The organism is Stieleria tagensis, assembly GCF_024129865.1.
Classification (GTDB): Bacteria; Planctomycetota; Planctomycetia; order Pirellulales; family Pirellulaceae; genus Stieleria; species Stieleria tagensis.
The window spans coordinates 1-57,671 of record NZ_JAMYFE010000047.1 but is presented as its reverse complement, the minus strand read 5'-3'; the positions used below and the strand labels follow the sequence as shown (position 1 = coordinate 57,671).

The 57,671-nt window shown below is 57.1% G+C and carries 31 protein-coding genes, 2 tRNA genes and 2 rRNA genes (1 of these 35 running past the window's edge); 26 read left to right on the top strand and 9 right to left on the bottom strand.

Translation table 11 applies throughout. From position 1 onward, the window contains the following. From NHH03_RS11515 to NHH03_RS11480, 8 genes are all read left to right on the top strand, one after another. Positions 1 to 437 carry the 3' portion of an NUDIX hydrolase gene (locus tag NHH03_RS11515; protein ID WP_253156179.1) on the top strand. Its footprint begins 391 nt before the window's first position, so only the last 437 of its 828 coding nucleotides appear in the window; its start codon lies off the left edge, out of view; it ends in the stop codon at positions 435 to 437. A gap of 138 nt (positions 438 to 575) precedes the next feature. Next, positions 576 to 905: a thioredoxin gene (gene trxA / locus NHH03_RS11510; protein WP_253156178.1), complete on the top strand. Its 330-nt coding sequence runs from the start codon at positions 576 to 578 to the stop codon at positions 903 to 905. A 161-nt stretch (positions 906 to 1,066) separates the two neighbouring features. Beyond that, positions 1,067 to 1,861, top strand: a complete 795-nt coding sequence (locus tag NHH03_RS11505) for a thymidylate synthase (protein WP_253156220.1) — start codon at positions 1,067 to 1,069, stop codon at positions 1,859 to 1,861. A gap of 121 nt (positions 1,862 to 1,982) precedes the next feature. Continuing rightward, complete coding sequence (locus tag NHH03_RS11500; protein ID WP_253156177.1) at positions 1,983 to 2,489, top strand: dihydrofolate reductase; 507 nt, start codon at positions 1,983 to 1,985, stop codon at positions 2,487 to 2,489. A 212-nt stretch (positions 2,490 to 2,701) separates the two neighbouring features. After that, positions 2,702 to 3,073: a 30S ribosomal protein S13 gene (rpsM, locus tag NHH03_RS11495; RefSeq protein ID WP_449339207.1), complete on the top strand. Its 372-nt coding sequence runs from the start codon at positions 2,702 to 2,704 to the stop codon at positions 3,071 to 3,073. A gap of 211 nt (positions 3,074 to 3,284) precedes the next feature. Then, on the top strand, positions 3,285 to 3,668 hold the full coding sequence (gene rpsK / locus NHH03_RS11490) for a 30S ribosomal protein S11 (RefSeq protein WP_253156175.1): 384 nt from the start codon (positions 3,285 to 3,287) through the stop codon (positions 3,666 to 3,668). Positions 3,669 to 3,776: 108 nt separating this feature from the next. Beyond that, positions 3,777 to 4,766: a DNA-directed RNA polymerase subunit alpha gene (locus NHH03_RS11485; RefSeq protein WP_253156174.1), complete on the top strand. Its 990-nt coding sequence runs from the start codon at positions 3,777 to 3,779 to the stop codon at positions 4,764 to 4,766. 85 nt (positions 4,767 to 4,851) lie between these two features. Continuing rightward, positions 4,852 to 5,499: a bL17 family ribosomal protein gene (locus tag NHH03_RS11480; protein ID WP_253156173.1), complete on the top strand. Its 648-nt coding sequence runs from the start codon at positions 4,852 to 4,854 to the stop codon at positions 5,497 to 5,499. 146 nt (positions 5,500 to 5,645) lie between these two features. Here NHH03_RS11480 and pgl read toward each other — a convergent pair whose 3' ends face one another. Beyond that, positions 5,646 to 6,347, bottom strand: a complete 702-nt coding sequence (pgl, locus tag NHH03_RS11475; RefSeq protein ID WP_253156171.1) for a 6-phosphogluconolactonase — start codon at positions 6,345 to 6,347, stop codon at positions 5,646 to 5,648. Positions 6,348 to 6,602: 255 nt separating this feature from the next. Here pgl and NHH03_RS11470 point away from each other — a divergent pair, with 255 nt between their 5' ends. Both NHH03_RS11470 and NHH03_RS11465 read left to right on the top strand, forming a co-directional pair. After that, a complete protein-coding gene (locus tag NHH03_RS11470) occupies positions 6,603 to 7,334 on the top strand; it encodes a class I SAM-dependent methyltransferase (RefSeq protein WP_253156169.1) in 732 nt (243 codons plus the stop codon). Between the two features lie 410 nt (positions 7,335 to 7,744). Beyond that, on the top strand, positions 7,745 to 27,370 hold the full coding sequence (locus tag NHH03_RS11465; protein WP_253156168.1) for a tandem-95 repeat protein: 19,626 nt from the start codon (positions 7,745 to 7,747) through the stop codon (positions 27,368 to 27,370). A 273-nt stretch (positions 27,371 to 27,643) separates the two neighbouring features. On the opposite strand, the gene NHH03_RS11460 is transcribed toward NHH03_RS11465, so the two are convergent. Further along, positions 27,644 to 28,990: a leucine-rich repeat domain-containing protein gene (locus tag NHH03_RS11460; RefSeq protein ID WP_253156166.1), complete on the bottom strand. Its 1,347-nt coding sequence runs from the start codon at positions 28,988 to 28,990 to the stop codon at positions 27,644 to 27,646. A 394-nt stretch (positions 28,991 to 29,384) separates the two neighbouring features. On the opposite strand from NHH03_RS11460, the gene NHH03_RS11455 reads away from it, so the two are divergent. Beyond that, entirely contained in the window at positions 29,385 to 30,794 is a 1,410-nt protein-coding gene (locus tag NHH03_RS11455; RefSeq protein WP_253156164.1) for a Gfo/Idh/MocA family protein, read from the top strand. A 607-nt stretch (positions 30,795 to 31,401) separates the two neighbouring features. Here NHH03_RS11455 and NHH03_RS11450 read toward each other — a convergent pair. Further along, positions 31,402 to 31,956, bottom strand: a complete 555-nt coding sequence (locus NHH03_RS11450; RefSeq protein ID WP_253156163.1) for a hypothetical protein — start codon at positions 31,954 to 31,956, stop codon at positions 31,402 to 31,404. A 192-nt stretch (positions 31,957 to 32,148) separates the two neighbouring features. Between NHH03_RS11450 and NHH03_RS11445 the strand changes: the two genes are divergently transcribed. From NHH03_RS11445 to NHH03_RS11430, 4 genes are all read left to right on the top strand, one after another. Next, positions 32,149 to 32,595, top strand: coding sequence for a hypothetical protein (locus NHH03_RS11445; RefSeq protein WP_253156162.1), 447 nt, complete (start codon positions 32,149 to 32,151; stop codon positions 32,593 to 32,595). A gap of 232 nt (positions 32,596 to 32,827) precedes the next feature. Further along, positions 32,828 to 33,799, top strand: coding sequence for a serine O-acetyltransferase (locus NHH03_RS11440; RefSeq protein ID WP_253156161.1), 972 nt, complete (start codon positions 32,828 to 32,830; stop codon positions 33,797 to 33,799). A 134-nt stretch (positions 33,800 to 33,933) separates the two neighbouring features. Continuing rightward, positions 33,934 to 35,076: an iron-containing alcohol dehydrogenase gene (locus tag NHH03_RS11435; protein ID WP_315861448.1), complete on the top strand. Its 1,143-nt coding sequence runs from the start codon at positions 33,934 to 33,936 to the stop codon at positions 35,074 to 35,076. 117 nt (positions 35,077 to 35,193) lie between these two features. After that, positions 35,194 to 36,222: a type II secretion system F family protein gene (locus NHH03_RS11430; protein WP_253156159.1), complete on the top strand. Its 1,029-nt coding sequence runs from the start codon at positions 35,194 to 35,196 to the stop codon at positions 36,220 to 36,222. A gap of 122 nt (positions 36,223 to 36,344) precedes the next feature. Here NHH03_RS11430 and NHH03_RS11425 read toward each other — a convergent pair whose 3' ends face one another. Next, positions 36,345 to 38,879, bottom strand: coding sequence for a transglutaminase TgpA family protein (locus tag NHH03_RS11425; RefSeq protein WP_253156158.1), 2,535 nt, complete (start codon positions 38,877 to 38,879; stop codon positions 36,345 to 36,347). Then, on the bottom strand, positions 38,866 to 40,179 hold the full coding sequence (locus tag NHH03_RS11420; protein ID WP_253156157.1) for a DUF58 domain-containing protein: 1,314 nt from the start codon (positions 40,177 to 40,179) through the stop codon (positions 38,866 to 38,868). Before NHH03_RS11420 ends, NHH03_RS11425 begins: the two co-directional genes overlap by 14 nt. Positions 40,180 to 40,294: 115 nt before the next feature. Here NHH03_RS11420 and lhgO point away from each other — a divergent pair, with 115 nt between their 5' ends. From lhgO to NHH03_RS11400, 4 genes are all read left to right on the top strand, one after another. Further along, a complete protein-coding gene (lhgO, locus tag NHH03_RS11415) occupies positions 40,295 to 41,500 on the top strand; it encodes an L-2-hydroxyglutarate oxidase (protein WP_253156156.1) in 1,206 nt (401 codons plus the stop codon). Positions 41,501 to 41,503: 3 nt separating this feature from the next. Continuing rightward, positions 41,504 to 42,316 carry an ABC transporter ATP-binding protein gene (locus NHH03_RS11410; RefSeq protein ID WP_253156154.1) on the top strand — a complete coding sequence of 271 codons (813 nt, stop codon included), beginning with the start codon at positions 41,504 to 41,506 and terminating at the stop codon, positions 42,314 to 42,316. After that, a complete protein-coding gene (locus NHH03_RS11405; protein ID WP_253156152.1) occupies positions 42,313 to 43,125 on the top strand; it encodes an ABC transporter permease in 813 nt (270 codons plus the stop codon). Before NHH03_RS11410 ends, NHH03_RS11405 begins: the two co-directional genes overlap by 4 nt. 288 nt (positions 43,126 to 43,413) lie before the next feature. After that, positions 43,414 to 44,301, top strand: coding sequence for a serine/threonine-protein kinase (locus tag NHH03_RS11400; RefSeq protein WP_253156150.1), 888 nt, complete (start codon positions 43,414 to 43,416; stop codon positions 44,299 to 44,301). Between the two features lie 32 nt (positions 44,302 to 44,333). Here the strand turns inward: NHH03_RS11400 and NHH03_RS11395 are convergent, their stop codons facing one another. Further along, the gene (locus NHH03_RS11395) at positions 44,334 to 45,182 is read right to left on the bottom strand and encodes a fumarylacetoacetate hydrolase family protein (protein WP_253156148.1); all 849 of its coding nucleotides are present in this window, start codon (positions 45,180 to 45,182) and stop codon (positions 44,334 to 44,336) included. A gap of 181 nt (positions 45,183 to 45,363) precedes the next feature. Next, a complete protein-coding gene (locus NHH03_RS11390; protein ID WP_261364221.1) occupies positions 45,364 to 45,876 on the bottom strand; it encodes a hypothetical protein in 513 nt (170 codons plus the stop codon). Between the two features lie 113 nt (positions 45,877 to 45,989). Between NHH03_RS11390 and NHH03_RS27920 the strand changes: the two genes are divergently transcribed. Together NHH03_RS27920 and NHH03_RS11380 are read left to right on the top strand one after the other, a co-directional pair. Continuing rightward, on the top strand, positions 45,990 to 46,640 hold the full coding sequence (locus NHH03_RS27920) for a hypothetical protein (protein ID WP_261364220.1): 651 nt from the start codon (positions 45,990 to 45,992) through the stop codon (positions 46,638 to 46,640). An 86-nt stretch (positions 46,641 to 46,726) separates the two neighbouring features. Beyond that, positions 46,727 to 47,050, top strand: coding sequence for a hypothetical protein (locus NHH03_RS11380; RefSeq protein ID WP_253156144.1), 324 nt, complete (start codon positions 46,727 to 46,729; stop codon positions 47,048 to 47,050). A 289-nt stretch (positions 47,051 to 47,339) separates the two neighbouring features. Here NHH03_RS11380 and NHH03_RS11375 read toward each other — a convergent pair whose 3' ends face one another. After that, on the bottom strand, positions 47,340 to 48,341 hold the full coding sequence (locus NHH03_RS11375) for a YybH family protein (protein ID WP_253156143.1): 1,002 nt from the start codon (positions 48,339 to 48,341) through the stop codon (positions 47,340 to 47,342). Positions 48,342 to 48,489: 148 nt separating this feature from the next. Between NHH03_RS11375 and NHH03_RS11370 the strand changes: the two genes are divergently transcribed. After that, positions 48,490 to 51,129, top strand: coding sequence for a sodium:solute symporter family transporter (locus tag NHH03_RS11370; protein WP_253156141.1), 2,640 nt, complete (start codon positions 48,490 to 48,492; stop codon positions 51,127 to 51,129). Between the two features lie 64 nt (positions 51,130 to 51,193). Here NHH03_RS11370 and NHH03_RS11365 read toward each other — a convergent pair whose 3' ends face one another. Beyond that, positions 51,194 to 53,179 (bottom strand): redoxin domain-containing protein, encoded by a 1,986-nt coding sequence (locus NHH03_RS11365; RefSeq protein ID WP_253156139.1) that lies wholly within the window; start codon positions 53,177 to 53,179, stop codon positions 51,194 to 51,196. Between the two features lie 315 nt (positions 53,180 to 53,494). Between NHH03_RS11365 and NHH03_RS11360 the strand changes: the two genes are divergently transcribed. The 4 genes from NHH03_RS11360 (at position 53,495) to rrf (ending at position 57,578) form a co-directional block, all read left to right on the top strand. Then, positions 53,495 to 53,568: transfer RNA gene (locus tag NHH03_RS11360), tRNA-Ile, on the top strand. A 97-nt stretch (positions 53,569 to 53,665) separates the two neighbouring features. After that, positions 53,666 to 53,738 (top strand) — tRNA-Ala (locus NHH03_RS11355). 761 nt (positions 53,739 to 54,499) lie between these two features. After that, positions 54,500 to 57,349 (top strand): 23S ribosomal RNA (locus tag NHH03_RS11350). Between the two features lie 120 nt (positions 57,350 to 57,469). Beyond that, positions 57,470 to 57,578, top strand: a 5S ribosomal RNA gene (rrf, locus tag NHH03_RS11345). The last annotated feature ends 93 nt before the right edge of the window (positions 57,579 to 57,671 follow it).

Here is a 57,671-nt window from a genome sequence, read left to right as displayed (position 1 = left end):
CCGGTGAAACCGCGTTGCAAGCGGCGCTGCGCGAGTACCGCGAGGAACTCGGCGTGGACGTCGCGGTGGTCGAACAGCTGGGATGTTTACCGCCGATTTACGTGTTTGCGAGTGATAATTTGGTCGACACCTGGGTGGTCACGGCTGACACGCCGTGCGGGGATTGGCAGCCTGATCCGGTCGAGGTCGATGAAGTCATCGAAATGCCCTTGGAGAGTCTGCTGCAGTTAGCCGCGCCTGGTGAGCGATTGGCCAGCAGAAAAAAAATGCGGACCGGTAAGAGCCAGGCCGATGGCGAGGTATTTCAATACGGTTTCCGGCATCGTTCCCTCGAATTCGTCGATTGTGATGGTCGACCGAAGGAGCTTTGGGGAGCAACTGCGATGCTTCTGGACGATTTGGCGCACGTTTTGCGTGCTGCGTTACTCCGTGATTGAGTCTGCCAAAGGCGACCGATACAGTGACTGCGAACTTGCCGACCGAGAACCGGGTCCTACAATCCAGTTTTCCTGCGTCTGACAACGTTCGCGGACAAACCCATTTCCGACTTAGTTCCCTTCTCAAGGATCAGTAACATGGCTGCAGATGCCGTGGTTGAATTCACCGACGACAACTTTGACACTGAAGTTCTTCAGGCCGACGGCGCCGTGCTGGTCGATTTTTGGGCGCCCTGGTGTGGTCCTTGCCGGGCGATTGCCCCGATGATCGATCAACTGGCCGAAGAAAATGGCAATGCCAAGATCGGCAAATTGAACATCGACGATGCTCCCGGTGTGGCTCAGAAGTTCGGCATCACCGGAATTCCGACGCTTTTGCTGTTCAAAAACGGCGAAGTCGAGCATAGTTTCCGTGGCGGTAACACGACCAAAGCCGCGTTGCAGGAAGCGATCGACGCGTCGGTCTAAGTCGCGGTTTCGAGCTGAAATTTCATGACGGCACGCATCTTGTTTTCTCGATGCGTGCCTTCTTGTATGTTTGGCGGATGTGATCGGCTGGCCGTTCGCCGTTGCTATCCTTCCCCACCCCTTCGACCGACACGCCGATGTGCGTGCAAATTGGACTTCAAATGTTGCAATACCTGCGTTTGCTGGAAGAGATTTTGGAGTCCGGATCGGACCGTGGTGATCGCACCGGGATCGGCACCCGCAGTCTGTTCGGTCGACAGATGCGATTTGATCTGTCCGAGGGATTTCCGCTGCTGACGACGAAGAAACTGCATCTGCGTTCGATCATTTATGAACTGCTGTGGTTTCTGCGTGGTGACACCAACATCGCTTGGTTGAACGAAAATGGGGTTCGCATCTGGGACGAATGGGCCGATGAAAACGGTGATTTGGGGCCGGTTTACGGTCACCAATGGCGTTCCTGGCCGGCTCCCGATGGGCAAACGATCGACCAGATCGCTTGGGTGGAGAATGAAATTCGCGTCAATCCGTTGTCGCGCCGCTTGATCGTTTCGGCATGGAATGTCAGCGAAGTCGGTTCGATGGCGTTGCCGCCCTGTCACACGCTGTTTCAGTTTTATGTGTCCGACGGGCGATTGTCCTGTCAGTTGTATCAACGCAGCGCCGACGTGTTTTTGGGCGTGCCCTTCAACATCGCCAGCTACGCGCTGTTGACGATGATGATGGCCAAAGTGACCGGGCTTCAGCCGGGCGCGTTCGTACACACCCTGGGCGATGTGCACCTGTATCAAAACCATTTCGAACAGGCCCGCGAGCAGTTGGCACGAGAGCCGAAACCGCTGCCACAGCTGGCCATTCAGTCCACGCCCGAATCGATCGACGGTTTTCAGTTCGATGATTTTTCGGTGGTCGACTATCACCCGCATCCGCACATCAAGGCACCGGTGGCGGTTTAGGCATTCATCTCCGCTGGCGCGACGCGGTCGGGTGAGGAAAACCAATCTCGCGCGCTAGAACGCCACGAACGACAACACTTGAACACGGCATGACCTGCTAGAGAGGGGGCGATAGCGCGAGATGACGACAACCGATTCGGTGGGGCTGACGGCAGTGGTGGCGATGACGCCTGATGGAGTGATTGGCCGTGATGGTGACATGCCCTGGCGGTTGCGCCAAGATTTGCAGCGTTTCAAGAAGATGACGATGGGCGGCGTGTTGTTGATGGGCCGCAAGACGTTCGAATCAATTGGTCGGCCGTTGCCCGGGCGCCGGACGATTGTGATCACTCGCAATGCCAACTGGAATTTTGACGGGGTTGATGTCGCTTCTTCCCCTGAACAGGCGGTTCAAATGGCGCGTCAGGGTGCGGCGTATGTGGTCGGCGGTGCAGAAATTTACAAACAATTGCTGCCCAGTTGCGACCAGATTCTGCTGACACGGGTGTTGGCCGACATCGAGGGCGACACGCATCTGGAGCTCGATTTGTCTGATTTCAGCGTGATTGAGCGGTTTTCGGTGCCTGCCGGGCCGCAGGATGACGTGCCGACCGAGTTCGTTCGGCTGGTCCGCCGGGGCTCTCAGTAAAAATACTGAAAAAGGCGAGGAAGTGGCCATTGAGCAAAAAGGGGGCCATTCGCTATAGTCCGGGATTCTTGGCCAACACTTTTCTCGCCTTTCAGGAATGACGTCGTGATCGACGCTTCCGGAAGTGGCTTGGGGTCTCCCTGTCCCCGTGGTGTTGCGCTTTTGCATTTTCAGCACGATGATTTATCAGGAGCATCGCCATGCCCCGTTTGTTGGGCGTCGACATCCCGAACGACAAACAGATCCAGTACTCGTTGACATACCTATACGGTGTCGGCCTCTATACCGCACGTGAAGCGTGCGAGAAGCTGGGCATTGACCCGGTTCGAGCCGCAAGCGAACTAGGTGAAGACGAGTTGGGTCAGATTGCCGCGTTGCTCGAGCGTGATTATACGGTCGAAGGTCCTTTGCGTCGTTTGACAACGCAAAACATCAGCCGGTTGCGCGAAATTCGGTCCTACCGTGGTATGCGTCACCGAGTCGGGTTGCCGGTTCGTGGTCAGCGTACAAAGACCAACTCGCGGACCCGCAAGGGCCCCAAGAAGACCGTCGCCGGAAAGAAGGGCGTCAAGGATCTGCGCTAGCCGATTGGCGGCGTTTGTCGGACCGCTGTGGCGGCTGCCAGATTTTGGCGCCTCCGCCACAGCACTCCATCGGGTTGTTTGCCGCCACTGGCGGTCGACGACAGAATACACATTTTTTTGCCTGATCGGATCAGATGGTGACTGTGGGTCGCCCGGATCGGGTCACCCAGGCAGTCGAACATTAACCGTCTTGAATCGTTAGGACTTTGCAGTGGCAAAGAGCAATAAGAAGAAACGCGTACGGCGTAACGTGACCAATGGGATTGCCCATATTCACGCCACGTTCAATAACACGACCGTGACGATCACCGATGTCAAAGGTGACACGTTGTGTTGGGCGAGTGCTGGCACCAGTGGTTTCAAAGGAAGCCGAAAAAGCACGCCGTTTGCCGGCCAATGTGCCGCTCAGCAGGCTGCCGAAAAAGCTGCCAAGTTCGGGATGCGTGACTGTGAAGTCCGAGTCAAAGGACCCGGTTCGGGTCGTGAAAGTGCGATCACCGCGCTGCAGGCTGCCGGCTTGAAAGTCAAGCTGATCGAAGACGTGACCCCAATCCCGCACAACGGATGCCGGCCGCGTAAAAAGCGACGCGTTTAACCCGCTGTCGTAATCGGGCGTTGCTGTCATGCCGCGCCGCTGTGTCCTTCGACCCTTTCATTCACACTTTCACTCGCAAGCGTACTTACAATCGACAGGCTCACCACGATGCATATCCGTTGGCGTGGAATGGAACTTCCCAGCACCCTGGAAGTTGACCGCGATTCACTCTCGCAAACCTACGGCAAGTTTTCGGCCGAACCCTTCGAACGTGGCTTTGGCACGAGCGTTGGCAACAGTCTGCGCCGGGTCTTGTTGAGCAGTTTGATGGGCAGCGCCGTCACGCAAATCAAGATCCGTGGCGCTCAGCACGAGTTCACGAACATCCCCGGCGTGCTGGAAGATGTGACTGAAATCGTCCTGAACGTGAAAACGTTGGTCGTTCGCAATCACAGCGAAGCGACTCGGGTGATCACCATCGAAGCTGACAAGGCAGGTGAATTGCGTGCCGGTGACATCCAAACCGATTCGGATGTCGAAATCATCAACAAAGACTTGGTGTTGGCCACGCTGACCGAAGACACACCATTCATGATGGAAATGGTTGTCGAAAACGGACGCGGCTATGTGCCGTCGACCGAGCACAGCAGTGTCGACCACGAAATCGGCATCATTCCTGTCGACGCGGTCTACAGCCCGATCACGCGAGTTCGCTACGAAGTCGAAGAGACCCGTGTGGGTCAAAAGACAAACTACGACAAACTGAACTTGGAAATCTGGACCGACGGCAGCGTGAACCCAGAACTGGCACTCGTCGAAGCTGCCAAGATTCTGCGTAAACACCTGAATCCGTTCGTGCAGTATCGCGAGTTGGGACCGAGTATTTTCTCGGCCGCACGTGGTGGTGCCGGATCGCCCGAAGCTCAGCTCGAAGCCAAGTTGAATATGACGTTGGCCGACATGCGATTGTCGGTTCGCGCCAATAACTGTCTGGAAAGCGAGAACATTCAAACGGTTCGCGATCTGGTTCAGCGCAACGAAGACCAATTGTTGGAAGTGCGGAACTTCGGTGACACCACACTGAACGAAGTCCGTGAAAAATTAGCTCAATACGGATTGCACCTCGGCATGCGAGTGCCGGCCCAGCCGATGTTCTAGGTCGCAGTCGCGTTTGCACTGTCGACCCTGGGCTTTTGCCCGGCACAATCCACGCATAGAAACCATTTAACCCTACCAATACGTTATGCGACACAGACGACGTGGCCGCACGTTGGGACGCAGTCCCAGCCACCGAAAGGCCCTGCTGAAAAACCTTGTCAGCGCTTTGTTCCTGACCGAACGAGACGCCGAATTCGACGACAACGCTCCGAAAGTTGCCGGCCGGATTACCACCACGCTGCACAAGGCCAAAGAAGTCCGACCATTGGTCGAAAAGTGCATCACCATCGCCAAAAAATCCATTCCCTTCGCTGAAGAAGCGGAGAAGTTCGCCTGCACCGCCGATCGTGGTAGCGACGAATACAAGAAATGGCGCACCAGCGATGACTGGCAAAAGTGGTCCGCCGCTCGCGCTCCCGTGGTTGCCGCACAGCGACGAATCGTTCAGTTGATCGGTGACAAGCAAGCCACCGCGATCTTGTTCGACACGATTGCACAGCGCTACGTCGATCGACCAGGCGGATACACCCGCGTCGTTCGCTTGGCCGTTCCCCGTTTGGGCGACGCCGGAACCCGTGCAATTCTCGAATTGGTCGGCAAGAACGATCGTGTCACCCGCAAGGCCGAAAAGCCATCGTTTGCCGATTCAGGCAATGATGACGCTCAAGCCGAACCGGTTGCTGCCGCTGATACCGATGCGAACGAAGGCGAAGGCGAAACCGAAAAGGCATAAGCCAAACGGTTCTCGTTCCAAAACCCACAAGAATCGCGACAGGTTTTCCTGTCGCGATTTTTTGTTGCGCGGTTTGCTCCGTTGGAACGCGCCGAGTTGGCAGCGCGTGCGTTCTTGATGACGCCCCGCCGGACTGGATCAGCTGATCAAGCTTCGCAGGCCGCCGCGTCCACAAACCAGCGCGTCGGTTGGATCCGCTGCGAGGGGTACTGGGCCGGATCGGAATTGCCGAACAGGACTTGTTTGAGTGCTTGTTGTTTGGCTTGGCCGGTGATGATGAACCAAATGTTGCTGCCCGACGCGATGGCAGGATAGGTCATCGTGTAACGATAGGCGTCAAATTTTGGCACCCAGTTTTCAACGAACCAGCGTTGTTGTTCATCGAGTGCTTTTGTTTCTGGGAACAGCGAGGCGGTGTGCGCGTCGTCGCCCATGCCCAGCAGCACCAAGTCCCAAACCGGACGTTCGCCGGTGAAGTGTTCGCGCAGTGTGGTTTCGTAGCGCAGCGCTGTTTGTTCAGGGGATTCGACGTCGACGGGAACACCGTGAATGTTTTCCGCTGGGACGGGAACCTTGCTCAGGAGCGCTGTGTTGACCATGCGGAAATTACTTTCGTCGTGATCCTGCGGCACGTTGCGTTCGTCGCCCCAGAACCAGTGGATTTTGTCCCAGGGCAGATCGCGCTGCGACAGCATTTCGTAGACGCATCGCGGCGTCGACCCTCCGGACAGCGAGACACGAAACACATCGTTTTCGGCAACAACGCGCTGTACCAATTCGCAAAACGAATCCGTCACCGTTTGCTGCAGTGTTGGAATATCGGTGAAGGGTTCAAATGGATAATTCATATCGGTGGATGCGAAGGGGGGGGCAGGGCATGCGAAACGGTACAGGTTGCAAGCGAGATTTCTAAACGAGATCGTCAGCGAGCGTTCACAAAGCTTACTGATCAATCACCGCTTGAAAACATCCCCGCAACCGTTGGTCGTTCCACTTGGTTTTCGGAGAGTGGATCTTGTTAAAGATCCTTCCGCTGAGGATCTTTAACGAGATCCACTACGGCTGAACCCAGTCCGTCCCCGTTGCAAACCATGAGAACGCTTGTGAGTCCATCTTCATCAGACCCTTCGCCAAATCCGTTCACCGAGCAATCATCCGGTGAGGTGTCCTCGCTGCGGCGGACACTGGAACCTGAATCGATGGACAGCCAGTTAGAGGTGGACGAATACTTGGCGATGGGGCACGACCAGGTCAACCAAGCCTTTGTCAGCGATCTAATCGGTGGCGGACCCGTTGGTCCCCGGGTGATTGATTTGGGGTGTGGCACGGCGGCGATACCGGTGTTGCTGTGCCAGCAGGATTCTGATGCGCACGTAACGGGAATCGATTCATCGATCGAAATGTTGGAGGCGGCGCGGATCGAAATCGAGCTCGGCGGGGTCACCGGGCGCATTCACTTGGAACATGCCGACTGCAAGACCTTGGACGGGTATGGGGCTGGAATTGCCGACACCGTGATCAGCAACACCGTGCTGCATCACTTGGCCGAGCCGCAGCAAATGATCGCGGCGGCGATCCGAATCTTGCGTCCCGGTGGTCGATTGTTCCTGAGGGATCTGTTTCGCCCAAAAAATTCGGAGGCGATTGAACAGTTGGTTGACTCCCACGCTCGGGCGGAATCCGACTACGCCAAGCAGCTGTTGCGACAATCGTTGCACGCCGCGCTGACGGCGCATGAAATTCGGGAAATCCTGGCCTCATTCGAGGTTCCCGGCGATGCTGTCCAGCTGACCAGTGACCGCCACTGGACGATCGATTGGACTCTGCCGGTTTAATCAGTCGGGGGGGGCGTGGGGCGGGACCTGAACAAAATTCGAGCGATCGCACTGTTGTTAGTGGCTATCCGGTTCCCTCGAATTTAGACTAGCGGCGGAATTTGCCGGTGACTTTTGCCTTAGCGAGCCCCAAAGCGCCTTTCCAGGACTTTGGCCGCAGTTGAGTGCAATGAATTTTTGTCGCGGCGAATTTTTTGCTGTCGCTCTTCATTCGCCCGTGTCTCGGTTGGATCGGAATTCCGAACGCCCTGATTCGAGCGGTTTTATTGGCATTACGGTTTCTTTTCGTAGTCTGCTTTATGACCAATCGATCTATTTTGCGTCGCTCACGTTTTTCTATTCTTTCCCGGTCGGATCGGCCATCGGAATCGACGGGGCCGCAATCGCGGATCAAATCCCGCGGGACCCGATTGGAAACGCTTGAGAAGCGAGAATTGTTGGCGGCGGAGGTGGGGCATGCCATCTTTGCACCGGGCACGCCCGACAACGTCGTCAGCGAATGGGAGTCGCGAATTGCACCGCGCGGCATCAATCAATTGGTGGATCCGATCTTGGCGGGTTCACGTTGGCAAACCAGCGCGCTCGACACATCACCCAATTCAGGCGACCCGATCACGTTGACATGGGGAATTGTCCCCGATGGCACCGACATCTTGGATCCCAACACTGGGCAATCCGAGGGAACCAGCGATGTCGTTTCGTTCTTCGATGGAATTTACGGGGGTTCCACAGAACCGATCATTGCCAACAAGCCTTGGTTCCCGATTTTCGAAAACATCTATGGGATGTGGGCCGATCAGACCGGTCTGGAATTTGCCTACGAACCCTTCGACGATGGAGCGGCCCTGGCGTCGGCAGACACCAATCTCGCTGGTGTCGCAGGAGTCCGCGCGGACATGCGAATTGGCGGTCGATTCATCGACGGCAATTCCAATGTGTTGGCGTTCAACTATTACCCATCGGCCAGCGGTAACGCCGGCTTTGATGGCGACATGGTGATCGACACGGGTGACAATTTTTACCAGTTGAACAACGACGGGCCGAGCGGCCGCAACGTCGGGTTGACCAATGTGCTAGCCCACGAGGTCGGGCATGGACTGGGGATAGCGCACGCTGAACCGGTCAATCAAACCAAGTTGATGGAACCGTTTGTCAACTTTGCGTTCTACGGTCCGCAGGAAGATGATTTCTTCAACGCGAACACGTTGTACGGTGACGCCAACGAACCCAATGATTCGATCGCCACCGCGACAGACATCGGCACGCTGCGCAACGAAGTGGCCTCGTTGACCAACCTGTCCATCGACGAAAACAACGATTCGGACTTGTATCGCTTTGACACGTTGGTTGCGACACGATTGTCGATCGATCTGAAGCCGACCGGTACGCGCTACGACGTCGGGCCACAGGGTGGCGCATCGTCGCCGGTCGACCGGCGCTCGGAAGCGAACCTGGGGTTCCGCATCTTGGATGCCTCCGGAGTCGAATTGGCGATTGTCGAGAACACCGCTGCAGGGCAAGACGAAACGATCACGGAATTGAGTCTGGACCAGGCCGGCACGCACTACATTGAAGTGTTCGGTGCGCCCGGGGGCACGCAACATTACGACATGGACGTGCGTGTCGGACGGACATTTAGTTTTCAGCCGGATGACGGACGATTGCGACTGCAAAGCGTCAATCCCAACGCCGGCGATCTGTTTGATCCCAACGAACTGAACTTGGAACTGACCGCACCAACGGAATTGAAGTTCCGGTTCACCGGTGATTCGTCAATCGATCCCGCTTCCTTGGCCGACGGCATTCGGATCACTTCGGTGGGACGTGACGGGGTCAGTGGGACGCCGGATGATGTGGTGATCTCCCCTGGCTATTTGGGATTTGATGAAAACGACCACGTGGTTGTCGCCAGGTTTGCCGAACCACTTGTCGATGGTCGCTATCGCATCGAAGTCTTCGGTGCCGGTGTGCCGGCCAGCGATGGTTCGCCGCTGTTGGCGGTCGACGGAAATCCATTTGTGCCTGTGGAAAATGGGACCGATCGTGACATCTATGATTTCGAATTGGAATTGGGTGCCAAGGTCTTGGCCGTGGTGCCACAGCCTGTGGTCCGTGCCGCTGACGGTTCACTGGATCCACAGCGCAACAAGATCGAAGTTTACTTTGATGACTTGGATCTATTTAAATCGGAAGACCCCAATAATCCGGGCACGGAAACTCTGAAACGGCCCGAGTTTTATCAGCTGATCCGCACCGCCGACACGGTCAGTCCAGGCGATGATTTGGTGACCCTGCCCGATTCGATCGAGGTCCAGGAGTTCGAAAAGCGATTGGTGCCGGATCCACAGAGTCCGGGGAACCAAATCGAGATCCAAGTCCGTGTTAATCGTGTGGTGTTGACCTTTGCGACACCCGATCTGGCGGATCTGCCCGGTGAAGGTGCGTTCCGCTTGAAAGTCGGCAGCAGTGCGCCGGTGCGGATGCAAGGCGATGCGAATCGTGTGACCGAATTGAACCTCAATGGGACCGGTGACACCGTCGCGTCGGCGTACAATCTGGCGTTGTTCGGTGGCACGACCGTCGAGGGGACTCCGTATTCGGTCAACATCTCCAGTCGGATCGTCGGTTCCGGGTCGCCGTTCGATTATCCAGGCGCTGATGGCGAACCTGGGGGCCGAGATATCGGTGAGCAACAACATTTCTTGGGCGCCGGAGCTGATGGAACCAGCGGGATCGAAAGACGTTATTTCAATTTTGCGTTGAATCGTCCCTACGGCACGCTGGATGACGGTCGTCAATTATTTACGACGATCAATGAAGAACAGATGCAACGAGTGCGTGAAATTTTTGCGCTCTACAGTGACCAATTTGGTGTCACATTCGTTGAATCGGTCGACCAGGGAACGACGGTCGTTGTCGGTGACTTGGCGGTCAATGGTGGCGTCAGCGGACCTGGTGGGACGTTGGGAATCGCCGGTCGGGCGCTGGCGATCATGGATGCCGCCGAACCTTGGTACAACGGATTTGGTACCGGCCCGAACCCCAATTTTTCGTTCTTCGAAGTCGGGATGCATGAACTGGGCCACTCGATCGGTTTTGGCCACGAATATGAATTGGATTCCGGTGCGATCATGGCCGGTCCGGGAACCGTGGACGATTTTGTTTACCCGGGTAAGCACGACGTCGTGCATGGGCAGTACCTGTTTCGCCCTGACAATACCGACGCCGATTTTTATTCGTTCACCGTCCCCGCCGGTGAAACCGGGCTGGTCAACGCCGCCACCTTTGCCGAGCGACTAGAAACGGGAAGTTTGCTGGACACGAATCTGGCGCTCTACAAGCGAGTCGGCTCGGAAATTGTGCTGTTGTCTTCCAACGATGATTCGTTCGGGACGGATTCGGCGCTCGAGTTCCAAGTCAACGAGGGCGAGTACTTTATCGCCGTGACGAGTACCGGCAATCAGGATCTGGATCCGACGATTTCAGGTTCGGGTGGCGGTGGCAACACGCAAGGTGACTATGAGTTGCGTCTGAAGTTCACGCCTAACTCGCGGACCATCGTTGATGCCGCGGGAACGCCGATCGACGGAGACGCAGATGGAACTCCCGGCGGTGCATTTGATTTCTGGTTCCAGGCCGATGACTTGGCCGACACAATCTATGTTGATGCCGTCGCACCGCTGGGCGGTGATGGGTCGCCTGCCAATCCGGTTCGCGAAATCGACACCGCATTGGCAATGGCAACCGCCGGGCAAACGATTCGAATTGTGGGCAATGCCGGGGCGGACAATCAGATCGGCGAACCGAGCGATAATTTTGCCGGTGCAAACGATAACTTGGCGTATGAGATCGGACGAATCGCCTCGCTCGGCCGGACACTCGATGACGGTCGGGATCTGATCGTCCCGGCCGGCGTCAATGTAATGCTTGATGCCGGTGCGATCTTTAAAATGCTGTCCAGCCGAATCGCGGTTGGCAGTAACAACAGCGGAACGGATGCGTCGGAAGGTTCGCTGCAGGTTCTCGGCACGCCGCACCTGCCGGTCTTCTTCACCAGTTACAACGACCCCGGAGTCGGGCTCGAACGCAGTGAACTGCAAATCGATCCGTCACCCGGTGATTGGGGCGGGATCGAGATTCGCAACGACGTTGATCGCGCCGAAGGCCGTGTCGAACTGGAACGACAGGGCATCTTCACCAATTCGATCACAGGCGCGGACATACGATTTGGCGGTGGAGTGGTCAGCGTCAACGGCGGTCTGACATCGGTGGCACCGATTCAATTGAACGCCGCCCGTCCATCGTTGATCAACAACCGTATCACTGAATCCGGGTCGGCTGCGATCTCGGCGGATCCGGCGAGTTTCGAAGAAACCAATTTCACCACACCGTTCTATCAACGCGGTGATCTGTTCACCCCTGATTACTCACGGATCGGGCCGGTGATGTACGGCAATTTTGTTGACGAAAACGCAGTCAACGGAGTATTGATTCGGATCGATACCGAAGCCGGTGGTGAAAAAGAGTCGCTGCTCGTTTCCGCCCGTTTCGATGACACCGAACTGGTTCACGTTCTCGGTGATGACTTGATCATCAACGGCAATCCCAGTGGCGCTCGGAATCAACAGCAAGCGACCAATCCGCAGCTGACCGTCTTGGCAGCGGTGGCGGCACCGGCCGGGGAACCTGGACTGGCAGCGGGAACCTATGAATACGCACTCAGTTTCATTGACCTGTATGGCAATGAAACGCTGGTCTCCAATGCCACCCGCAGTGTTGTGGTTGCCGCCGGGTTGGCGGTGCAATTGCAGGGGCTGCCGTCGGCAACATCAAACTATGTTTCGCGACGATTGTACCGCCGTGTTGCCGGAACACCGACGTTTGGACTGGTCGCTGAACTTGATCGCACGTCGCCAAACTATCTGGACGCGCTTGATACACCGACGATCCCAGCGCTGACGTCGGGAGACTACATTTCCGAACCGGATGCACGGCTGCGGGTGGATCCGGGAGTCATCATCAAAAGTGATGGTGTGCGAATTGAAACCGGATTCGGTGGCGACCTGATCGCCGAAGGAACCCTGGGGACACCAATCATTTTCACCAGCCGTAGCGACGATCGCTATGGTACCGGTGGTACCTTTGACACCAGCGCTGATGGTGTCACCGAAGGGGCTAGCGGTGATTGGGCCGGCCTTTACATCGGGCCGACATCATTGGTCAGTCTCGATCATGCACGCCTGGCGTTTGGTGGTGGTCGATCGACCATCGACGGAACCAGCAGCGGATTCAATGCGTTGCAAATCTATCAGGCGGAAGCTCGCGTGGCCAACACCGTGTTCGAAGCGTCGGCGTCGGGTGTCGCCGGAACGGACGCACAGCGCGCCGGGCGGGGCCCCAACACGCCGGCGGTGGTTTATGTCAACGGCGCTGAACCCATTTTGGTTGGTAACCGGTTTATCGGCACCACCGGTGGCAACACCGCTGCGATCAGTTTTAACGTCAATGATTTGAACGGCACGATCGTCGAAGACACCGGTCGGCAAACCGGTTCCGTTGATCTGTTTAGCTCCGACGGTGGCAATCACGGCCCATTGGTTCGCGGCAACACACTCGAAGCGGCCGGTTTGGCCGGGATGGTGGTTCGCGGTGACCTTATGGCGACCGCTGGGATTTGGGATGACACCGATATTGTTCACATCGTTGACGGATCAGTGACCGACAGCAACCAGCACCACTACGGTGGTCTGCGATTGCAAAGTCGAATTGATGAAAGTTTGGTCGTCAAATTTCTGGATGCCGGCGGCACATTGACGGCGACTGGAAAAAACTTGGATATCCAAACACGTGTCGGCGGCACGCTGCAGGTGATCGGCCAGCCTGATTACCCCGTGGTGCTGACGACAATCGATGACGATACCGTGGGCGCCGGGTTCGATATCAACGGAGCTCCGCTGACGGACAATGGCGGCGATGGCGATTCGGTTCCGACCTCGGGGTCTTGGAAAGGCATCGAATTGTTGGAACTGGCGAATGATCGCAACGTCGAAACGATCACCGAAGCCGAGGCGCTGGTCAGTGTCGGCGGTGACCTAAACGGCACCCCGGCATCGGCAGATGTGATCGGGCAACTCGCGACGGGAGAAAAAGCGAGTGACGAAAACTTGCGTCTTGGATTCACCATCCATGGCGCTATTTCCACCGATCTGGACCAAGACGTTTACTCCTTCCGTGCCACCGCTGGGACGGAAATCTGGTTGGACATCGACCGCACTTCGGCAACACTCGATTCCGTGGTCGAACTGGTCGGACTTGATGGAACCGTGTTGGCGGCGAGTGACAATAGCGTCACCGAAACCACTTCGGTGTCCTTCGGCGGTGGCATTGCCTTGCCGATGCGTGAATCATTATTCGCACCGCTGAACTCCAACGGCAGCTACCAGGATCTGTATTCAACGAATCCGTTGGATGCCGGAATGCGATTGACACTGCCGGGCAATCTCGGTGCCTCGCGTGAATACTTTGTGCGGGTGCGTGGCGCGCGGGGAAGTGTGGGTTTGTATGAGTTGCAGATCCGTCTGCGCGAAGCGGATGAATTTGCCGGGTCGACGGTTCGGCACAGTGAGATTCGCTATGCTCAAACCGGTATCGAAACGCGTGGTCTGCCCTACCACTCGCTGTTAACCGGTGAAGGTGGCACGGCCGGACCGGCGATTGATCTGGGCAACATCGGTGCGACCGACCGCGGCACGATCAGTGTTTCCGGTGACCTGGCAAATCCCAATTCGACCAATCGTTATCGGTTCACCGTTGCCAGAAAGAACATTCAATCCGGCGGTAATGCCGTTTCGCTATCGGCAACCTTTGATTTGGATTATGCCGACGGGCTGGGCCGTCCGGATACGACGTTGTTGTTGTATTCGATGGAAACCAATCCACCGACATTGGTGATGATGGCCCAAGATTCCAACGTGGTTTCCGATCAGGCTTCACCGCTGCAGGGGACCGACTTGGACGATCTCAGTCGCGGATCTGCCGGCACACAGGATCCGTTCCTGGGGACGGTGGAGCTAGCCGCCGGAGACTATGAAATTGTGGTGGTCAACAATGCTCGGATGCCGTCGCAACTGAACCAACTCGTCAACGGTGCGCCGAGCAATCCTGACATCCGTGTCGAGCCGGTCAATTCGGTGTTGCGAATCGCCGAGGACCGTTTTGACACTCGGACTCCTTTGGTGACCGCCGCCGCGCCGGTGCAAACGGTCGTTTCGGGCAATGCCAATGTCGTTCCGTTCTCGTTGGGTGACGTCGACCTGATGGTGCTGGAGAGCGACGCCAACAGTGCCAATCAGACACAGTTGGAATCGATCAATGCGGCGACCGGCAATTCGAACGGTCTGTATCACGAAAACAATCTGTTATTGGGCGAGATCATTTCACGTCCAAACGGCAGTTTGTTGGCGTTCACCGGCGCCCAGGCTGGGAACGAAACGGATGCCAACACCGGTGCGACTTATTTCGTCGATCCGGCGACTGGAACCCGTACCGCAGCAGGTACGTTGGGGTTGACGACGTTTACCGCAGGGGTCGACGCCAACGGAAACATTGTTGTCAACCAAGCGATCACCAGCGGCACGACCAATGCCAACGGCAACGGGATGTTGGTGACCGCGGTCGTCGAACAGGTCAACAGTCCCACCGACAGCGACATGTTCATCGTGGCCAAACGCGGAAATGGAGCGAACCCGTTTGTTGGTCTCTCCAGCGGTGCGCTTGCGGTTCACCCGGGCAACAACTACGTCTACCGCGTTGACCCGGATAGTGGGGCGGTGGTCAATGCGAATCAAGGGGCCCAGGATCGAGTCAACAATGCCCGCGGAAATGGTGCGGGAACACAGAAAATCGAAGTGGGTCGCATCGATACACCCAACGGTGAGGACATCGTCGGCACGGCGATCATCGGCAATACGCTGTATGCGTTTTCCGAAGATGGCTTTGTCGCCGAGATTCCTCGGAATAACCTCAACAGCAACCCGTCGTCAAACACCTTGCGTGTGTTGACGCCATCGTCGACCACCGATATCGGAGTCACCAATTTCGTCTCGGCCACACCGGCTCCCGCCGAGGTGCCGGGCTACGAGAATATCGTGTTATTGATCACCGGTGGCGGGGACCTGTATGCCTATGATGTGATCGCGCGAGACTTGGTCGGCGTGCTGTCTCGCAGTAGCGAAATGGTGGCATCGGATGCTTCGTCCGTGCGTTCGATCACGTTCAGCCGCACCCAGGAAAACCTGTGGCATGTGACCAACCGCACCGCGAACCTCGCTGCAGACGATCCGGCGAATAAAGTAGGAAGCAGTCTGTATTTTGGCTACGAAGACGGACCCAATGAGGGCACCTACAACACCGGTTCGCATGCCCACGGTCAATTCGAAAGCGACGGATTCGATTTGTCGGAATATGATTCGGCTGACCAGCCGATGTTGTATTTTGACTACTTTCTGGACACGGAAGATCTGGAAGCATTCATGTTGCGAAACAACGTCGCACGCGACTCGCTGCGAGTGTTTGTTTCCAGCGAAGAATCTCGTGATTGGACGCTGGTAGCGACCAACAACGGCAGTCAAGCCGGAACGTTCAACGACCCCAATTTGCCCGGCGGATCGACACAGAACTACGACGAATTTGACGTCGCGATCAACGGCTATCGCGATGAGAACGGCAAAGGATACGTGGCCCGCGAACTGTATGACGCAACCGATTGGCGACAGGCTCGCGTCCCGCTTGCGCCTTGGGCGGGACACCGCGATGTCCGCATCCGGTTTGATTTCAATAGTGCCGGTGAATCAGAACGCTATGTCGCCGACCTGCGTGCGGTCGAAGCCAAAGTGATTTTGAAGGCTGCCGGCAACCGCGAATTTGAACTGCGTCACGATCCCAGTGGCGATACTGAAACGTTTGAATTTGATTTCGGCACGGTGCTGCAAGCCCCGGCCGGATCGGCAATCAGTGACGGCGATCAATTCACCGTCGATGGCACCACGTTCACGTTCCTACAGGGGACGAGCGTTGGCACTTTGATCAACTATTCGTCCAGCATGACCGCCGATCAGGTTGCAAATCAAATCCGAATTCGGCTTGGCGGGAACGGTTTCATCACCCGAGCAGACCCGAGTCACGCGTCTCGCTTTTCCGTCAATGCGACGACATTTTCCGCGGCTCAGGCTTCCTTGCAGGCGTTCATGTCCGTCGAGCAAGCGGGCGTTGCTGCGGGGAACATTCCGGTGCCGATCGCCATTGACGCATCGATCGCAGAAATTCAGTCGGCGATGCAATTAGCCATCGCTGAAGGATTCAACCAAGGTGCCAGCCCCGCCAACTTGACGCCTTACCAACTGTACCGTGATTCGGTGCGGATGTATGGATTCACGGTGCTCAATCCGGGCGTCTTAGGGTTCTTCCAGAATGACATCACGACGGCAAACGTGAATTCACCGCCGGGGCAAGACGCCGGTGTTTATCCGCGTGGGAACGAGTTCAGCTATCTGGCGAACAATACAGCGCGTGAGTTGCAAGAAGGACAGCGTGCCGACAACAACAATTTCCGTGGTGTGTTTATCGATGACATTGTGATCGGCTTTGCCGAACGCGGTGAAGCGGTCAGTAATGCCGCGCCCAGTATTGATCTGCAAGACAACCCGTATCACGAAGCCACGACGGGAACGTTGGGGAACGCGGTCGATCAGATCGATGCGGGGGAATTCCAACTCGGCATCCGATTGTCGGCTGAATACGAAGAAGTGACGACCGAGGGCGGGGACATTGATGCGGTCAGGACTTTCGACACCAATGATGTCATCGGCCAATCGGTGGGGCTGCAGTTCGGAACCGCTGCCAATCCGCTCTCCGGTGCAGAGATCCCGGACGGAGCTTTCGTCCAAATTTCCGATTCAGTGAAAGTCTTGCGGTTCGAATTTGACAACGTCGATTTGGGCATCAGCAATGATGTGACGCCTGGCAATATCGCCGTTGCCTACACCAGCGACATGACGGCGACCGAGATCGCGACGGCACTGCGTGACGCGATCAATGATCCGGCAGTGCAAGCCGATTTCAAAGTCTTTGCAACCTCGACCGACGGCACGGTCAAGAGCAACAGTGCGACCATGGTCCATCTGCAAGGACCTGCGGCGTCGAACTTGCTAGGCGGTAGCAATTTTGCACCCTCGCTGAGCCGGTTGAGCGTGGTTCGGTTTGGAACCGAATTCACTTTTCAAGGCACACCGTTTGGTTTCGACGGCGGGGATGTCAACAGTTTCCGCGACCAAGGCCAAATTGTATTGCAGAACAATGTGATCCTGGACAGCCAAAACTATGGGATCGACATCGATGCCGGTCCGCGGCGGAGTGATCTGCCATCGCCTGGTTCCTCGCAGGCGTTCACCACAGACAACCCGGACGATCTGATCCCGGGGGTTGTTGTGATGAACAGTGTCTTTGTCGATAACCGCACTGCCGGTATCCGATTGGGCGGCGACACCCAAGCCAACTCGGATGCGGCGAATCAATTCGCCCGCCTGATCAACAACACGATCGTTGGTGGCAACGTCGGGATCATTGTCACCGAGAATGCTTCGCCGACCTTGATCAACAATGCAATCGCTAACACCGGCACAGGCATCGACGCCAGTGGTGCCGGATCGATTGAATTGTTTGCGACGCTGTTCCTGAACAATTCACGCAACGCACAACCCAATAATTTGAACTTGGGTGCTTTCCCGGTCCTCGCTGGTTCAACGGATGTGGTGTTCACCGATTTGAACAACCGTGATCTCTACCCTGCGGCCCTTTCGCTGTTGATCGATAATTCGGTCGGTGCGGTCAATGACCGGCCCGGATTGTTGGCGCTGAAAAACTCATTGGGCATTTCGGGGTCGCCGATCATTGCCCCGGTTCGCGATATTTCCGGTCAACCGCGGGCGGCGGCACCGAACAACAACGGTGGCGGTACCGGCAACAATATCTTCATCGACATCGGTGCCTTTGATCGCAGTGATTTGATTGGCCCGTTTGCTTCGCTGCTGGATCCGTTGGACAACGGGCCGGTGGATTCGGACGTGGCCGATAGCTTTGTACGAGTCATCTCTGGGACCTTGGATCGCTTCGAGATCCAGATTTTGGATCAAGACGGCGCGGGGCTGGATGATGCATCGGTCAGTTCTGAAAAACTGAATCTGACCCAAGATGGTCGGCTATTGGTCGCGGGGGTCGATTACACGTTCGGCTATTCCGAAACCAACAATACGATCCTGTTGACGCCGGCCAGTGGGATTTGGAATCCCAGTTCTGCCTATGAAATCACGTTGAACAACCGCAGTCGAACGATCGGCAGTGCCCCCAGTGGCATTCAGGTTCTCGACGGCGAACAGTTCAGTATTCAAGACGTCGGTGGTACCACTGCGGTCTTTGAATTTGATTCCGGTTTCATCCTTGATTTCACCGCGAATCCGATCGCTGATGGCGACACCTTGATCTATCGATCAGGTAATTCCGCGTTGCAGATCGAATTTAACGACATCGATTTACCGCCGGGGCCGACCGATCCCGCGACCACCACAGTGATCGATTTTTCCGTCACGGATCCGCCGGAACAGTTGGCATTCGAGATCGGTGAAGCGTTCCGCAACGCCGCGTTCTTGGACCTTGCCAACGCCCGCGAATTTGATGAGACACGTGTTTATGTCGGTGGCGCAGCCGGCGATAGTTTGACCATCAATTCCACCGGTCTGATGCTTAGCGGCAGCGCAGGGGTCTCTGCCGGTGCGATCCCGGTGGCGTTCATTCCGAGCTCTGCGTTCACCGCCGAAACGATGGCCGGGCAAATCATCGGCGAAGTATTCGCCAGTCCATTGAATGTCCCCGCGTTCACTCCGGGCGGCGGGCTGCTGTACTTTGAAAACATTGCTCGGATCAATGGCCAAGCCGCTCTGTCGGGATTGCCCAATGCAGACATCGAACCGATTCTCGATATCGCCGGCAATCGGCTGGAACCGAACCGTAGCAATCGTGAAACACAGTTCACGATCTTGATGCCTGACGTGCGTTTGGATTTTGGCGATGCAATCTTGGCAGGATCGAGCACCTATCCGACCACGCTGGCACAGAACGGTGCGCGGCATACCGTCAGCGATTCGTTCTCGCCGCTGTTGGGCAGCGTGATTGATACTGAATTGGATTTTGCCGGCAGCGATGACGTGATCGTCAGCCCGATCACGGCCTCAGGCACGGGAGGACTGTTGGGAACCGTAACGGGCAATGTGGCATCGATCTCGGTCAATGGACCGGCATCGGGCGACACACTGACAGTGGATGTCGGCGGTACATCGCGTACCTATGAACTTGTTTTGGCGACTCAGCCAGCGGCCGCCGGCAATATCGCTGTGTTGTATGTCCCGGGAGCCCCCGATGCGATCACCGCACAACGTCTTGCAGCGGTGATTGTGGACGACATGGCGGTGGTCAATCCGCTGATTGACATCGTTTATGAACGTGGGTCCACGGCGTTTGACATTCAATCGGTTGATGATGAAGACGGTGTGTTAGTCGGGTCGGTGATGGTCAACGGCAATCAAGTCGACGGGCTGTTCCTGGATACCGACGGATCGCCGCTCGGGTTCTTGAACCCCTCCTCACCGACCGGTACGCAGGTCATCGTGAACACCACGGGCAACGGGTTGCTGGACGCTTGGGTCGACTTCAATGGCGACGGCGACTTCACGGATCCGGGTGAACAGGTGTTGCGAAACCAGGCGATGCTGGATGGCCAAAATCGAATCACCATCAACACGCCTTCGGATCCGGCAATCTTGGCATCGGTGGATTCCGCAGAGACTTGGATTCGATTCCGTTTGAGTAACGCCGGCAACACCACCAGCGACGGCGTCGTGGTGGGCGGTGAGGTCGAGGACTACAAGGTCTTGATTGCGGACGTGGTTTTGCCGGAACCCAAGGATGATTTTGCCGGTGCCACACTGGAAGACACGGCGATCGAAATCGTTGGCGCCGACCTGCTGGCCAACGACGCGGCCAATGGTGTTTCGCCGTTGACAATCAATCTCGAACGCGACGTGCTCAACGGTGAATTGGTATTCAATAATGATCCCATCGACCCGCGTTGGACCTACACGCCGGAGCTGGATTTCTATGGCACCGAAACGTTCATCTACAGTCTCGGTGGGACGGCCGTTGTAAACGGCCAGACGTTACCGGTGCGCAGCAGTTCGGTGGCCACCGTGACGATCACCGTCACACCGGTCAACGACGCGCCGACCGCCAGTGATCACAATCAATTCGAAGTCTTGGAACCGGTCGACTCGGCTGGCACATCGATTCAGCTGACCAACCAAGACCTGCTTGCCGGCGCGCTTCCCAAAGCGGTGCTGACGCCGGCCCAGGCACTCGATCCAGGATCCGCGTTGTTGCCCCCGTGGGATGAATCCGAACAGTCGCTGTCGGTGATCCAAATTTCGGTGGTCGCCGCCGACGGATCGCTGCAACCGGTCGTCTCCAATGGCACGGATATTTATGATTTGGTCGACGGAACCTTTACCGCTGACACTCATTTGCCCGACGGCGCCGGCGGTTTTTTGACCACTGGCAGTGTGACGGTCACCGTTAGCGGAAACGAAATCGTCGATGTGTCGTTCGCACCGCATTGGAACTACAACGAAGACAACCCGGTCGTCCCGGCGGCTGACGATTTTACGTTCGTCTATACGATTGCAGATGATGCCGCGACGACGTTGCCCGATGGTTCGCCGGCCAGCCCATTACCGTCACGCGAAACCGCCCAGGCCACGGTCAGTATCCGAGTGGTGCCGCAAAATGATTCGCCGGTGACCAGTCCTGACCTGATCACTCAGGTCGGCGGCACGCGTTTGGACGAAGACGTGGTCGGGTTCCGCATTGATTCGGGATTGATACTGGCGAACGATTTGCCCGCGCTCCCCTCGACGGTTTCACCGTTCTTCTTTGGTGCTGACGACGAAATCAATGGTTTGAATCAACAAACGGTCGAACTTGTGACCATGCAGGGCGCGACTGCAACGGTCGCCTTGGGTTCGGTCGGTGGCGGAATCGCGGTTCATGAGAACGCGACCGGCACCGGTTACATTTTGCACAGCCCGCAATCCGTGTTCACGCGGTTTGCGTCCAGCCCACCGCCGACGTTGCCCAGTGGGACCGCCAGCGACCAGATGGTGGCCGTGCGCTACGCTGGTAATTCGTGGCAGTACAGTGACGACACGACCTGGGTGAACTTTGCTCCGGTCAGTGGTGATCGCTTGCTGGCGGCCGTTGATTTTGACCAAAACGAAATCACTAGTTTGCAGTACACCGGCGGGCAGGTGAATGGAATCCCGCAAGGCTTTATCACCGATTCGTCGACCGGACCGCTGACATTCACCGCCAACGAGTTTGGCGGTGTCTTTGATCTAAATGAATTCACCGTCAGTGGGACTGAATTCAAGGTCTCCACCGATCCTGATTTCCCGGCGGAATTCCGTGGTTATGATTCGCGGCCGACCGAAATGGGCGGCACGCTGACCTATGACAGTTCGACCGGCGAATTGGTTTACACGCCGGCGACCGACTTCTACGGAACCGATTCGTTCACCTATGTGATTCGTGACGTTCCAGTCAATCCATCGCAACCGCATCACACGTTGTACGCTGTGGGCACGGTGACGTTGGAAGTCTATCCGGTCAACGACGCGCCGCTGGCACAAGATCGGGTGTTGGACGAATCGACCAGTCCGGCAGATGATCGTCGTTTGAAAGTCCGTGAGAGTGAGTTGTTAACTGTCACCGCCGCGGACTTGTTGCAAGGTGCAATCCCGCACGCCGGACGCCCAACCATCGGAACGCCACAGGATGAATCCGGTCAAGTTCTCAATGTGGTTTCGCTGACCGTCAGCGATCTACAAGGGGCAACCACGGTGATCACCAGCGATGGCGTCTACCAAACACCGCGTGGAACCATCCACGACGTACGGTTTGATGCCAACGGATTCTTGATCGACTTCATCTACGAAGCCGGCGTCGATTTCAACGCCGATAATCCGCTGACCGCCGGCGACCGAACGGAAGACTGGTTCGAATTCACCATCCAGGACAGCGACCAAGCCGATTGGCCGCAGGGTGGCACCCGCCCGGTTCAGCCGCTGCAAAGTAGCGCGACCGCGACGATTCTGGTCACCCCGCAGAACGATGCACCGGCTGTCGGTGATGATCGAATCTCGGCCGATCCCGGATCGGACTGGACGATTTACTTTGGCAACAATCCAGCCCCCGTGCCGACCGAAGGCTCCGCGAATCAAATGATGATCCCGCTGGCCTTCTTGACCCAAAACGATCTGCCCGGACCGCTCACCGCTGGCGATGAGAATGCCGCCGGTGGTTACCTGAACGACTCAGCGGCGCTGCTGCTGTCGCTGCCGACACAAACGACGTCGCTGGGCGGTACGGTCGAGATTCTCGATCAAAACGGCAACCTGTTTGTGCTCTACACACCGCCGGAAGACGCCTTTGGTGTTGACACGTTCCTATACACCGCGACCGATAGCGGAATCGACGAAGACACCGACGGAACACGAGTCGATGCGCCACTATCGAGCGACGCATTGGTGTCTATCTTGGTCACCCCCAGCAATGACGTGCCGGTCTCCTTTGATCGTGTCGTGCAGGGGATCGAAGATGAAACAACCGCCTTCACCGCGGATGACTTGCTAGGGATTGGTAGCGCCCAGCCAACGTTGCCGATTGTCGCCGATCCGAACCGCGATCCGCTGTTCAACGAAAGCGAACAGATTCCGAATCTACGAGTGGTTGCGATCACGGTGGGTGATCAAGAGTTCCGCAGCAGTACAGCGCCCGGCAGCCCGATTCAACTTTCTTACGGTACCTTGGAATTGACGTTTGCCGGGGACGCGTTTGTCAGCGGTCTGTACACGCCGACGTCGCCGGACAACAACGAATTGATCGGTGTGGATGAATTCAATTACATCGTCGCCGATGACGGAACGGTTGCGATCCCCGACAGTGGCACCTTCTTTGGTGAACCGAACGACCGCATGGTCACACTCCCCACCGTCGAAGGCCAGCCGCGACGCGTTACGTTGCCACAGACCCCGGTCAATGACGACCCGGTCTTTGTTGAACCGCCGCTGAATATCCTTGAACGCGATGACATCGGTGTTCCCACCGTGTTCCAGTGGGCGACCAATATCATGGGCGGGCCGGTCACCGCGCAGGATGAACAATCCCAAGTGGTTCATTTCCAAATGATCAGCTTCAGTGATCCGCTGAATCTATTCTATCAACCGCCGGTTTTGGATCGATTCGACGGAACCGTGGACTTGTATCCCGATGTGGACCAGTTCGGCCAAGCGACGATGATCGTGGCTGTAAACGATTCGGAGTATCTGCCCAACGACCCATCGTTTCAGAATCCGCAGGTGCTGCGAACGATCACGATCAATTTGCAACCGGTCAACGATCCGCCGCGGATCAATCCGGACGCGGTCAACGTGGCTGCAGCGAATCCGCTCGCCCCCACCGATGACGCCTACGGTGTCGCCGCTGACGGATCGATTCGGTACGTATTGAAAGAAAACAATGTTGACAACAACGGAGTCGGATCGCCGTACGTGATTCCGGTTTCAAACCCGGACTTCCTGTCGTCGATCACCTCCGGGGACTACCAGCGGCCAGGGTTGTTGGATGTGTTCATTGCCGGTCCGGACAATGAAATCTCCGGCGCAGTGGACAATGCCAACGGCGGATCCCAATCCCTGTCACTGGTTGATTTGTTTGCCGGTGCGAGCAGCTTGACCACGGACAAGAACGGCACGCTGGAGGCAGTTCGCGACGGGCAAGGCGAAATCACCGCATTGTTGTACACGCCGTCGGCCGAATTCAACAAAGACATCGGCGGTCTGGACTCGTTCCGCTACAGTGTGACCGACGATGGCGTGTCGTTTGTCAACGGCAACCTGGTCCCCGATCCACGGACGATCTCGGGACGGGTGTCGCTGAGCATCGAACCGGTCAACAGCAAGCCGATCTTCACGATCGCCGCCAACCCGGCGGAAGTCTTGGAAGATTCTGGTGTGAAGAATGTCTCCGGTTTTGCATCGAATATTTCGCCCGGGCCGCTGACGGCGACCGACGAGGTTGGACAGGATGTTGAATTCCATGTGACGCCGACTTCGTTTGATCCGGCTGACATCGACACGCTGTTTGTTCAACGGCCAACGATCACACGCGACGGCACGCTGATTTATCAGACCGCCGCGAACGTTTATGGCATCTTTGAATTCCAAGTTCATCTTTGTGACAGCGGTTTGACCGACAGTTTGGACGCACCTTGTGTGATCGGGACCGTCGGTGCCAATGACCGTGGGGATAGCAATCAATCAGAACCCGCCACGTTTACGCTAAGCGTGTTGCCGGTCAACGATGTGCCAACAACCATCGACGGAAACGCTCCGCCAGCGGTGGTCGTTGTCGAAGACGGTTCGATCCTGTTGTCGATCGGCAGCAGCAGCGGTTACGACCTGTTGGGTGCGTACCATGCCGGACCGGAAAACGAAACCACGCCGACCGTGTTCGGTGGGCAAACGTTGCGTGGGCAAACGGTTTCGTTGGATCAATCCCAGTTCCCAACCAGCACGCAATTGGGTGTGCCGTTGGAACCGGTGTTGGATCAAAGCAATCAGCTGATCGGCTACCGATACCAGCCGCCGGCCAACTATGCCGGCGGGGATCAATTGGTGTATGCGATCCGAGACAACGGCCAGTCGGTTCAGATCGGTGCCGGATTGGTACCGTTTGACGATTCACGCGTTTCCGTGGTGACCGTTCCAATCCAAGTCACTCCGGTCAACGATCCACCGGTTTCCGGTGCGGACGACAACCCGGATGGATTGAATGTTTTCATCACCGAAGGCGATGGTGCCTATAGCAACGCTGGGTGGATGCTCGGTGTCGCTGTGTCGCCGTTTGATGCCGTCGATGAAATTCGTGACCAGAAAATGTTGCCACCAACACTCACCGAGATCAGCAACCAGATTGATTTCACCAGTCCGCCGCAAGTTCAACTGAGCGGTGACAGAGTGTCATTGCAATTCGAAGCCGAAGAAAACGGATTCGGGCTGGGGGTCTATGTGGTCACTCTGTCTGACGATGGCGGGACCCCGGGTGATTTGACGGATGATGCGACCACCGATTACACGTTCACGATCTCGGTGGAAGGTGTCAATGATCCGCCGACCTTTGACGGTTTAGATCGAGTGGATATCCAGGAAGACAGCCCCGCGTACTCCGGGCAATATGCGTCTAATATCGATGTCGGCCCAGGTGAAACGAGCCAGACGATCACACGATTTGACGTCACGGTGCCAGCGGGAATGGAATCGTTGTTCAGTGTCCAACCGACGGTTTCCGCTGCCGGATTGCTGACCTTTACTCCGGCGCCCGATGCGGCGGGTGAAGTGGTGTTGAGTATCACCGCGGTGGATTCAGAAGACGGTCACAGCACACCGCATGATCTGATCATTTTCATTCAAGACATCAACGATGCACCGGTGGCCAATGATGATCCCATCACCGTCGATGAAGATGAAGTCATGACATTGGATGTGTCGGATCTGTTGAGCAACGACACCGATCCGGACTTGAACAACCGACCGCCATTTGACACTGAAGTGTTGACGATTCAGATGGCAACGGACTTCTTCAGCTCGCAAGGCGCTCGGGTTCGTTTCGATAGCAGCACCGGCGAAATCGTTTATGACCCGACCACGTCGGCTGTGCTCGATGCACTGATGCCCGGTCAATCGATCGTGGATACGTTCAGTTACACGTTGACCGATGGTGAATTGACGGACACCGGCATGGTCTCGTTGACCGTCACCGGAACCAATGACGCACCTCGTTTAGGTGACGACACGTTCAATATCCTGCCGGGGACCGCAACCGAGCTACCGGTGCTGGGCAATGATGTGGATGTCGACAGTGCGATCAATCCATCAAGCATCATTATCACCACCCAACCGACGCAGGGGGCATTGGAGGTCGCCGCAAATGGTCGTTTGATCTACACCCCACTCCAAGGTTATCGCGGGCCGGATGAGTTCCGCTACACCGTGGCCGATACGTTGGGACAACAGAGCAAACAAGCCACGGTGTCATTGCGAGTCGGTTTGGCTCCGGCAACCATGACGGTTAACACCGGCACCTCCATCAACGTGCCGATCGACATCGATGCGTTGGATGGAGTCGCGGGGCAACCCGATCCGGCAACCATGACAATTGTTTCCGGACCGCAAAATGGTTCGGCCGTCGTCTTGGCATCGGGTGAGATTCGATACACGCCGGATACCGACTACTTGGGAGCCGACGTGATTGTGTTCACCGTTGCAGACCCGAGTGGGTTTGTCAGCGACGAAACGACCATCAATATCAACGTTGTCGAAAGCAGTTTGCAGAACCCGGTTCACGCCAGCGACGTCAACGCCAGCGGCACAGTGACGCCGCTCGATGCGTTGTTGGTGATCAATCGCCTTGCCATCGCCGATTCCAGTGGCAGCATTCCGGTGCTGCCCACCGACCATGGTCCGAACTACTATGACCAGAACGGTGACTTGGCGATCACATCACGTGATGCGTTGGCGGTGATCAACGAATTGGCGCTGCAGAGAGGTTCTGGATCGGGTGAAGGATTCGACGCCCCGACGGCAGTGCTCGCGTCGCCACTGAGTGACGTGATCGCCGCGGTGCCGAGTTCGCAACCGACAACACGCGGCAACGACGATCAGCCGATGGCAACCGAAAACGCGGTCGACAAAATCGTGTCCAGCGAAGTGTTGACGCCGGTCGATGCAGGGCTGATCGATTTGATCAGTGTCGAAGACGAAGACGATGATTCGGCTGCATCAGCGATCGATGAAGCGTTGGTCGATCTGCTGAGCTAACCGGTTTGTCCGGCGAGGGGACTCTCTCGAAGGTGTCGGGTTGCTCGATTTGAACTGCGGTAGAGTACGAGCGACCGAAGCAACGACAGGAGGTCGTTGCAATCTTCGAGCATGCTGACCCGATCGAAGGTCTTGGCGCTGGTCGGGGCGTCTTTACGCCAACGGCGTAGAGCAACACCCCGGGCGGTTGGCCAAATAACTCGCTGAATCGTGTGCACTCCAGCGTTGGATGGCGCGTGCAGATTTGCGAGTCTGGCTGGTGTCGAGGGAGGATTAGTTCTCGTACTCGACGATCTTTAGGTTCTCGTTTTGGTCTTCCAGGGCACCCAAACCACTCGATCCGATTTGCGTGTTGGCGACGTTAATGGTTTTCAGATTGGGAAGTTTTCCCAGCTCGGCAAAACCGTCGTCGGTCAATTGGTAGATCCCGCCAACGTTTAGGTTTTCCAGTTTTTGGAACTTCAAAAGCGTTGGGATCGATTCGTCGCTGATGTTGGTCGCTTTGAGATCCAATTCCACCAGGTTGACCAAGCCGCCCAAGGCGTTCAGGGCGTCGTCATCCAGTTTGGTTTCCCAGAAACCCAGGTAGGTCAATCCGGTCGCGGCGCCCAGTTGCTTGATGCCGTCGGGGGAAATCAGGCGGCATTCGCCCAAGTCCAGGTAGGTCAGTTTCGGGAACTTGGCGATGACGGCCAGCCCTTCGTCGTCGATCGAAGTGTCGCGCAGTTCCATGCGAGCCATTTCGTTGGCACCGGCCAGATGCTTGATGCCTTCGCCAGTCACATCACAACCGCGGATACGAAGCCGTTTTAGTTTCTTCAGGTTCGCCAGCGAGGGCATGCCCTCGTCGCTGATCTTGGTGTAATCCAGTTGGATTTGTTCCAGGGTCGGGATCTTCGCAAACACTTCCAGGGTCGCATCGCTGAGCGAGGTGCAGTAATTGGCATTGAATGACTTCAGCGGCAATCCGGCCAATTCTTTGACGCCTGCATCGGTGACCTTGGATTTTTCCAGTTGAGCGTCTTGCAGCGATTTCAGTTTCGCAATCGCCTTCATGCCTCCGTTGCCGATGTTGGTGTTGCGCAAATCGATGGCACGCAGTTTTTGCAGCGGGCTCAATTTTTCCAATCCTTCATCGGTCACGCCGACGCGGCGCAGTGACAGCACTTGCAGTCCCGGGAGCTTAGCCACGACGTCCAGAGTCTTGTCCGTGATTGCCGAATCGGTGAAATCCAAGCGTTGCAATTGTTTCAGCTCGCTCAGGATTTCCAGTCCTTTGTCGTCGATGCCGGGGCCGGTGAAGCGGGCTTGGGTCACCGAGGGAACACCGGCCAGGTGGCGATAGGTCTCGCTGACATCGGCGTCGCTGGCGATGGCGACCGAGGTGACGGTGCCGTCAGCGGATTTTTCGATCAAGTAACCGGCGTCTTCCAGCGCGGCGACCGCGGTGGCGTCGTCTTTGGGTGCCGCCGGCGGGGCCGGCTGTTTGACAGGTGCACTGGATTCGGCCGTTGCGTCGGCAGGCGGGGCGGGGCGTTTGAAATCACAACCACCCAGACCGGCGCACAACGTCGATGCGGCCAGGGAGTGAACAGCGAATTGGCGAACGGTCAATTTCATGAATCTAATGGCCGGCGGTAGGGTTTGCAGGGAATTCAATGCACAGAGGCTTTCAACACAACAATGTGACAAACGACGGCCGAATTGACAACAAAGCCGTCGCAACGTCGACAAAACGCAGCCGCTGGATTCCGGGGCGCGTCGGAAACCGTGTTCGCCCCAACCGCCCGGATCGAGTGGGCGGTTTCTTGGCCACCCCTCTGAGAGCCGGTTTTTGTGGATTTCACGTCGATTGTTGTTGCCTAGTGGACTAGCGGTTATCCTTAGGGGCCCGCTAAGTCTCTTAAAATGCGCATTCGGCAAGGTCGGTGAGAATAGATTTCACCGCTCGGATGTCGCTATCGGGCCTCCGAATCCTTCCAGTCCTACTACTTCCGCGTAAGGAAATCATTGCATGAGTAAACAGACCACCCGTCGTAGTTTTTTGGGTCGTAGTGCAGCAGCCGGTGCTGTCGGCGTCGGCTATTGGGCTGGTACCAGTCCCGTCTTGAAAGCTCAAGAATCGGCACTGCAGGGTCTGAGCGCAGCCTGTATCGGTGTCGGTGGAAAGGGCGGCAGCGACACCAGCCACATCGCCGAACAAGGCGTCAACATCGTTGGCCTGTGCGATTGTGATGGCGACACGTTGAACAAGAAAAGCCGCGAATTCAAAAGCGCCGAAAAGTTCGACGACTATCGCGAGATGCTGGACAAGATCGCTGACAAAGTCGACATCGTCACCGTCAGCACGCCCGATCACAATCACGCCGCAGCCGCCGTTCGCGCGATGCGGATGAAGAAGCACATCTATTGTCAAAAACCGTTGACTTGGTCGATCAGTGAAGCGCGGCTGATGCGCGAGACCGCCGAGGAAATGGGCGTTGTCACCCAGATGGGCAACCAAGGTACCAGCGAAGATGGGCTGCGTACCGCCGTCGAAATCATTCAAAGTGGTGCGATCGGCGACGTCGCAGAAGTCCACGTTTGGTCCAACCGCCCGGTCTGGCCACAAGGCCAAGGTCGTCCCGAGGGCAGCGATCCGATTCCCGACGGATTGAACTGGGACGCCTGGATCGGCCCGGCACCGATGCGCCCGTTCAAGAAAGGCGTCTACCACTCGTTCAATTGGCGCGGCTGGGTGGATTTCGGTACCGGAGCCCTGGGCGACATGGCATGCCATACCACCAACATGCCGGTGATGGCGCTGAAACTGTGGGACCCGATTGCGGTCACCGCGATCAAGAACCCCGGTATCTTCGAAGGCGAAACCTTCCCCGCCAGTAGCTCGCTGTTGTTCGAATTCCCCGAGCGAGAAGGATTGCCGGCTTGCAAGTTCCATTGGTACGACGGCGGTGAACTGCCACGCGAAGACCTGATCGCACAGTTGCCCAAATCGTTCCAAGAAAACATTGCCAAGCAGCGCAGTGGCGGTCGCAAGACCAGCGGTGCCTTGGTGGTCGGCAGCAAAGGCCTGTTGTTCTCGGAAAATGATTACGGCGCCAAGTTCGTGTTGTTGCCCGAAGAGAACTACAAGGATTACCAAAATCCGGAACAGACTCTGCCACGAATCCCGTTCAAGTCTGGTGGCGATCAACGACAAAAATGGGAATTCGTCAGCACCGTCAAAGGTGAATACGAGCCCGGCACGATGTCAAACTTTGGCTACGCCGGCCGTCTGACCGAAACCATCTTGGTCGGCAACTTGGCGCTGCGTGCGGGTGAAGGTCAACGGATCGAGTGGGACGCCAAGAAGCTGTCCAGCCCGAACGTTCCCGCCGTCAACGAGTTCGTCTCCCGCGAATACCGCAGCGGTTGGGAACTGTAGTCCGACCCAGCGGAACACGTTGACTCGCCGGGTTCGATGAGCCCGGCGATCTGCTGGTGAGCGTTGAATGAATCATCCCGTAGCTGATCCCACCAGGGTTCAGTCGGTCGATGCAGTAGGGGAGTCTGAACCGTGGCCGGTCCAGCTACGGTTGCGGGGCGCGTGTCGTAGCTGATCCCGCCAGGGTTCAGTCGGTCGATGGAAATAGGGGAGTCTGAACCGTGGCCGGTCCAGCTACGGTTGCGGGGCGCGTGTCGTAGCTGATCCCGCCAGGGTTCAGTCGGTTGATGGAGCAGGGGCGTCTGAACCGTGGCCGGTCCAGCTACGGTTGCGGGGCAAGTGTCGTAGCTGATCCCGCCAGGGTTCAGTCGGTCGATGGAGATAGGGGCGTCTGAACCGTGGCCGGTCCAGCTACGGTTGCGGGGCAAGTGTCGTAGCTGATCCCGCCAGGGTTCAGTCGGTTGATGGAGATAAGGGCGTCTGAACCGTGGCCGGTCCAGCTACGGTTACGGGGCAAGTGTCGTAGCTGATCCCGCCAGGGTTCAGTCGGTCGATGGAGATAGGGGCGTCTGAACCGTGGCCGGTCCAGCTACGGTTGCGGGGCGCGTTAGCGGATTCTTGAATCGGATACTGCGCGGGCGGCGGTTTCGCCGTTGCGGGCGACGATTTCTTTGATCATCGGCACCGCGACGCCTCGTTTGGCCGCTTCGACACGCAGCGCGCGCTCGAACACTGGCAAGGGGAAATAGGGGCTTTTACGCCTGGCATAGCGTTCCAGCGCGATCAATAACCGTCGCTCCAACTTGCCTTCTTCGACCAATTTGACAATCTCGGCGACGTAGCTGCGTTGATCGGTGCTGGTCGCTCGCAAACGGTTGACCAGGTATTCGGCCAGCGAAGGCTGTTTGGACTGCGCCGCGGTCGGGGACAGCGCGACGGGGATTTGCGCCCTGACAAACTGGCGGACTCCGGCTAGTGGTAGCAACACGGCGAACGCGAAGACGGTCAATCGAAAGGTCTGGCTCATCATCTTGGCAAGGGGCTGTGAGGAAGCATCGGAGTCTCCATGCGGTACCAACTTTGCGGCCACCGCGACAATCCCGGTTTCGTTGAGACCCGTTGCTAGCAACGGTTGGGTAATTTGCGGAGTCTGTTCAGCCACGAATTCAAAACCCTTGTATCGGTCGCACTGATTGTGTGTACCGAATCAATCAGGGCGCCGATGGTAAGCGTGTGCCAGTTATTCCCGCTATCGGGTTTCACGGTCTGATCGTTCGACGAATGCGTCGTGACGGTTTCGAGTCCGCAATTCTGGTCAAACAATTCAGTGAACGATGCCCAAAAGGATTCGGCGATGAACCGTTGGTTATGGATAGGATCGTTAGCCGGTTTGCTGGTCGTCAGCACCGGATGTCTGCGTCATCAAACGCGTGGCAATTGCTCGACAGGCACCTGTAATTCAGGCGCCTGCAATAGTGGGACCTGCCAGTCCGGAGCCTGCGGCGACGCAAGCTGTGGCGGTGGCAAGGGATTGCTGGGCAAGATGAACGTCGGTGGCTGCAATTCCTGCGGCGGCGGCTGTCGTAAAGGTTGTGTCGCCGGTCCGATCGGCTGGCAGCAAGGCGGCCACGACTACAGTTCGCACCTCGGCCCAGGTTTCATGGGGCACAATGCCGGCGCGGCATTGAATGCACGGCCGGTCAATCCCGGTCCGCCAACCGGCCAAGTGGCTTACCCTTACTACACCGTTCGCGGCCCGCGTGATTTCCTGTTGAATGATCCGCCGTCGATCGGACGCTAAAGGTCGCGCATCGTCGATGACGATCGGTTGCCGGCAATCTGTCGCCGGCCTCGGTGAGGCCGGAGAGATTGATGGACCGGGCTCGAAGAGCCCGGCTACAGGTGCCGTCGTTGACCTTTGTGAGACCTGGCGAATCGCTTCACCGGCTAGCCAGGTCTTGGCGGCACGATAGGATGAGTGAGACATTTGGAAGCCAGAAACCGTCTTTCCCCGACGCACGCGAGAATTTGTTGTGGCATCTGACGTTCGCTTGAAAGAGCAATTGCCGCGGCTAACCGACCGCATCGTGGCGACTTACACGGCTGACGACGCAATCAACCATTTGGGGCATTGCGCGTTGCCGAGCTACGAAGCGATCATTGAGATCCTGTTGGATCTGAAAGACATTTTGTATCCCGGCTATCGTCGCAAGGTCGGGTTGCATGCCGGTAACATTGCCTATCATGTGGGCAGCACGGTGGATTCGCTGCACGATCAGCTGACCACCCAAATCGCTCGTGCCCTGCGTCACGAAGACCGGGTGCGGAACAATCACAACGATTGCGAAAGCGACACAGATTTCGAGGCCAAGGGCCAGGCGATGGCGATCGAATTGCTCGAACGCGTCCCCCAGTTGCGGCGGACGTTGGCCACCGATGTGCAAGCGGCCTACGATGGCGATCCGGCCTGCCAAACGACCGACGAAGTCGTGTTCTGTTATCCGGGAATCGAAGCGATCACGGTCTATCGGATCGCTCACGAGTTGGTCCGGTTGGAGGTGCCCTTCATCCCCAGGATGATGTGTGAATGGGCGCACAAACAGACAGGGATCGACATTCATCCCGGCGCCACAATCGGTGACTACTTTTTCATCGACCACGGCACGGGGGTGGTGATCGGCGAGACCTGCCAGATCGGTGCTCATGTCAAGCTTTACCAAGGTGTCACGCTGGGCGCATTGAGTTTCAAAACCGATGACAGCGGGGCACTGATCCGTGGCCAGAAACGGCACCCGACGATCGAAGACCGGGTGGTGGTTTACGCCAACGCGACCATTTTGGGCGGCAGGACCGTGATCGGCCACGATTCGGTGATCGGATCAAGTGTTTGGATCACAAAAAGCGTTTCGCCGCTGACAACGGTGGTGCTGGAGCAACCGTCGCTGCGAGTCCGCGATGGCAAGGGCGACGCTCCGTTGGTCGAGCATTCAAATTATCAGATTTAGCGTTGGCGGCTGAGCGGTACAAAACGCCATCTTCCAATGGGCCAAGGATTGCCGATCGGCTAAAATGATCGGCTCCGCTTGGCCACGCCTCCGCCCGCCCCGTAACCGCCCGGTTGCTTCTATCGATGCCCACATTGTCACCGTTTGATGCTGTCAGCCGCACACGAATCGTTTTCGGCGACGGCGTGTTTGCCCGCCTGGGCGAACTCGCCAGCTCGTTTCGCCCACGCTGTGTGTTGGTGGTCAGTGACGCCGGATTGATCGATGCCGGTCATTTCGGCGCCGCGTCGGACATTTTGCAGGCTGCCGGATTGCACGTCGAATCGTTCCACGATTTTGCCGAAAATCCGACTTCGGCCATGGTCGACGCCGGTGTCACCAAAGCAGCGGAGGTCCAGCCGGACCTATTGATTGGACTCGGCGGCGGTAGCAGCATGGATTGCTGCAAAGGGATCAATTTCGTCTACAGCGGCGGCGGGACGATCCACGACTATCACGGCGTCGGCAAAGCGACTGCGGAGATGTTGCCGATGATTGCTGTTCCCACGACCAGCGGCACCGGCAGCGAGACTCAGTCGTTTGCGTTGATCAGCGATGCCGAGACGCACGTCAAAATGGCCTGCGGTGACCCCAAGGCGGCTTGCAAGATCGCGTTGTTGGATCCGCAACTGACACTGACCCAGCCGAGACGCGTCACTGCGTTGACCGGGATCGACGCGATTTCACACGCGATCGAAACCTATGTCAGTAATCGCCGCAACCCGATGTCGACCACCTACAGCCGCCGCGCCTTCGGAATGCTGGCCGCCGGATTCTCGCGCGTGTTGGCGGCACCGGATGACGTTGATGCCCGCGGTCAAATGCAGTTGGGCGCCTGTTTCGCTGGGATGGCGATCGAAACATCCATGTTGGGCGCCGCCCATGCCACCGCAAATCCATTGACCGCGCGGCACGACATCACGCATGGCCAAGCCGTCGGATTGATGCTGCCCGCGGTGATTCGTTTAAATGGTCAACGCCATGCCGATTGGTATGCCGAACTCTTGCGCGAAGTCGATCCGAGCGTGACCGAATCGGACGCTCCCGAGCGGTTGGCGTGCATGGTCACGCATTGGTTGGAGGAGGCCGGGCTGGCGACCAGTTTGAACGCCTTGTCCATTCCTGCGAGCGGCATCGAGAGTTTTGTCGAAGAAGCGCTGCAACAATGGACCGGAACCTTTAATCCGGTACCGTTGGACAAAACCAACGCCGAGATGCTGTATCGTTCGGTCGCCTAAAACTGTCGGGCCCAGGCGGTTACAATCCGTGCACGTTGATCGCGAGAACGTGCGCGGTCCTGTGATTTTTGACCTGTCGATTTCTGTTCTGGGCGACTGCGGATGTTTTCTCAACGAATGAGTCTCTCAGCTGCAGCGGGATTTTCACGGCGAATGGGGACCGGGCTGCGCGCCGGCGCCGACATCCTGAGATTGCTGAAATCTGAATCCAAGTATGGTTCAAACCAGCAGCGCGAGGCCATTTCGCATCTGTTGACCAGCATCAACGAAGGGTTCTCGTTGACCGATGCGATGAAGCAGCGGCCCAAGTTCTTTCCGGGATTGATGATCTCGTTGACCCGCGTCGGCGAGGACACCGGAAAACTCGAACGCACCTTTCTGACGCTTGCCGAACATTACGAACAGCAGGTGCAACTGCGGCGGCAATTTATGTCCTCGATCAGTTGGCCAGCCATTCAAATGTTTTTGGGGTTGGGCGTGATCTCGTTGTTTATCTACCTGCTGGGCATTCTGCAACCGGCCAGTGGCGGGCAGATGGCCGACATGTTGGGGTTCGGGCTGCGGGGCGGAACAGGCGTCTTGATCTTTTGGTCATACATCGCCGCCGTGGCAGCGATTTTCGTTGCGCTGTACGTGGCCTATCAGCGAAACCTGGGCGGAGTGCAGAATTTGATCCCGCTGCTGTATTTGATTCCCAAGTTCGGTCCGGCGCTGCAAACGATCACGCTGTCCCGATTCACGCGCACGCTGGCGTTGTCCTTGGGGGCCGGACTGGATCCGATTCGCAGCGTCAAACTCAGTTTGGACAGTACCGATAGCGAGTATTATCGCAGCGGGGGTGAAATCTTTGAAACCGCGATTCGCGACCGCGGAGACACCTTGGCGGGCGGACTAAGGTCGACTTCGTTGTTTCCGGAAACCTTTTTACAACTGGTCGAAGTCGCCGAGCTATCCGGTACCGAAAGCGAATCGATTGATCACCTGTGCACGGAGTACGAAGAGCGGGCGAAAATGGCAATGCGGACATTGTCGGGCATCGCGACATCGGTCGTCTGGTTGATCACTGCGGGAACATTGGTGTTCCTAATCATTCGCATGGCGATGAATATCTTTGGTGCCTACGGGCTGGCGGCGTCACCGATTTAACTTTTGAAGCCAGCGATTTTCATCACAACCCGACGCGTGAGCGAGGGATTTTGGGTGTTGACGGGATCCCTCGCTGACGCTTCGGGTTACCAAAAAACAATGCCCCACGCGCAAACGCAACTTCAATAGTTTTCACTCGGGTGAACGGATCCGCTGGCCAGTTGTTGATCGACGTCTGCGGTCAACCCATCGAGCGCGCTGCGCAGGTGTTCTGCGTCGTTGCTGGCGAAACTGCCATAGCGCTGTTGTTGGAAGGCCGTGGTCAATTCTGCCAGGATGGGATAGCTGGATTCAGCGCGGCGGCACAGTTCAGCGGGCGTTTCATCCGCTTGCCGCTCGATGCCGACCCGTTCGAGTTGGCGCAGGGTTTCTCGGTAGAAATCCAGCGTCGGTTGTTGGCGGACGAGTTTCGTGTGTGGTGTGCGCGCGAATGAAAACCACTTGCGGAAACGGATCTGTGACAACAGGACCAGAACCAGGATTCCACCGATCACCGCGGCAATCATTCTGAGCGGCAATTGATCACGCAGACTCATGCTGCCGCCGCCGAGTCGCCCCGAGCGGATTTCAGCGAGTTTCTGTTCCAAACGCTCAAAGAGACTTCGATAGGAGGTTTGGACATCGCCCAGTCCGGTCGCTTGGACCAGTTCTTCGGATTGGCGTTCGGCGTCCATTTCAACGACATAGTCTTCCCAGATGTTGTTGGCCATGTCCATCAATCCATCGACACCGGTGTTGTTGCCGTCGTCCAATTCGCTGACGCCGGGCGTCGGATCCAACCGTATCCAATAGCGATCGGACGGGCGCTGGCCGGCGACCACCGAACGGTCGGGTAATTCACGGGCGTCGATCAGGGCTTCGACCCAGGAATGGGCATGTTGCTGGCGAGCGATGTAGTAGCCACCGATTCGGTTAAATTCCTCGGTCCGATAGCCAACGACCAGACGGCACGGAATTCCGACGCTACGTAACATCAACGCCAGCGCTGATGCAAAGTACTGGCAGTGACCGCGGTGATCGACAGCCAAAAATTGTTCAATCGGATCCACGTTATCGATCGGCGTGGCATCCAACTTCAACGTGTAATGGAACCGGGGATCGGTTGCCAGAAAGGATTCCATTGCACGTGCGATTTTCACCGGCGATCGCTGTTTGAGCCCCAAATCATCGAGCACTTGCTCGGCCAACCGCGCCGCGGTCGGCACCCGCAGGCGATCGAATTGCAGCAAGTCCTGCATGTAGTTTGGCCGCAGCGCCGTCGGGGGCGGTGCGAAGAACGACCGCAGGTTCATCCCGTTGGGACTGGACATTCGCCGCATTTCCGGTTGATGCGCGATCCATCCTGTTTGCACGCCTCGGTGAAAGGCATGAGTCCCAAATTCATATCGCAGTTTGGGAAAGGGAGGGGCGCTAGATGCCCTGGCCAAGGTCCAGTCACCGGCCGCATGAATGACATCGAACGCGTCGCCGGATGCGTAGTAGGGCGCGATCGAAAACAACGCCGGGCGACTCATCGATTCGCATGTCAATTTCACATGTACATCGTCATACGAATTCAAATGCGACGAACGACGTGGTTGATAGGCGGGGGGCAGTGGTCGCTGGCGCTGATTGAGCGACGGGCGATCCAGGGAGACCCATCTGGCGACCGGCCGATGGCCTGCGAAATTGACTTCGTAGTGTTCCAGGACTTTGCCGCGCAGGTACAGGCTGTCGGCGATTTGATAGGGCTGGCCGGTGGACGCGTCGGTCAATTCGACTTTCAATGCCGTTTTGGGATTCTGCATCACTTGGCCCAACTGCTCGAGCTGGATTTTGTCATCAAATCCCACGAGTGCCGGCCCGCCCGAGCGACCTCGTGCGGCGTCGACTTTACGCGGCAGGACGTAAAAGAAAGCTGTGGCGACCAACAGAACCGCCGGCGTGAGCGTCAACACGGCAAACCGTGACCATGGCCGAGCCGATCGGTAAAGTGCAAGCGCTGATTCGGGAGATGTCATCCGAACCATTCCCTGCTGCTGCAGGTCTTGGTCGGTTTGTCCGGCCAGCATCCGCAACAACCGACCGATCCGGGTGGTCGGTGTCGCAGCGACCTGCGGGGCATCTGTCACATTGATGTGTTCCATGATCGCCACCAATCCCAACAGGCTGAGCGCGCTGCCGCCGATGAGCGCAATCGGGATCATCAGCAAGCCGAAATTGATCGCATCGTTGAAGATTGCTGCGACGACCAATTCCAGCAAGCAGAACACCGCCAGCTGTTCCAAGATTCGCCGTGATTTGTGCTGCATCATCAACACGCCTTGCACCAACACCAACAGCAGCGCGACGGAAATCATCTGAGGTTCGCCACGCATCTGCAGCCCCCAGAAATCACGCACACAGTACGCGGCGGCGCCGCCCATCGCCAAATATGCACCAATCGGTGGCAATTCAAAAACTCGTAACCAATCGACGAACACGAACCCAAACGCAGCCATGAAGATCGCCAACAACGCGATGCCTTCGGTGCCCTGGCCGGATGCCAACACCATTCCTCCGGCCGCTGAGAGCAACGCGAATTGGAATTCCAGTCGCAGTCGCACCGCCGGCAGACGCATCAATTCGGATTCCACCGATTGGGAGCGGGGAGCGGTAGATGATTCAGTGACTGACACGCGTGGCCTCAGCAATGTCCCGATGATCGATCGGCCGAACGTCCTCGTCGTGCAGAAAACGTTGTACCAGCGGCGAATTCAGATTCAACCAAGCCAAGCGATTGGCCCGATGGAAATGACGCCAAAAGGCGCGTCCCTGTTGTTCGATGGAAGCGATGCCGCTGCGGCCACTGGCATTGAGACCGGGTTTCATCCCCTGTCCGACGACATCAGCGAATGGACGACAACTGACGACTACCAAATCGTAGCGTCGCAGACGCGCAGCAGATTCAACGACCGCTGTCGACAGTGAATCCGCTGAATCATCATCCGACGACGAAGGAACAATCGTCAAACGTTCCAATAACCCGGAGACATCATTGCCCTGGGACTGGCCGGCCCAGGTGTCACGCCGGCCGTCGGCCACCAACAATGCCACCGAATGGGTTTGGGTAGAAAGTTCACACAACACCGTGGTGGCAAATTCGAGGACCGATTCAAGATCGCGTCTGCCGGCGCCATTTGCGCCGCAATAGGCATCGACCACGACACAGATCTGATGACGATTGCGCTGTTCGAACTGACGCACCGCGGGACCGCCGATTCGGGCCGAGGTCCGCCAATGAATGTGTTTGACATGATCACCGGATTGCCAAGGACGCAGTCCGAAAAATTCACCATCCTGGCTGTTTCCACCGGTCGAACGGTTGCCGTCGCCGCCCCGCCGTGGCGGCAGCAGCGTTTGCCAACCGCGTCGCAGTTCCAACCGTCGCGGGTAAATGTAAACCCGGTCCGACCCATTAGGCGACAACCGTTCGCAGCTAAGCAGACTGAATGGAAACGAGGTGGATGCGATCAGGGGCCCCAACTGGTAGACCCCTCGTTGGCTGAATCGGCAAATGATCGATGTGCCAGCAATCTGACCGGCCGGGACACTGCCCACGCTGGCAATCATCGGCACCTGTTGGTGTGACGCGGTTGATGTTGTCAGCGGCAACACGTTGGTCACACTGTCTTCGACGCGAATCATCCACAATGGCAACCAGCGGCTCGCATTGCGTATTTCATAGCGGATCGACAACGGGTGTCCGGCAAAGGTCCCGCCGCTGGGCAGACGTCGCAACCGAGTTCTGCGAATCGCCGATCGCCCCTGCCGCCACTGGACGATGACCACACCCACCAATAATCCAGCCAATACCAGCAACAGATTGAATCCACGCAGCGATCCACCGATCATTGCGAACAGGGCGACAAACAGAAAGTGAAACCCCAACCGTGTCAGCCGATAGCGATACAGAGGTTTGGATTGACGTGCAGCCATCGGTGCTTTTCTAGAAGAGGTTTATCCGCAACTATAGTACCACAACCACGCTGCAATTCGTGGTGTTCGTCCACCATTGTGCTCCGCCCCATTTTTGTTCTCCACCAAAATCACGATGCCGCAATCCTCCGATCATGCCGACCTGATCATCGTCGGCGGCGGAATCGTCGGACTGGCAACCGCCTGGCGGTTCCAGCAACGGATGCCGGACTGCTCGGTCGCGGTGGTGGAGGCGGAAAAGCAGGTCGCCCGCCACCAGAGTGGTCACAATTCCGGTGTGTTGCACAGCGGAATCTACTACAAACCAGGGTCACAAAAGGCGATCAATTGTCGAACCGGCAAAGCCGCGATGGAAGCGTTTTGTGACGAGCACCAAATTCCCTGGCAACGTTGTGGCAAAGTGGTGGTGGCAACGGACCACAGGGAACTGGACTCATTGGATCGCATCGCCGACCGCGCCAACCAAAACGGCGTGCAGGTCCAGCGACTGGACAGCGATCAATTGCGACAGCGAGAACCCAACGCTGCTGGGATCGCCGCATTGTTGGTGCCGGAAACCGGGATCGTCGATTACGCGGTGGTTTGCCAGCGACTGGCGCAGCGGATCACCGATGGAGGCGGCAAAATGCATTTCGGTGCGCGGATCACCTCCATCGAGTCCCGGCCGCAATCGATCCGATTGCAATCGCGCGACGGCCAAGTCTTTCACGGCGGCAAAATGATCAATTGCGGTGGTTTGCACAGTGACCGTTTATGCCGGATGAGCGGGGTCACACCCGACGTGCAAATTGTGCCGTTTCGTGGTGAGTACTACGAACTCGCGCCGCAGCGGCAATCCTTGGTCAAACACTTGATTTATCCGGTACCCGATCCATCGTTTCCGTTTCTGGGAGTGCATTTCACTCGGATGATCGGTGGCGGTGTTGAATGTGGCCCCAACGCGGTGCTGGCATTCGCCCGCGAGGGATACGATTGGAAAACGATTCGTTTGAAAGATGTCGCGCAAACCTTTCGCTATGGTGGGTTCCGCAGACTGGCGCTGCGGCATTGGAAAGCCGGCTTGGGGGAAATGCATCGCTCGCTGCGCAAGCCCGCGTTTGTCAAAGCGTTACAAAAGCTTCTGCCGACGCTACAAGAATCTGATTTGGTGCCCGGCCGAGCGGGCGTCCGTGCTCAAGCAGTGTCCAATAACGGGACCTTGATCGACGATTTTTTAATCCAGTCCAGTCAATCGGCGATTCACGTTCTAAATGCACCTTCGCCGGCGGCAACCGCTTCGTTGGCGATTGCCGACACCATCATTGATCAAATCGAGCGATAGTCGTTGAGCGAATCTAGCCCCAGCCCGTCATCGCTTGCAGCGTCCATCGAGTGCCGTGACGTGACCGTTGCGTTCGATGCCGACGAACCTGCCGTTGATGCAGTCAACTTGACCGTTGGTAGCGGTGAAATCGTCTCGTTGATCGGGCCGAGCGGCTGTGGCAAGACGACGTTGTTGCGGGCGATCGGTGGGCTGCAAAAGATGTATCAAGGTAGCGTTTTGATGTCGCCGCCAATGGTTGCCAATAGCGGGCAGATCGGATTTGTGTTTCAACAACCCGCCCTGCTGCCGTGGGCGACGACGCTACAAAATGTGATGTTGCCATTGGAACTGATCGGCCATGGAAATCGACTGGATCGATTGGATGCGGCTTCCGAATCACTGGCCGCGGTCCAGTTGTCTGCGGCGCATCACAAGTACCCCCACGAATTGTCGGGCGGGATGCAGATGCGGGCGTCGATCGCCCGCGCGCTGGTGACCAATCCCGGGATTTTGCTATTGGATGAACCGTTCGCAGCCCTGGACGATATGTTGCGTAGCGATTTGGGACGGTTGCTACTGGATCTGTGGCAGCAACGCAGATTCACTGCGGTGATGGTGACTCACAACATCAGTGAATCGATTTTTCTGTCGCGACGAATCGTGGTCATGCGTCATGGCAAGTTGGAGCAATCGATTGACAATCCGCTGGCCTGGCCACGTGATCCGTCGCTGATGCGAACGGCTGAATTTGCATCGTTCTTCGGAGTCGTCAGCGATGCGCTGCGTGGTGAAGAAACAACAGTGGACACGACGCGCAGCGGGGCATCGCGATGAATTCAATCTCGCCAAACCCTCGCACAGTGGTCCATCGGCTGGTGCAGTGGTCCAGTCAATGGATTCCGGCATTGCTGGTGGCGTTGGTTGCATTGGTGATCTGGCACTTGGTCGCCTGGGGATTTGATCTGCCGCGCGCCTTGTTGCCAAAGCCAGTGGAGGTTTGGCAGGCGGCGGTTGCCAATCGCAGCGCACTGTTGGCCGCACTTTATTCGACCGGTTTAGCAGCCCTGGTCGGTTTGGTCGTCGCGATATGTATCGGCTCGTTGATCAGCGTTGTGTTTTCACAGTCACGGCGGGTGCGTCTGGCATTTTTCCCCTACGTGATTTTTCTGCAAACGGTACCCATCGTCGCCATTGCGCCGTTGCTGATCATATGGAGCGGCTATCAATTTCGTACCGTGGTGATTGTCACGGTGATCGTTTGTCTGTTCCCGATCGTCAACAGTGTCACTGCTGGCCTCACCGCCGTTGATCGTCAATGGTCGGATTTGTTCACACTGTACGGGGCCGGCAGGATGAAACGATTGTGTCGATTGCAGGTTCCGGCGGCGGTGCCTTATTTGGTATTGGGCGCAAAGACAAGCAGCGGACTGGCGGTGATCGGAGCGATCGTTGCCGAATTTTTTGTCGGCAATGGAACCGAGTACGACGGGTTGGGGACGTTGATGACTCACTGGCAGGGGTTTGTCCGCACCGACGCGCTAATCGCAGCCGTATTCACGTCAACGCTGCTCGGTTTGGCTCTCTTCGGTCTGGTGCATTTGCTCGCCCACTCAGTCCTCCGCCGCTGGATGACTTTGGTTTAGCAGTTGCGCTTTGATGGTAACCCGACGCGCGAGCGAGGGATTTAGCCAGATAACGGGATCCCTCGCTGACGCTTCGGTTGCCAATAACCATCGCCGGATGATCCGGCTTGCGTGGCAGTTGAAGTGTGGATTTATACCGGCAGTCAAGAAAAGCTGTTGCGCGGGACATTGTTTTGTCGATTGGGGACGATGCGAACAGTTGGGGTTGTTGATCGACACACCGCCCCCGGGGTGATCAAGACCATCTGAGTGTCTTGATCTCACAGACCACAATCATCGTGAGCGATCGTGACGACGTTTAAAATCTTTGCAAACCAGTCCGCTCCCCAACCGGCACTGCGCATCGGCGCAAGGCTGGGAAAGTACCGGATTCAAAAACGCTTGGGGGAAGGCGGTTTTGCAACGGTCTACACTGCGATGGACACGATCGAAGGCCGTCAGGTCGCGATCAAAATTCCCGATGATCGCTACATCACCAACACGCAGTCGTTGGATGATCTGCACCGCGAAGTTCGGATCATGGCGAAACTGGATCACCCCGGCGTACTGCAGCTAAAGAACGCACAGTTTGTTGATGATCGGTTCTTGATGGTGTTTCCGCTCGGCGAAGAATCGTTGGCCGATCGTTTGTGCCGCCGCATGTCGCGTGTGTTGGTGGTCGACTACCTAGTGCAAATGGTCGACGCCGTTGCCTATGCACATGAAAACCGGGTGCTGCATCGTGACATCAAACCAGAAAACTTCATTCTATTTCCCGACCGCGAAATTCGCTTGACCGATTTCGGATTGGCGCGGTTCCAGATCGGTTCGTTTGATGTTTCCGCTTCGGGCACACTCGGCTACATGGCGCCCGAGCAGGCGATGGGGCATCCCAGCTATCGCACCGACGTGTTCTCGCTGGGCTTGGTGCTGTACCGGATGCTCTCGGGTGAACTGCCGGAGTATCCCTTTGAAGCTCCGCTGCCCGGCTACAATCGGCTCCGCCGTGGAATTTCTGCGGACTTGGTGGCGTTGATTCGCAAGGCCATCGATCCCGCGCCGCGAAAGCGATTTCGTGATGGCGTAGCGATGAGCAACGCGTTGGCAAAAATCCGTTATCCATTGGCCGACCGCAGCGTCGTGCAGCGGCACCCGGTCACCCGAGCCACCGGTCGCACCACCCGCCACGTGGCCTAGCCGGACGGCGACAGAGTCGCGACTGGCGAGAGTTACTGACAGGGATTGGTCAGCGTTCCCACACCGTCAATGATCACGCTGCAGTGGTCGCCCGGTTTCAGATACACCGGCGGATCTTTGGCGTCACCGACCCCCGGTGGTGTTCCGGTGAAGATCAAATCGCCCGGCGCCAACGTGATGAACTTCGACAGGTGCGCGATCGTCGTCGGAATGTCAAAGATCAACTGTGCCGTCGTGCTGTCTTGCACGACTTCTCCGTTGAGTTTCATTCGCACGCGGACGTCCGCGGGATCGGGAAGTTCGTCGCGGGTGACAATGCAGGGACCCACCGGGGCAAACGTGTCAAATGATTTGCCCAACAGCCACTGTCCGCCCGGTCGACCCTTTTGCCAATCGCGGGCTGAGACGTCATGTCCGCAGGTGTAACCAAATACGTACTCCAGTGCTTCGTCAGCCGAAATGTTCTTGGCTTGACGACCGATCACTACGACCAATTCCGCTTCATAGTCAACCTTGGACGAAATCGATGGCAACTGAATCGATTGCCCATGTCCGATTAACGCCGTGTTGAATTTGCTGAACACGACCGGTTCGCTGGGGATCGGCGAATTGGTTTCGATTGCATGGTCGCGGTAATTCAACCCGATACAGAAGACTTTTTCGGGTTTGGGAACCGGTGGTAACAGCACGTCGGGTGCGGCAGACCACAGGCCCGGTTGCACCGTCGAGACATCTGGCAAACCGCCTGCTGCGGCAAGTTCGAACAGGTTGAAGTCGTCCGCTAGATCCTGGATCACGTTTCGCAACGGACAGATCTGTCCGTCGCGATAGAGCGCGTATTGGGGGCGACCGTCCGGACCGTTGATGCAACAAACAGACATGGTGTACTAGCCGATGAAGAATGAAGTGAATTGTGTAGCGGCGTTCATCGTGCGCCCCGCTCGCCAACTTGCCAACCCTACGAATTGAATCCGTAGCGTCATCGCAGTCGATTCAACGTTGGCGGTCAATCGATCTCGCAATTCGATCCGTTCGGTGACACCAGAATTTGTTCACCGATCCCTACTTTTTCGGCTCATCCATTCGAATCATGGTCCATTGTTGGGTTTCACCGTTGCCGAAATGCATCAATGCATCCGCTTCATTTTCACTCAGGTTATAAATCCCGGTTTCCATGATCGGCCAGTCTTTGTCGACCGGTCCCCACGCGGCCCGCTGGGTCTCGCGATCAACGGTGCCTTCGACTTCAAACGATTCATCGGTCGCGGTGTTTTGGAACGTGCCCGCGATGATGCCCTCTTTGCTGATCGCAAGCTGCACGAACAACGTCGAGTCTTCGGAAGAATCGTCGGCGCTGGACGACAGGGCAAACACGCCCAGCGGCAGCCATTCGACATCCTCGGGTTTCACCTCGGGGACGTTGGCGGCGATCTGTTGTGCCTGTTCGGCATACTCAGCGGCGCTACAGACCGGTTCGTTGTTGTAGTAGACCGTCTGCTCGTCGTAGTACAACGTGTTGCCGTAATCGTAATAGATCGGTTGAGAATCGAATCCGCCGATGATCCAGCCGGTCACGGCGCCCGCGGTTGCCCAGGCCCACCAGTTATTCGGATAGCGTCCCCATCCCCAACGCCAGTTGGGGTAGCGGTTCCAGTAGCCGGGGCCATAGCCGGGTAGGTGTCCCGGTGGTGGCGGTCGGAATCCGGGAGGTCGATAGCCCGGGGGCCGTTGTCCGGGAGGCCGATAGCCAGGTGGTCGTGTACCCGGAGGGCGATGTCCAGGGTAATGTCCCGGCGGTCGCACGCCCGGTGGTCGTGTGCCGGGTCCGCCGCCTGGTGGACGTGTTCCCGGTGGTCGCGTGCCGGGGCCGCCGCCTGGTGGGCGAGTTCCCGGTGGACGTGTGTCGGGTCCGCCACCTGGTGGGCGAGTTCCCGGTGGTCGTGTGTCGGGTCCGCCGCCTGGTGGACGAGTTCCCGGTGGACGTGTGTCGGGTCCGCCACCTGGTGGACGAGTTCCCGGTGGTCGTGTGTCGGGTCCGCCACCTGGTGGACGAGTTCCCGGTGGACGTGTTCCAGGAGTGGCCGGCAGCGTGGTCGGACGGTCACCGCCGCCGGGTCTGTTGCCTGGTGTTGCCGGCAGCGTGGTGGGTCGATCGCCGGGTGTGGGACGGTTCCCCGTTCCGGGTCGGTTTCCTGGTGTTGCCGGCAGCGTGGTCGGGCGATCGCCGGGTGTGGGACGGTTCCCCGCTCCGGGTCGGTTGCCTGGTGTTGCCGGTAACGTGGTGGGTCGATTTCCGGTTCCCGGCCGATTGCCTTGAGCGGGCCGACTGCCCGGGCTGACCGGGGCAGGACGTGTCGAGGGACGGTGTTGTAAAAAATCGCCTGCAGCACCACCACCGCTCGGTCGCGATCCGGACGAGGGGCGATTGAGGTTCAGAAAGTCGTTCAATTGGCCCTGGGACGGACGGTTAAACGAGGGGCTACCGATCGAAGGGCGACTGCCAACGTTGGGGCGACTCGTTCCCGGACGGTTGATCGAAGGTGACGACCCGGGGCGGCTGATCGGAGAACTCGGTCGGCTGATCGATGATCCGGGACGACTGATTGGCGAGCTCGGTCGGCTGATCGATGATCCGGGACGATTGATTGGCGAGCTCGGTCGGCTGAACGATGAACTCGGTCGATTAAACGACGAACTGGGACGACTGCTGGGACGACTGATCGATGGGCTGGGACGACTGAACGAGTGACTCGGTCGGCTGATCGAGGGGCTGGGACGACTCATGCCGCCACCACGCATGCCGCCTCCACCGCGCATGCCGCCTCCACCACCTCGGCTGAAGCCACCCCGGCCGCGTGCTTGGGTGCTTTGGCAACACCAGCTGCCGGCCAGTGCCAGTACCAGCAGCCAAGCGGCGACGTTCAAAGAACGTTTCATGCGGTTCGTTTGGTTCATGCGAATCGCCCTGCGATCAGGGGTGTTTTGGGAAGATGTGGCGGTCTGGCTTGTTTTGCTGCACCATTCAATTCGAGATACAGCTAGTTTCGATACACCGTGACGGCATCCAAATTGGGCAGCACTTCGCCGTCGACGACGCGATTGATTTTTTGCCAGGAGTAGCTGTTGTCGTCGATCGGATCGATCAAACTGGTGGACGAACCTTGGGTACCATCAGCGAGCGTCGCTACCGATTGCACCATCCAGCCCTGGTCATGACGCGTCCATTCGCCGCTGACGAATCCGCCATCGGAGTCGAATAGCCAGCTGCGAATCTGTTTTTGTTTGGCATCCCAGCCGATGATTTGAATGCCCGAGGATTCTACACCGGCTTCGTCGATGATCTTGTATTCTCGGCTGATGTAGTTGCGGTGGCTGGTCCAGTCGCAATCAAACTCCACCGCCCAGCCTTCGCCCTGGCAGCTCCATTGCCCGACCATCCACTCGAGTGCTTGCAGTTGTTCAAAGTGACTGGGTGCCGATTCCACGCTCTGTTCACTGACGCGATCGAGAATCCAGTTGCCATTTTGTTTGATGTAAACGGCGCTGTATTGGGTTTGGTCATCCGCGGTTGCCGGTTGTCCGTCGCGGTGTAGCGTGGCAGTTCCCTGTTCGACAGCGACGTTGGGCGAAAGGAACTCGATCGAATCCGATTCCACACTCAATTGGGGCACCGACTCCGCCGTCAGGATCGCTGTGAATTCGCTCCGCAGTGCGGCTTGCCCGGCGATTTGTTCGCCTTGCGTTTGGCTCGCGTAAACCCCGTCGGCCGACCACAACGCGATCAGTTTATCGACGTCTTTGCTGTTGAACGCATCCACATAAGCAGCAACGGCGGCCTGGATCTTGGCGATCTCGGGGGCGATCGGGTCGACGGAGGGGGCCTCTGCGCCGTCACCGATCGCGTCATCGTCCGTCTCGGCTTGCTGGGCGGTTTCCTCAGCGGCTTGCTGGGTTTCCTCAGCGGGTTGCTGGGCGGTGCTGATTAGCGGGTGAAATCCGATCGTCCCGGCCATCAGAATCAGCCATATCAATCGCCACATGAATCAGTTCTCCGGTGGTTTGGTCAGACGGGCGGCACAGGTCAGTCTAGCTTGGTCGGTTCGGATTTGCATCCAACCGTCGGTGCGTCGATCGTGGTAATCTGCCGCATCAGTTGATTGTAATTTCTGACGCATGGATTGCCGCCGGATGAAAGGTTTTGCATTTAGTTTTTTGATCGTGTGGCTGTTTTGGTCGACGCCAGCAGCCATCGCTGATCAGCCCGCCGACCCCTCCGCGGTCGCTGCGTTTCGGTTGGATTGGCACCCGCTGCCAGCGATTCCCGATCCACTGGGGCTGGCGGGACCGTTTGTCGGGGTCCAGTCGGCTGGCGATCCATCCGCGGTTCTATTGGTCGCCGGCGGAGCAAATTTTCCCGTTCCGGTTTGGGAAACCAACAAGCGATGGCGGGACACTATTTTTGTCGGTCGCCAGCCCCGCCAGCAGCAGGCCGGTGGCCACCCGGTGGGCGACATCCGTTGGCACGATGCCGGCACACTCGATCGCCCGCTTGCCTATGGAGCGTCGGTCTCGCTGCCCGATGGCGTCTTGTGTATCGGGGGCAGCGACGACCAATCGGTCTTTGATCGGTGTTTTCTAATGTCCTGGGATTCGGCGACCGAATCGGTTCAAACAACGCCGTTCCCCACGCTGCCCAAGCCCTGCGCATTTGGTGCGGCGACCCGAATCGGCGACCAGGTTTATCTGGCCGGTGGCCAATCCGGATTGTCACTCGATTCGGCAATGAACCAACTATGGGTGCTTGATCTTTCTGAGCGGGGGAACCCGTCGGCGTTCGGTTGGCAGTCGTTGCCGGAATGCCCGGGCCCGCCCAGGGCATTGAATGTGACCGTGCACCAGCACAACGGGTTCGAGGACTGTGTGTATCTGATCAGCGGCCGCCGCCAGGCGGGTGACGAAGTCCGTTTTCTGCGTGACGTTTGGGAATACTCGCCCAGCAAACGCAGTTGGCGGCAACGCAGCGATGCGCCACGCTGTGTGATGGCCGCCGCGGCGATCGACTATGGGCAAAGCCACGTGTTTGTACTCGGTGGCGACGATGGGTCGCTATTCACTCAAGCCGGCACGTTAAAAGACGATCATCCCGGTTTCGTCAAACAGGCCTTGGCCTACCACACGATCACCGACACTTGGACTAGTGCGGGCACGATGCCGGCCAGTCCGGTCACCACCACTGCGGTTCACTGGGACGATGCGATCCTCGTGGCCAGCGGCGAAATCCGACCGCGTGTCCGCACGTCGGATGTCTATTTGATTCGCCCACAGCCGGCGCCACGACAATTCGGTGTGGTCAACTACACCGTGCTGTTCGGCTATCTGTTAGCGATGGTTGGTGTCGGCGTTTACTTTGCCAACAAGAACAAAAACACAGACGATTTCTTTCGCGGCGGAAAACAGATTCCCTGGTGGGCGGCCGGGTGCAGCATCTTTGCGACCATGCTTAGCTCGTTGACCTTCACCGGGATTCCATCCAAATCCTATGCCCAGGATTGGGTTTACTCACTGGGAAACTTCATGATTCCGGTGGTCGCGGTGGTGGCCGTGTATGTCGCCCTGCCGTTCTTTCGACGAATCGATGCGACCAGTGCCTACGAGTACTTGGAAAAGCGATTCAGCCGTCCGGTGCGGTTGTTGGGCAGCGCCAGTTTTACGCTATTTCACCTGTTTCGGATGGCCGTTGTGATGTCGCTGACGGGGTTTGCGTTGGCGGTTGCCACGCCGTTGACACCGACCGAGTCGGTGTTGTTGATGGGCGTGCTGAGCATTTTGTATTGCACGCTGGGCGGTGTCGAAGCAGTGATCTGGACCGACACGATTCAAACCGTCGTGCTAATGGGCGGCGCTTTGCTGGCGATCATTCTGTTGGTGATGGGCTGTGATGGCGGTGTCGAAGGATTTTTTCACAGTGCGACTCAGGCCGACAAGTTTCACATCGCAAATTTGCACTTCGACGCCAGTTCCAAACAGATCGCATTGTGGGTCATTATCGTCGGTGCGATCGGCCAAAACCTGTCGTCTTACACCGCCGACCAGGCCGTCGTTCAACGCTACATGACAACGGAAAACCAGCGTCTCGCGGCGCGTTCGATCTGGACCAATGCGGTGCTCACGATCCCCGCGACGCTGTTGTTTTTCGGCATCGGGACCGCACTTTTCGCGTACTATCGGTCGCATCCGGATAAACTGGATCCGACCATCACGACCGATCAAGTGTTTCCGTATTTTATCGCCAGTGAGATGCCGATCGGGTTGGCCGGATTGATTGTTGCAGGGGTGTTTGCCGCAGCCCAATCGACCGTGTCGACGAGTATGAATTCGACCGCCACAACGATCGTGACGGATTTCTTGCGGCCGCTCAACGTGTGCCGCAGCGAGCGCGGTTATTTGACCGCCGCGCGTTGGTTGACGTTCCTGATGGGAGTCGCCGGAACGTTGCTGGGGTTCGTTTTTGTCGACCCCGAAATCAAATCGCTATTCGACACCTTTATCGCCGTGATCGGATTGTTCATGGGCGTTCTAGGAGGCCTGTTTATCCTTGGGGCGCTCAGTACCCGGGCCAATGCCACAGGCGCCCTGATCGGTGCCCTGATCGGGGCGGGCGTGATGTTCACGATGTGGCGCTACACACCGATCAACGGTTACCTGTACACCAGCGTTGGGATTACGACCTGTGTCGTCGTCGGCCTGATGGCCAGCCTGCTGTTTCCAGCGACGACAAACGATCTAAGCGGGCTGACCATCCACACGCTTGAGCCTCGCGAGGTCTAACGCCTGCGCGAAACTGACTTGCCAAGCGTGTCAGGCGGCTGCCGGTGCATGCGGATGCCAGGGTTTACTTCAGCATCTTGTCCAATTCGGCGTCCAGTTCATCGCTGCGAACATTGTGTCGGACGACGACGCCGTTCTTGTCGATCAACATCATCGTCGGCAGTGTTTGCACACCAAAGGCCTGTGCCAATCGACTTGATTCCAGTCCGCCTTCTTCGAACAGCTGTGTCCAGGGCAGTCGAGTTTCTTGGATGTACTTTTCGGCATCGCTGCGGAGGGCATCGACGTTGATTCCGATCAATGTCAGGCCGGCTTGCTTGTAGCGCGCTTGCAATCGATTCAGCAGTTTCATGTCCTGTTTGCAGGGCTCGCACCAGGTCGCCCAGTAGTGCACGATCACCGGCCGCCCACGCAGGCTCGACAATTGGAACGTCTTGCCGTCAATGGATTTGCCAGCCAGTTCAATCTTGCGTCCAACGGATTCAAGCCGGTTAACAGCGCCGGCCGCTTTGGCGCCGGGATCGCTGTCTTTGAATCCGTCACGGACTCGCTTGTACAGCACCAACGCCTCTTCTTCGTTCTCCTCGAATTCTTTGCTGAGTGCCAGTTGCAACATCGCTTGAGCCGATTGTTCGGTGCGAGGATGGGCGTCGACAAAGTCAGCGAGCGTCGTCAGGTACCATTCTTGAACTTCTTCAAAGTCGGCGTCGGGTGTTTGGCGAACCACATATTCCGCTTGAATCGCTTGGTAATCCGCATAAGCCGCGAGCGCGCGGTTTTGACGCGCGTATTTGCCGGCGGCCGCTTTCAATCGTTCCAATCCGTCGGGGTATTGCCGACTTTGCACCGCCACACTGACGGTGTCGATCAATTGCCGTGTCCAGGTCGTGCGGTCTTCGACACTGCCCGAGGCGGCGATCAGTTTTTCCAGCAAATCAGCTCGCTGGGAATGCAATTGTGGCAACGCCGACTCTGCGGCAGACTGCAATTTTTCGTCGATCGATTCCAGTTGCGTGACCAGCGTTTGTAGCCCCGCATCGGCGATCGGTGAACTGGATCCTCCGTTGGCGGCGCCGGGCGTAAAGAATAGTCCGGCCGATTGCGTCAATGCGCTGCCATCGGAATCGATGTTCGGCAGTCCGACCATCCGCCAGCGATCGTCGACCTGAACCAGAGTCCCGACCATCAGTTGGCCGCTTTTGCCCTCGTTCTCGTACATCGCCACGACGTTTTCATAAACCACTACGTCTTGGCTGGATCCGGCGGTGCCCGCCGGCACCAATCCCGGGGCGGGGGCGGCGAACTGAATCCACTCGGCCGTTTGACCGATGGCTTGTTGTTGTTTTGCGATGGTTGCGAATTCGCTGGCGGCGCGTTTCGCTTTGGCTTCGATTTCCACCGTCTTGGCTTCGCCCAATCCCAGCGATCGAATTTCGCTAGGCGTTGCCAGCAGGCGGGCGAACCGTCGCGGATCGGCATCGCGTACCGCAGCGACCACTTCGGCGCTGACTTCTTCCGCCGAAATTCGTTTCCACGAATCGATTTGGCCGTCTTCGTCGCGGTCGATTCCCCAGCGGGTGCCGGTGTTGCCAAGCCAGCGATACTGGTCGGCTTTGCCGTTAAAATCAGCGTCGATATCGCGATAGGCCTCGACGCCAAAATTGAAATAGGACCACACGTCAATGCGTTTATCACTGTTGGTGTCCAGGAAGCGTCGCAGCACGGTGCCGTCCGGGCCGGTCACCTCCCAGCCGCTCACACCGTCGCTGTCGATGTCCGTGACCGTGCACTTGGCGATTAGTTCCGACGGCACCAGTTCATAGACGGCGTCGCGCTGCAGCGGTTTCAGTGAGAGTGCGTCGCTCGCCGATGGGGTTGCGGCGGCGGTCCCGGCCAGCATCGTTGCCAGTCCCCCGGTTGCCAAGCAGCGGCCCAGCCAACGACCGAGCCAGCGACGTGGCGCGGCGCCGGGGATGCGGTCCTGACGCAACGGTGGGGATGGGATTTGGGGATCGGCGGCGGTCGGTTGCCTGGGGAAGCGGTCCATCATCTTCAGCAGTGTCCATGAAAAAGGTGAAAACAGTTCAACAGATATTTTGCCCGAACCTGGTCATTCGGGGGAATGTCGATTTAAGTGAAATGCCGGAACTGCCGAAAAAACTGGTCCACCGGTGATGAAACGCCTGGAAGGTGTGGTTTGTGAGAATGTTTTTGCCAGAGTTTGGCCAGTAGGCTTTGACAGCCAATTTGGTTTGCGTACACTTCTCGCTCGCCTGCCGGAACTTGCCGTGTGGGACAGTTCACTTGAACAGGGCGACGATCGGGTTTAACTTGGTCGTCCGTCACACGTTTAAGCGAACAACACGGGCGTGTAGCTCAGTTGGTTAGAGCGCGTCGCTGATAACGACGAGGTCCCAGATTCGAGTTCTGGCACGCCCACTTGGATTGCAATGTGTTTCGCTTTGCGATCTAAATTTGAATTAGCACTTGAGTGATCCGGTGTTAGTCGGCATCCTGGAAGGGATGCAAACCCGAAGGGGGTATAGCTCAGTTGGGAGAGCGCCTGCTTTGCACGCAGGAGGTCGTCGGTTCAAGCCCGTCTACCTCCACTTTGGGTGGTGTTGGGATGTGAGGTGTGATTTTTGGTCTGGGTAAAGTGCCCGGGCAAGTTTCATGCCGAACTGACCTGGGAAGTTGGTTTTAAATCCAAGAAAAGGGTTTGATCTCGGTTGACCCTGGTGGGAAAGCCTGTATCTTCCCGCTCCCTCGCCAAGGGAAACACCGCGAAGTGTGGTGTTTTTGCGGTGGGAGAAGTCGCAGTAGGCTGCGGCGGAGAGGTTCAAGAAGTTATCTTGAAATTCTCTTGAAGAACGGTTGACGCCACTGGTTGTCGGCTCTATCTTCCCGCTCCGCTTTGCGAGTGACCGCCGGCCGCACACCGAAACGTGCGTCCAGCGGCTGTTCCCACAGCGTCCTTCGGGCCTGGCTGAGAAAGCTTGGCTGGAAGAATTGATAATTGACAATTTGGTTGTTTGGTAATTGGCATCAGTAATCTGCCAGTTGGTTTCCGCAAGGGAATTGATTGGCGGCTACAAATAGTTCTTCGGAACAAGCGTCGCCAGCGGGAGTTTGGTGGGTTCCTTAACCCCGCCAAGTTTGTTGCTGGCTAAGAAGCGAATCTGATAGGATTCTGTGCGAGTACTGAGTTTGAGAAGATTGTGGCATCGCCTTGTTGTGGTGTTGTGATCGGATCGAGTCCAGTCATGTGATATCGTTATGGTGATGAATCAGCGGTGATCACGATTCTTGGGTGTTGGTCTGATCTGGCTTCGGCCGTTTTGGATCAGTGACTTGAGTTCGGGATTTCGTTGGCCAATCTACCAAGGGCACATGGGGGATGCCTTGGCGTTAAGAGTGTGGGCGTGGAAGTCTGCGAAATGCCTGGGGGAGTTGACAAACAAGCGATGATCCCGGGATACCCAATCCAACCTGGTGAACTGAAACATCTAAGTAACCAGAGGAAGAGAAAGAAAAATCGATTCCGTCAGTAGCGGCGAGCGAAAGCGGAATAGCCCAAACCGGAAGGGTTTCCCTTCCGGGGTTGTAGGACTCCAACATCGAATTGTGTGTTTTTAGTGGAAGAAGAAGGAAAGCTTCGCCACAGAGGGTGACAGTCCCGTACACGAAAATAAACACACATCGTAGGAGCACCTGAGTAGGTCCAGTCACGTGAAACCTGGACTGAATCCGCGGGGACCATCCCGCAAGGCTAAATACTCCTTAACGACCGATAGCTAACCAGTAGCGTGAGTGAACGGTGAGAAGAACCCCTGTAAGGGGAGGACAGTGAACCTGAAACCATGTGCCTACAAGCGGTCGGAGCCCGATTTGAACGGGTGACGGCGTGCCTTTTGCATAATGATCCGGCGAGTTGTGGTATGCGGCTTGGTTAAGTTCCTCCGGAACGAAGCCCAAGGGAAACCGAGTCTGAATAGGGCGAATATTGTCGTATGCTGCAGACGCGAAAGCTGTGTGATCTACCCATGGGCAGGTTGAAGCGTGGGTTAAACTGCGTGGAGGACCGAACCCACTTAGGTTGAAAACTGAGGGGATGACCTGTGGGGAGGACTGAAAGTGTAATCAAACCAGCAGATAGCTCGTTCTCTCCGAAATATCTTGAGGGATAGCGTCGAGCCACTATTTACCGGGGGTAGAGAGACTGAATCGGATGGGGGCCCTTCCCGGGGTACCTCACCGAACCAAACTCCGAATACCGGTAAAATTATCTCGGCAGTCAGTCCCTGGGGGATAAGCTCCAGGGTCGAGAGGGAAACAACCCAGATCGCCTGCTAAGGTCCCTAAGTAATACTTAGTCACTAAGGAAGTTGAAGTGCCGTGACAGCTGGGATGTTGGCTTAGAAGCAGCCACCATTTAAAAAGTGCGTAACAGCTTACCAGTCGAGCATTTCTGCGCCGATAATGAACGGGAGTAAGTATTACACCGAAGCAGCGGATTCTAGATTTATCTAGAGTGGTAGGAGAGCGTCCGTGACCAGATACGAGCCATACGGTAACGAGTGGTGTCGGGGTCATGGAGCGATTATGCCGGAATGAGTAACGATAAAACAGGTGAGAATCCTGTTCGCCGAAAGCCTAAGGTTTCCTGGGGAAGGTAATTCCGCCCAGGGTTAGCCGGTCCCTTAGTCCAGGCCGAAAGGCGTAGACGATGGATAGAAGGTCAACATTCCTTCGCCGGTTGTGTATTCGATGCAGGGACGGCGTCCAGAAAGTGAGCGGTACGAATAGAAATGTCCGTAGCGAAGGCTGAGTTGGTGGGGATTAAATCACCCGCATAATACAAGGCATAGCTCGAGAGCGTTTAAGTTCTCGAAGTCATTGGAAGGACGTCCAAGAAAAGCTGCTAGGTTAAGCAACTGACCGTACTAAAACTGACACAGGTAGGCGAGATGAGTATTCTAAGGCGCTCGGGAGAACGGTGGTTAAGGAACTCTGCAAAATGGCCCCGTAAGTTCGCGATAAGGGGCGCCCTCGATGGTTCACGCTGTTGAGGGCCACAGAAAATCGGCTGTAACGACTGTTTATCAAAAACACAGGTCTCTGCTAACACGCAAGTGGATGTATAGAGACTGACGCCTGCCCGGTGTTGGTAGGTTAAGGAAGATTGTTAGCTAACGCGAAGCAAGCGACCGAAGCCCCAATAAACGGCGGCCCTAACTATGAGGGTCCTAAGGTAGCGAAGTTCCTTGTCGGGTAAGTTCCGACCTGCATGAAAGGCGTAACGATTTCAGCACTGTCTCAACCACCGACCCGGTGAAATTGTAGTCGTGGTGAAGATGCCACGTACCCGCGGTTAGACGGAAAGACCCCGTGAACCTTTACTGTAGGCTGATATTGGGTTGAGATATGTCTTGTGTAGGATAGCTGGGAGGCTTTGATCTCCGCACGCCAGTGTGGAAGGAGCCGTTGTTGAAATACCAGCCTGGTCATATTTTAATTCTAACTTTGATCCCCTGAATCGGGGCAAAGGACAGTGTCAGTCGGGCAGTTTGACTGGGGCGGTCTCCTCCCAAAGAGTAACGGAGGAGTGCAAAGGTACACTCAGCCTGGTCGGCAATCAGGCGTAGAGCGTAAAGGTAGAAGTGTGCTTGACTGCGAGAGCCATAACTCGAGCAGGAACGAAAGTTGGCCTTAGTGATCCGGTAATCCCGAATGGAAGGGTTATCGCTCATCAGATAAAAGGTACTCCGGGGATAACAGGCTTATCGCATCCGAGCGTCCACAGCGGCGATGCGGTTTGGCACCTCGATGTCGGCTCATCACATCCTGGGGGTGTAGAAGCTCCCAAGGGTTTGGCTGTTCGCCAATGAAAGTGGTACGTGAGCTGGGTTCAGACCGTCGTGAGACAGGTCGGTCCCTATCTGCCGTGGGCGTTCGAATCTTGATGGGGTTCAACTTTAGTACGAGAGGATTTAGTTGGACGAAGCTCTGGTGTACCAGTTGTCGCGCTAGCGGCACGGCTGGATAGCTAACTTCGGAAAGGATAAACGCTGAAAGCATCTAAGCGTGAAGCCCTCCCAGAGATAAGGATTCGTAGACAACTGTCGAAAGCCCCCTGGAAGACGACCAGGTTGATAGGCTGGATGTGTAAGCATGGTAACGTGCTCAGCTAACCAGTACTAACGGGCGAAGGGTTGGCCATCGATATCCCGCACTCATGATTCTGTCATGTGCTGCTTCGGATCACTCGCTTGTGCCGAACGAACTGCTGATTACCAAACAACTGGCCGTGTGCTGGGCGAAACATCCCTCACACGGTCCTTTTGGCGACCATATCGGAAAGGTCCCACCTGTTCCCATCCCGAACACAGTAGTTAAGCTTTCCGAGCCGATGATAGTGCCCACCAGCGTGAAAGTAGGTATCGCCATTTTTTTAAAAGCCCCAAGCAATCTTGCTTGGGGCTTTTTTTATGCGCCCAGGGGTGATTCTACACCCGTAGGCCAGGTGCAACCTGGCGCTGCCT

Bases quoted from the DNA above. Each gene is read 5' to 3' on its own strand.
- trxA (WP_253156178.1), top strand. From the start codon at position 576: ATGGCTGCAGATGCCGTGGTTGAATTCACCGACGACAACTTTGACACT.
- NHH03_RS11505 (WP_253156220.1), top strand. From the start codon at position 1,067: ATGTTGCAATACCTGCGTTTGCTGGAAGAGATTTTGGAGTCCGGATCG.
- NHH03_RS11500 (WP_253156177.1), top strand. From the start codon at position 1,983: ATGACGACAACCGATTCGGTGGGGCTGACGGCAGTGGTGGCGATGACG.
- NHH03_RS11485 (WP_253156174.1), top strand. From the start codon at position 3,777: ATGCATATCCGTTGGCGTGGAATGGAACTTCCCAGCACCCTGGAAGTT.
- NHH03_RS11480 (WP_253156173.1), top strand. From the start codon at position 4,852: ATGCGACACAGACGACGTGGCCGCACGTTGGGACGCAGTCCCAGCCAC.
- pgl (WP_253156171.1), bottom strand. From the start codon at position 6,347: ATGAATTATCCATTTGAACCCTTCACCGATATTCCAACACTGCAGCAA.
- NHH03_RS11460 (WP_253156166.1), bottom strand. From the start codon at position 28,990: ATGAAATTGACCGTTCGCCAATTCGCTGTTCACTCCCTGGCCGCATCG.
- NHH03_RS11455 (WP_253156164.1), top strand. From the start codon at position 29,385: ATGAGTAAACAGACCACCCGTCGTAGTTTTTTGGGTCGTAGTGCAGCA.
- NHH03_RS11445 (WP_253156162.1), top strand. From the start codon at position 32,149: ATGAACCGTTGGTTATGGATAGGATCGTTAGCCGGTTTGCTGGTCGTC.
- NHH03_RS11430 (WP_253156159.1), top strand. From the start codon at position 35,194: ATGAGTCTCTCAGCTGCAGCGGGATTTTCACGGCGAATGGGGACCGGG.
- NHH03_RS11420 (WP_253156157.1), bottom strand. From the start codon at position 40,179: ATGGCTGCACGTCAATCCAAACCTCTGTATCGCTATCGGCTGACACGG.
- lhgO (WP_253156156.1), top strand. From the start codon at position 40,295: ATGCCGCAATCCTCCGATCATGCCGACCTGATCATCGTCGGCGGCGGA.
- NHH03_RS11405 (WP_253156152.1), top strand. From the start codon at position 42,313: ATGAATTCAATCTCGCCAAACCCTCGCACAGTGGTCCATCGGCTGGTG.
- NHH03_RS11395 (WP_253156148.1), bottom strand. From the start codon at position 45,182: ATGTCTGTTTGTTGCATCAACGGTCCGGACGGTCGCCCCCAATACGCG.
- NHH03_RS11375 (WP_253156143.1), bottom strand. From the start codon at position 48,341: ATGTGGCGATTGATATGGCTGATTCTGATGGCCGGGACGATCGGATTT.
- NHH03_RS11370 (WP_253156141.1), top strand. From the start codon at position 48,490: ATGAAAGGTTTTGCATTTAGTTTTTTGATCGTGTGGCTGTTTTGGTCG.
- NHH03_RS11365 (WP_253156139.1), bottom strand. From the start codon at position 53,179: ATGATGGACCGCTTCCCCAGGCAACCGACCGCCGCCGATCCCCAAATC.